The following is a 55,899-nucleotide window of genomic DNA, read 5'->3' on the forward strand; positions in this document are numbered from 1 at the left end:
CGACCAGGTCACCGTCGAGGTGTCCGCCTACCGGGGCGGACAGCGCCGGCCGGTGGGGGCACGCCGGCTGCCGCGGACCGCCGTCCGGTCGTACGTCCAGCAGCGCATCGACGACGCCTGCGCCCAGCTCGATCCGGGTGCCGAGGAGCTGCTGACGTTCGTCCTGCCGCGCGAGCTGCTCAACGAACCGGTCGCGCACTGGGAGTGCGGCCCCGAGGACCCTACGCCCCTGGGCTGCGCCTACCCGCTGGTGGTGGCCGACCGGTCCCGGCACCGCAGCGGCCGGCTGCGCCACCAGCTGCGCAAGAGGTGGAGCAAGCTGGACGCGAGCCCCGGCGCGGCACCGCACCGCGTCGACTGCGGCGGCCGGGAGAGTCCCGCCGTGCTGCGCAAGCGGCTGCGGGACGACGCGGAGCTGACCGGATACGCCGCCCCGCCCAAGGAGATGCCGGAGCACTTCGCGATCGGCCTCACCGTGCCCGTGCCGGTGCTGCTGTGGCCGCGCGGCGGCTGCCCCGGCACCGGCCACACCGGGCCGTGCCCGGGCACCGTGTTCCTCGACGAGCTGGACCTGTCCGTGGCGGGCGTCCCCCCGGCCGAGGTCCCCCGGCTGGTGATGGACCTGCGGCTGACGGCGGAGGCCGCCGACGTACCCGAGGAGCACTGGGCGCGGGACGTCCAGGTGCTCTGGGACGACCCCCGATGCTTCCCCGAGCCCGCCGCCGGCCTCCGCTCGCCCGTCGACTGAAGCCGCCCGCCCGCGCGGGCCGGCCTCCGCCCCGCCGGAGCCCGCATCCCCGCGCGAGAACACCCACCGGAGAGAAGAACCATGCCCTTGTGGCCCGTCTACACCGGCGCGATGGAACCGCACGACGGCATCGCGGAACTGCCGCCGCCCCCGCCCTGGCGGGCCTTCGACGGCCGGCCGGTGCTCGACCCCCCGGACGACGGCGACGACCGGGCCGCCGTCTCCCCCGACCGCGCCCACCGCGCCACGACCTACCGGGCCACCGAGGAGACCGTGCAGCTCGTCAACGCGGCCCTCTATCTGCGCCGCCCTCTGCTGGTCACCGGCCCGCCCGGCACCGGCAAGTCGTCCCTCGCCTACGCGGTCGCCCGCGAGCTGCGGCTCGGCCCGGTCCTGCGCTGGAACATCACCAGCCGCAGCACGCTCCACGACGGCCTCTACCAGTACGACCCGCTCTCCCGGCTCTACGCGGCCCGCCAGGCCGCCACCGGCACGACCGGCGGAACCCGCACGACCGCCGGAACCCGCACGACGGGCGGAACCGGCCTGCCCGGCACTCCCGGGGAGACCGGCGAGAGCCGCGTCGCCGGCGCGAGCGATGTCGAGAACCATCTGCGCCTCGGCCCGCTCGGAACCGCTCTCCTCCCCTACGCCCGCCCGCGCGCCCTGCTCATCGACGAGATCGACAAGAGCGACCTCGACCTGCCCAACGACCTGCTCAACGTGTTGGAGGAGGGCCAGTACGAGATCCCGGAGCTGGTCCGCTCCTCCCGGGACACGCCGGACGGCCGAGCCGAGGTGATGATCGACGGCACCGACCGGCGGGTGCCGGTGGAGCGCGGCCGGGTCCGCTGCCGCGCCTTCCCGTTCGTCGTCCTCACCAGCAACGGCGAGCGCGAGTTCCCGCCCGCCTTCCTGCGCCGCTGCATCTCCCTGCGGCTGCGCCAGCCCGACGACCGGCAGCTGGCCGGGATCGTCCGCGCGCATCTGGGGGAGCCCGACGCCTACGCCGAGCAGCTGATCGAGCGGTTCCTGTCCCGGGTCGACAGCGGCGAGCTGGCCACGGACCAGCTGCTGAACGCCATCTACCTCGCCCGTGCCTCCGGACTCGGCGCGGACTCCCTGGACGACCTGGCCCAGCAGCTGATGCCGTACCTGGGCCGGTCCCCGCAGCCCGATGCCTTCTGACCGCCCGGCGGCACCGGAGCCCCTGGCCCAGCTGGCCGACGTGCTGGCCCGGGCGGGCTCGGGCCGGCGCCCGTCCCCGCAGGAGCTGGCCGAACTCCTCTGGCTGGCCCGGCACATGGCACCGGGCGCCGAGTCCGGCCGGGACGACGCGCCGCCGCCGGACCCGACCACCGAGTCACCGCCCGAGTCCGCCGCCGACACCTCCACGCCGACTCCCCCGCACCGGCCGGACGACCGGCTCCCCCGGCCCGAACGGCCGCCCACCGCCCCCGAGCCGCCCCGCGCCCCGCTGCACCTGCCGCTCCCGCCCCCGGCTCCCCGTCCGGGCCCGGACCAGGACCCGGACAGGGACAGGGACAGGGACAGGGGCGAAGGCAGGAACCGGGAGGAGGATCCTGGCCCCGGACCGACGGACTCCGAGCCCCACGCCGCCCTGCTGGCCCCCGCCCCGCCGATGCTGCGCCACCCGCTGGCGCTGCAGCGCTCCCTGCGCCCGCTGCAGCGCCGTACCGACGCGCCCGCGGGCCAGGAGGTGGACGAGGCGGCGACCGCCGACCGCATCGCCCGGCTCGGCGCGGACCCCGCCTGGTGGCTGCCGGTCATGCGCCCGGTGCGCGAGCGCTGGCTGCGGCTGCACCTCGTGCACGACGTCGGCCCCACGATGCCGGTCTGGCGCCCCCTGGTCGGCGAACTGCACACGGCGCTCGCCCAGTCGGGCGTCTTCCGCACCGTCACCCTGCACCGGGCCGAGCCGGACGGCACGGTGGTCGGCGACGCCGCGTACGCCCCCGCCGACGGGCGTACGGTCACGCTCCTGGTCAGCGACTGCAGCGGCCCCCAGTGGCGGGCGGGGCCGGCCGGCGACCGCTGGTTCGCCGCCCTGCGCCGCTGGGCGCGCCGGATGCCGCTGGCCGTCGTCCAGCCGCTGCCGGAACACCTGTGGCGGGACACGGCACTGCCGCCGGTGCCCGGCCTGCTGTCGGCCCCGCACCGGGCCGCCCCGGGCACGGCGCTCGCCTTCACCCCGTACGACGCCGCCGACGGACCCTTCCCCGAGGGCGCGGTGCCCGTCCCCGTGCTGGAGCCCGGCCCCGAGTGGCTGGCGAACTGGGCCGCGCTGGTCGCGAGCCCGGGCGGCACCGGGTACCCGGGCTCGGCGGCGGCGCTGCACCGCCCGCTGCCCGCCGACGCCGACGACCGGACCGACGTCGCCCGGCTGACCGCCGAGGACCTGGTGCTGCGGTTCCGGGCGACCGCCTCACCGGAGGCGTTCCGGCTGGCCGGTCATCTGGCCCTGGGACGCCCGGACCTGCCGGTCATGCGGCTGGTGCAGGCCGCGGTCGAGCCGCAGCCGCGCCCGCAGCACCTGGCCGAGGTGATCCTCAGCGGCATGCTCACCACCGTCGCCGGTCCACCCGGCTCGTACGCATTCCGGCCCGGCGTCCGCGACCTGCTGCTGCGCGGACTGCCCCGCACCGCCCGCACCCGCACCCACGAGCTGCTGCTGCGCACCGGCGGTCTGATCGACGAGCGGGCGGGCCGCTCCCCGGGCGAGTTCCGCGCGGTGACCCCGGACCCGGACGGCGGCGAGAGCGGGGCGGGCGGCGAGGCGTTCGCCACGATCAGCGCGGAGAGCGCACGGCGGCTGACCGCCACCGGGCCGGCACCGGCCCCGGACACCGACCCGGCACCGGCCCCGGACACCGACCCGACACCGGTCACGGGCAAGGGCTCGGTGCCGACCGCAGACACCGACCCGACACCGACCACAGACACCGGCTCGGTGCCGACCGCAGACACCAACTCGACGCCAGCCACGGACACCGACCCGGCACCGACCACAGACACCAACTCGACACCAGGCACGGACACCGACCCGAGACCGGCCACGGACATCGGCCCGGCCGTCCGCCCGGGGCCGGACGCCGAAGCCGACCCGATGCACGCCCCGCACGCCCACCCGACACCGGACACCGACGCCGGGCCGGGGCCTGCCGGGTCGCCCGCGCCGAGCGCGGAAGTGGACCGGGTGCCGTTCCCGGCGGGGCTCGGGGACCGGTACCGGTTGGTGCGCCGGCTGACCCCGACCGGCAGGGTGTGGCTGGCCGAGGACACCGTCGGCGGGCGCACGGTGACGGTCCGGCTGCACGCCGCCGTCACCGACCGCGCGGCCCGCGACGCGTTCCTGCGGGACGCGCGGCGGCTGCGGCAGCTCGGCCACCCCAACGTGGTGGCCGTCCTGGACGCCGGTGTGGCGGACGGCACGCCGTACGTGGTGATGGAGCATCTGGACGGCATCGGCCTGAACATCCTCACCCGGCGCTCCGGCGACCGGCTTCCTGCGCCGCTGATCGTGTCGGTCGGGGCGCAGTTGGCGGAGGCGCTCGGCGCGGTGCACCGGGCAGGGGCCACGCACGGCGCGCTGGAGGCCTCCCGGGTGGTGCTGCTGCCGGACGGCACGGTCAAGCTCAGCCTCTTCGCCCCGGGGCGGTCGGCCCGCCCCGGCGGCCGTTCCGAGGACCTGCGCGCGCTGTGCGAGCTGCTGCTGCAGCTGGCGTCGGGCACCTCGCATCTGACCGTGCCGATCGACTCCCGGCAGCTCACCCGTCTGCCCCGGGCGCTGCGCAGCCCGTACGCGCACGCACTGGACCAGCTGATGTCCCGGTCGTACGGGTCGCAGGCCCAGGGTCTGGACCTGCTCACCGGACCCGAGCCGCTCCGCCGGGCCCGGGAGGCGTACGAGCGGCGCCGCTACCACGCCCTCGGCCCGATGCGCGTCGAACTCCCGGACGGCGCCCCCGGCCTGCCCGCGGACCTGCGGGCGCTGCTCGCCATGCTGCTGCTCAAGCACGGCCGCACGGTCACCCACGAGGAGCTGCGGTGGGGCCTGTGGGACCCGGGCGACGAACCGCGCGACCCGCGGGCCGAGTTGCGCGGTATGGCGGCGCGGCTGGCGACCGTGCTGGGCCCCGGTGCGCTCGCGGTGCCGTCCCACGGCTACGCGCTGCACACCAGCGCCGACTACGTGGACGTGGTGCGCTGCGAGGAGCTGGTGCGGAGCGCCGAGGCGGACGAGGCGGCGGGCGCGTACGCCGACGCCCGCGCGCACATCACCGAGGCGCTGGGGCTGTGGCCGGACGGCGACCCCCTGGCGGACGTGCCGGGCCCGGCCGCCCGTACCGCACGCACCCGCCTGCTGCGGCTGCACCTGGCCCTGTACGGTCGACGCGCCGAACTCGACCTGACGCTCGGCGACCACGACCGGGCCGCCACGGATCTGGCCGCCCTGCTGCAAGCCCACCCCTTCCGCGAGGACTTCCGCCGCCTCTACCTGACCGCGCTGCGCCACCAGGGGCGCGTGGAGGAGGCCTTGGAGGTGTACGAGGAGTACGAGCTGTCCGGTGGCCGGAACCCGGAGCTGCTGGCCCTGGGCCGGGAGCTGCGTGCGGACCACGGGGGTCCGCCGGACTCCCCCGGTGACGTGGCGGACTACGAGGAACCGCCCGGCGCCGGCTCCCTGGCGGCCCCGGACGAGCTGCCGGAGGGCCCGTTCCCGACGGAGGACGAGAGATGGCGGCCGATCCTCGCGGAGCTGGAGGAGGACGCGGAGCCGGAGCCGGTGCTCGTGGCCGGCTGGGGCGCGCGGCCGGACCCCGACGAGGGTGACGCTGCCGACGACGACCGGGGCGGGCGTCTCGACGACGACCGGGGCGGGGGTCCCGACGACCGTGGCGACGACCGAGGCGACGAGGAGGCGTTCTGGGAGGAGTTCGAGGAGGAGGACCGGGACGAGGACGATCCGTGGGACGCCGACGCCGGCTATCGCACCTGGGGCCACTACACGTTCGCCGACGCCGCGGAGGACGACACCGCACACTCCGCTCTCGTCGACCTGGTCACCCGGCTGCTGGCGGACAGCGGACTGGGCACCGACGCCTATCAGCTCCTGCACGACCCGGAGACGGGCGTGCTCGTGCAGCTGGCGCCCATGACGGAGCTCGGCGGGCTGCTCCGGGCGACCGTGGAGGCACTGCCCGTGCACCTCGCGCTGGTGGGCGGCCTACGACTGCGGGTGGAGTTCTGGCAGGCCTGGTTCGGGCCGGACGGCGAGGAAGAGGGCCGGCGCGCCGCCCGTACGGCGGTCCGGGCCGCGCTGGCCGGCTCCCCGGCACAGGCGATCATCGCCCTGTCGGACCTGCTGCACCACGAGGAGGTGTACGAGGAGGGGGAGGCCGGTCCCCTTTTCCCGCCGGACGTGTTCCGGCCGCTGGCCGACGGATCGGGCTGGTACCACCTGGTGCACCGGCCCGGCGCGGCCACCACGCCGGAGGTGCGGCCGGACGCCACCGCGGTGCGCGGCCCCTTCCCGATGCCGTCCGGCGGCTGGGTCCCCCTCGCCCCCGACCGCTTGCGGACGGTCGTCCTGCGGATGCCCGACGGCACGCTCGTGCCCCACGACGCCGCCCGGGTACGGTCGGCGCCGGGGGGCACCCGGTCGACGTGGACGTACTACGAGGTGGACCTCACGGAGCATCACTTCACCTCGGACATCGCCGGCCTGGGGGCGACCTGGCGGGTCCGCGATCCCGTGAGGGCGGCGGCGCGACCCGGGGTCGACATGGGCCGGATCCTGGACGACGCGCTGGCCGAGGCCCGCCGGACGGCCGGGGGCGACCCCGCCGCGGCGCTCCCCTCACCGACCGTGCCCGGTTACTCCGTCCGCTGGATCACCGGCTCGGGCCGGTTCGCTCCGGGCAGCCGGCGCCCGTACACGGCCGGGGAGGTGCTGCGGCGCGCCCGCTGTGTGCTCCTCGGCTTCGACGACGTGGTGGCCCGGCTCTTCCGGCCGGCCGCGGAGCGGGACGTGCTCCTGGACGTCATGCGGTTCCTCGTCGAGGAACGCGACCCCGAGGACGCGCTGTCGGGGAAGGGCCCGCTGCAGCCGGGGGGCGGGGCCGTCCCCGCGGACGGCCCGGCCGGGACGCTCGACCTGGCCCGGGCTCTGGCCGGGCACCGGCTCGCCCGCGAGGCGGGCGCGCGGCTCGACGGGCACGAGGAGCTGGCGGCGCGCACCGCACGGCCCGTCCCCCTGGCCAACCGGCTGATCCGGACCCTGCACGAGCGCGGGGTGCCGGTCGCGGTGGTGACCGACCGGGCGGCGGGCCCGGTGGAGAAGTACCTGTGGCGGCAGGGCCTGACGGTGACCGGCGGGGTGCACGGCCGTGACGCCGATCTCGCCCGCCTCCTGCCCGACCCGGACGTCCTCGACCGTGCCCTGGACCGGCTCAGCGCCGTCCCCGCCGACTGCGTGCTGATCGGTTCCAGTGCCGCCGAGCGGTCGGCCGCGGCGGACCTCGGCCTGCACTTCGTCGGCCACGCGCCCGGGGAGCCGGCCCGGCGGCGGCTGGGCGAGGCGGACCGCAGCACCCTTCTCGTACCCGGTCTACGGCCGCTGCTGACCGCGGCCGAGGAGCGCTGACGACCCGACAACCCCCATTCAGCGGCCCCCCTCCCGGCCCCCTCCAGCAGGCGCCCGACCCCGGGCCGCCCGCACGATGCGTAGGGAGGCCGGCCACCCGGCGGCCCTCACGGTCCGTGCTCGCGCCGCCCGGCTGAAGCCGGGGGTATCCACGAAGGAAGGCCCCGATGACCGCCAGTCTGGAGCAGCTGCGCCGCTGCCACTTCGCCGTCGACCTGGGCGCGGCGCGGACCAGGGTGTACGTGAAGGGCACCGGCCTGATCGTCGATCAGCCTTCCGCCGCCGCGGTCAACACCCGCACCGGCGCACTCATCGCGGTCGGCGAGCTCGCCGAGAAGATGACCGGCCGCACCCCCGCGTACATCCGCGTCGTCCGGCCCGTGTCCGGCGGCACGGTCGTCGACATCGAGATGGCACAGCGGATGCTGCGGCATCTGCTCGGCGACAAGGTGCGCCGCGCGCTGCGCCGAAAACCCCGGCTGCGCGCCGCGGCCTGCACCCCGCACGACGCCGATCCGCTGGCCCAGCGCGCGGCCATCGAGACCCTCGTCGGCCTCGGGGCGCGCCGCGTCGAGCTGGTCGACACGCTGATCGCCGCGGCCGTCGGCTGCGGGCTGCCCGTGGAGCAGCCCGAAGCGACGATGATCATGGTGTGCGGGGCGCACGCCACCCATGTCGCGGTGCTCTCGCTCGGCTCGATCGTGACGGCGGAGCGGATCCCGGTGGGCGGCGAGGCCGTCGACCACGCGATCGTGCAGCATCTGCGCCACCATCACGAGCTGGTGCTGCCCAGCCAGTCGGTACGGCCGCTGCAGCTCGCCCTGTCCGGCAACGGCCTCACCCCGCAGGGTCCGGCGTCCACCGAGATCCACGGCCGGGACGTCGCCACCGGACTGGCGCGCAGTGTGCAGGTCGACACCGCCGCCGTCCGGGACGCCATCCAGACACCGCTGACCGGCGTGCTGGACGGCATCGGCAAGGTGCTGCGGGAGTGCCCGCCGGATCTGGTCGCCGATCTCGCCGACCGCGGGATCATGATGGTCGGCGGCAGTGCGCTGCTGCCCGGCTTCGACCAGATGCTGCGGCAGGCGACCGGCATGCCGGTGCACATCGCCGAGCGGCCCGACATCTGCGCCGTGCAGGGTCTGGGCACCATGCTGGAGGGCAAGGTCGAGCCGCTGACGCTGAACCCGGCCGCCGACTGACGCGGCGACACGGGGTGCAGCCCGCGGCAGGTCCGGCGGCGACGGCGGGGGCTCGACCGGCGAGCCGGCCGTGGCGGCGGTCACTCCTGACCGCGCACCGGTGCGCCGTCCCGGGTCCCCTCCCCGGTTCCGGCCCCGTGGCCGGCTCCGTCCCCCTCCCCCGTTCCGGCCGCAGCACCTGCTCCGGCGGCCCCGTCGCCACGCCCGGCGAGCCGCTTCCTCAGCTCGGCCTCCAGCATCCGCTCGGCCACGGGGGCCAACGGCGAGCCCAGCAGCCGGTAGACGGGGAACGCCGCCACCGCCAGGGCTCCGATGCCGACGGCAGCCAGACACCCCCCGGCCGCTTCCGGGGCCCGCGGCTGGTCCGGGTCGGCGAGCCAGGCCAGGCAGTACACGGTCGCCCACACCTGCCCCACCGTGATCACCGACCAGAAGAGGCCTTGGTAGAACTGAGCGCCCAACCGCAGGATCCCGGCGCCGACCGTGGTTCCCCGGTCCTGGAGCAGCCGGCGCTGCGCCGCCGACCGCACCTCGGGCGGGGCCTGCTGCAGCGATCTCAGCTCCGGCTCCAGTTGCTCCGTCAGGCCGCTCACCCAGTCCCGGACGGCCTTCTGGTACGCGGCTACCTCGATTGCTGCCACGAGGAGAATCACCGGTGCGACAGCGGCAGTTGTCGCCGCGAACGGCTCCGTCATCTGCATGCGAGCATGCTGCCCGCTCGGCACCGGGTCCGAAGGGCGCGTTGCGGAAGCGTGACCCCGCGACCGAGCGCCGCCGCCGGACGCCCGGCGGCACACCTCCCCCGGAGCCGGTCAACCTCTTTTTCGGACAATTGCGTCGGCCGGTGATTTTGCGCCGTCGAGAATATTCCCCGGCCGGCCCGAGTTCACTGGCGCGTCAATTGCGGGATCAAGCCACTCGAGCCTATGATTCCCCGCGATCGGGCAGTGCCGGGGGGATGCGAGAGCAGCGGGTCTCGATATCTCCCGGGAGGACACTTTGACGGGAATCTGAGTCATCGCTCGGCGCCGGGGGGGCCATGCCGAACCTTGGAAACACCGGATCCGTCCCGGACCACCGTCTCGACCTGCGGGAATCACATCCGTTCCGCACCCGGGTCCGCACGTTCCGGGAGCGTACGGGCATGACACAGCGCGAGTTCGCCGAACTGTCCGGGATCAGTGTGCGGGCCCTGCGCGACATCGAGAGCGGCCGGGTGGAACAACCGCAGACGCGAACACTGCAGAGTCTGGCGAACATTCTCGGACTGGATGTCGACGACATCCGGCGCTCCATAAGAAGCAGCCGGAAACCCGCCGATCGGGGCGAACCGGGCCTGCGTATCGGCATTCTCGGCAGCCTCACCGTCGAGCGGGGCGGCAGAGTGACCGAAGTACGCGCTTTCAAGCTGCGGAGGCTGTTGTCCCTGCTCGCCCTCTGCCACCCCGGGTCGGCCGGCCTCGATGAAATAGGCCGCACCCTCTGGCCCAAGGAACCGCCGCGCTCGTACCAGAAGCTGATCCACACCTATGTGAGTCAGGGGCGCGGCCTGCTGCGCTCCTCCGGCACCGGTCCGAGTCCGGGTACGGGTCCGAGTCCGGGTACGGGTCCGAGTCCGAGTCCGGGTACGGGTACGGGTTCGGGTACGGCGGACCGGGACACCTCGTGTCTGGTCCGCACCCCGCTCGGCTACGCGCTGGCCGTCGGACGCGACGCGGTCGATCTGACCCGGTTCCACGATCTGGCGGAAGCGGCGCGGCAGGCCCGGACCGGCGGAGACCTGGCGGCGGCCTACGAGTTCGCGGCGCTCGCGCACCGCTGCTGGCGCGGCCCGATCCTGGCGGACGAGCCCCAGCTGGCCCTGCACCCGGCGGCCACGGCCGCGGCCCATCAGCGGATCGAGAACCTGCTGCTGTACGCGGATCTCGCGCTGCGGTTCCGGCAGCCGGAGCAGGTGGTCCCGGCGTTGCGCGCGGCGGCCGAGGACGAGCCGTTGAACGAGAGGCTGCAGGCGCTGCTCATGCTGGCGCTGGCCAGCTGCGGCGAGCAGTCCGAGGCGCTGAGGGTGTTCACCGGGATCACCCAGCGGCTCGACGCCGAGCTGGGACTGCAACCGGGTCAGGAGATCCGCCGGGCCCATCTGCAGGTCCTGCAGCAGGAGCTGATCTGGTCCGGGAGCGAGCTGCCGACCCGACCGGCGGTGACCGCCCCCTGGGACGCCGGTGCTCCGGCCCCCGCCCCGCCGCCCGAGGTCAGGCCGTCGCAGCTGCCCGGCCGGCCCCGGCACTTCGTCGGGCGCGCCGCACAGGTCGCGGAGCTGGACCAGTTGCTCCTCGCCCCGGGCGAGCGGGACGGACAGGTCCCGGCCGCACTCGTCACCGGGCCGCCCGGCGTGGGCAAGACGGCGCTCGCGCTGACGTGGGCGCACCGGGTGCGCGACCGTTTCCCGGACGGGCAGCTCTACGTCGACCTGCACGGCCACGCCCGCGACCGTCCCCTGGACACCCGGGAGGCCCTGGCCTCGTTCCTGCGCGCCCTCGGCCTTCCGGGGGACCGGATCCCCGGCACCCTCGACGAGGCGACGTACCTCTACCGCACACAGCTGTCCGGCAGACGCGTCCTGGTGGTCGTCGACAACGCGCGCAACGAGGACCAGATACGGCCCCTGATCCCCGGCGACGCCGGATGCGCCGTGCTCGTCACCAGCCGCAACACCGTGCCCGGTCTGGCGGCCAGGGAGGGGATCCAGCGGGTCGCCGTCGACGCACTGGACGAGGACGAGACCCTGGCGCTGCTGGTCCGGCTGCTGGGGCCGGAACGGGTCGGCCGGGAACTCCTCGCCGCAGCGGCCCTGGGCAGGTACTGCGGCGGTCTGCCCCTGGTGCTCCGGATCCTCGCGACGCGTCTGGTGCAGCACCCCTGCCTCAGCATCGCCCAGTACTACGCCGAATTGCAGGACACGGGCATCTTCCGGCGGACCTCCGACGCGGGAGACCATTTGCTGTCCTCGGTCCAGGCGGCGTTCGAGCTGTCGTACACGGCGCTGCCGGAGCCGACGCGCCGGGTGTTCCGGCTGCTCGGCCGGACCAGGGGCAACGACATCACCCCGTACACCATGGCCGAACTGGCGGGCATGACACCGACCGAGGCGGGCTGGATCCTGCGCAGCCTGGCCGACGCCAGCCTGCTGCGGGAGCATGTGCACGGCCGGTTCGCCGTGCCTGCGCCGCTGCTCCGGTACGCGAGGTCACTGCTCGGGCACGAGGATGCGGAACGCTTCCAGACGGTCTGAGCAGCCCGGCCCGTAACCCCTCATGTGCCCAGCGCCAGACGCACCGCGAACACGGCGAAGACCGCGGCGGTGAGCCCGTTGGCCAGACGCTGGGCGGACGCGGAGTGCAGGTGCCGGGCCAGCCGGTGCACCAGCCTCATCCACACGAGCAGCCAGGCCAGCCCCAGAGCCAGATAGCAGCAGGCCAGGACCGCGATCCCGGGGACCGGGGGCACACCGGCCGGCACGAACTGCGGCAGGAACGCCATCAGGAAGATGCCGACCTTGGGATTGGATCCGGTGCACAGCAGTCCCAGCGCGAACGCGCGTCGCCGGCCGTGCGCGGCGGCATCCGCCCCCGCCTCCGGGCCGGACGAGGCGGGGGCGGGGGCGAGGGCCGCCGGGCGCAGCACCGAACGCAGCGCCTGGTAGGCCCAGACGAGCAGGACGGCGGCACCCGCCCAGCGGAACGCGGTGAACAGGTCCGGGCGTGCGGCGAGCAGCGCGGCCAGGCCCAGGGCGCCCAGGGTCGCCTGAACGCCCCCCGCCGTGATCATTCCGACCGCGGCGGGGGCAGCCGTCCGCGGGGAGCCGGTCAGCACCAGGCGGGTGATCAGGGCCAGGTCGGGCCCCGGCGCCATGATCACAACCAGCGAACTGGTCAGGAACGCGACCGCGTTGATCACGGCTCTTCGACGACCAGCCGCTGTTCCAGGGCGCGGACGGACCGGTAGTCCCGCATCAGCTGGTCCTCGTCCGGGTGGGCGAGGATCGCGAACCCGAGGTTGAGACTGTCGACGAGATCCCTGGTGACGGGGACGCGGTCGCCGTCGGACAGGTTCTGCACCGAGAAGTGGTGGCTCGGCAGGGTCCGGATCTCCTCCAGGACACCGGTGTTGCGCACGGTCCCGGAGCGGCGGGCGATGTGGAAGACGCACATCTGATGGGTCAGCAGCTCATAGCTCTGCGGCAGTTCGCCGCCGGTCAGCCAGCGCACCGTCCGGTCGATCTGGCTGTCGCCGGTGGCGTTGCGGTTGAACCGCGGCTGGCCGCCGCCGTGCGGACGGGCGCCCAGCTCGATGAGCACCGGTCCGTCAACGGTCCCCATCACCTCGACGTGGGCGGAGCCGTAGCGCACGCCCACCGCGTCCAGGACGCCGAAGACGTACTCCGCCAGGTCCGGGACCGCCGGGTCGTCCGGGGGCAGCCAGCGCATGGTGTCGTAGACGGCCATGTGCGGGCCGTTGTCGACCTTTCCGTAGGCGCACACGTCGACCAGGGAGTGCTTGCCGTCATGGCTGAAGGTGTCCACCACGTACTCGGTGCCGGTGACGAACTTCTGCACGACGAGCCGGTCGTCGATCTGGCCGAACTGGTTGACCCGGCCGAGCTGCCGGTCGAACACCGCCCGCCAGTCCGCCCCGCCCGGCACCTTGATCACGCCGTCCGTGCTGGCGCTCTTGGGCGGCTTGATGACGAGGTCGGCGCCGGCCAGTCCGGCCCGCTCCAGCCAGGCTGCCGCCTCCCCGGCGTCGGAGGTGCAGATCTGCGGGATGACCGGCAGCCCGGCCGCGTGCACGGCCGCGGCCATCCGGCCCTTGTCCCGGCGGGCCTCGGCCAGTTCGGGTACGTTGCCCAGCGCGGGCAGCACCCGGGAGGCGAGCTGTTCGGCCAGTTCCACCCCGGACTCGCAGCCGGCGACGACACAGCGCGGCTGAAGCGCCCGCACCCGCCGTACGACGTCGTCCGGGTCGCCGTCGTGGACGATGACCTCGGGGAAGTCCTGCGGCCGGTACGAGGAGGCGTACGCCTCGGGCGGGCTCGGGCTGCTCACCACCGCCGCGACCGGGACCCCCTGGCGGCGCAGGGCCTCGGGGAAGAGGGCGCCCGAGGAGTAGGGGTCCACCACGACGCAGGGACCGCGCCGCCGCTCCGTGTCCGCGTCAGCGCCCGCCATCGGTGGCTTCCCCCCGGGCCAGTGCGGAGACGGCGGCGCAGTAGCGGGCGAAGAAGTCCGCGGCCGGCGCACTGACCCGGCGGGCGCGCACCGGGGCGTGCACCATCCCCTCCTCCCGCTGGTAGGTCACCGGCGTGCCGTGCTCCTTGAGCAGGGCGGTGTACTTCTCCGCGTCCACGCACAGGGAGTCCATCGCGCAGCCGACGACGTAGGCCGGCGGAAGACCGTGGAAGGCCGCCCCGCCCCGCAGCGGCGAGACATAGGGGTCCGCGGCCTGTTCCGGCTTCGGGCAGTAGCAGGCGGTGTAGAACTCCATCTCGCCGCCGGAGAGCAGGGGCGCGTCCTCGCCGCCGTGCCGCCAGCGGGTGAAGTCCAGTACGGGGCTGATCACGGCCTGGCCGCGGGGCCGGGGGCCGCCCCGGTCGCGCGCCATCATCGACAGGACCACCGCCATGTTGGCGCCGGAGCTCTCCCCGCAGATCACCGCCCCTGCCGGGTCGATGCCGCCCAGCCCGAGCCCGGGCAGTCCGGCGAGGGTGCCGCACAGACCCGCGTAGCAGTCCTCCAGCGGACCGGGGAACGGGTTCTCCGGTGCCATGCCGAAGTCGAGCGCCACCGTGACCAGGCCGGTGCGGTGGGCCAGTTCGGCGACGAGGCTGTGATGGCTGTGCAGCGAGCCGATGACGAAGCCGCCGCCGCGGATGTAGAACAGCAGGGCGTGGCCGGCGTGGCCGGCCGGCTCGTAGATGCGGATGCGGGCCGTGCGGCCCTCGTGCGCCACGGTCGCGTCCCGGTGGGTGACACCCTCCGGGACGGGGATGGGGAGCACCTCGGTCAGCGAGTCGTACAGGACCCGCTGCCGTTCGACGGGGTAGGTGTAGAAGTCGGGCGGCAGCGCGCCGTTGACCGTCTCCACGAACTTCTCTATGCCATCTGCGTACGCCATGCGCAGCTCGCTCACTTCTCGGATCCAGAGTGCCGGAATGGACGGCACGGACGGGGAGGGACGGGCCGGGTCAGGGGGTGTCGGCGGCGACGGGTGCGGTCCGGTCGTCCTTGCCGTCGGTGGGCTTCCCGGTCGTCTTCCCGGTCGCCTCCCCGGCCGACTTCCGGGGCGTCTCGTCGGCCGGCCCGCCGTCCGGGTCCGCGCCGGTGTCCGCCCGTGCGCGGGGCTCTCGCATCCCGGCGAGGGTGGCGGCCACGGCGCCCACGGTCAGCAGCCCGCACAGCCACCACACGGATGCCGGTGACGCCTGCCAGGCGGCGACGCCGATCACGGGGCCGACGGCGTAGCCGATCTGCATGGGGAAGGCGGCGGCAGCGATGTAGCGGCCCCGCAGATGACCGGGGGCGACCCGGCCGGGCCAGGCCGAGGCGGTCGGGGTGCCGATCATCTCACCGACCGTCCACACCACGGTGGCCACGACGTACAGCGCCATGGCGGGCCCCGCCACGTACAGGTTCATCCCGACGCCGACCAGGCCGACGCCGAGCGCCACGGCGACCCTGGCGGGCAGGTGCTGCACGTACTTCGTGCACAGCAGTTCCAGGGCGATCACCATGACGGCGTTGAGCGACAGCAGGCCGGAGTAGAAGGCCACGCTGTGCCCGTCGGCCTTGAGCTGCAGCGGCAGGGCGGAGGTGTGCTGGATGTAGACGACGGCGTTGAGGAACAGCGCCAGCAGGAACAGCACGTACCGGCCGTCGCGCAGCACGGCGGCGTACGAGCGGCTCGGCCCGTCGGTGTCGTGTCCGGCCGGCTTCGCCGTGCCCCCGGAGCGCGCCAGGATCAGGGCGAAGGCGGCGAAGGTCAGCTGCACCACCGCCTCGACGTAGAAGATCAGGTCGTACGAGTAGATGATCAGCAGGGCGCCGAGCAGCGGGCCGACCGTGGTGCCGAGGTTGAACGCCATGCGGTAGACGGCGAACACCATCACATGGTGGTCCTCGTCGGTGCGCTCCACCAGCAGCGCCGAGGAGGCCGGCCGGTACATCTGCGCCAGCAGCCCGATGAGCGCGGCCACCGCGATCACCAGGGACAGGCTGCCCAGGTGGGGCAGGCTCAGCGTGCCCAGCCCGGCGAGCGCCATGGAGGCGACGATCGTCCACGCGTAGCCGATGCGGTCGGACACCGAGCCGCCCACCAGCACACCGGCCACGGAGCCCGCGCCGTAGGCGCCGAGCGCCAGGCCCGCCTCCGTAGCGGAGAAGCCCTTGGCGGTGAGGTAGAGGACCAAGTAGATCTGGAGGAAGTTGCCGAGCCGGTTGACCAGCATCCCGACGAGCACCAGCCAGATCGGCCCGGGGATCCCGCGCAGCGCCTGGGTGATCGACGGCCGGCCCGTCCGCTCGGAGTCGGAGGAGTTCCTGCGGGTCGGGGTCACCGGGGGGACTCCCCCACCGGGCGGCCCGTGAGCTCGACGATCTCCGGCGCCTTGAGCAGTGCGGCCCGGGCCTGCTCCATGGAGTCCGCGAGGGAGATGACCCTGGCGTACCGGGAGATGTACCCGCGCGGCGGCAGCCGCAGCACGGCCCCGGGGCCGGTCATCGGATCCGCGCTGTGGATCTCCGGCGGGAACCGGTCCTCGTGCACCGTCACCGCCTCGACCTCGAGGTCCTGTTCGGGGTACAGGAAGGTGATCGCCGCGGCCCGGTGCCGGCTCGGCGTCGTCGAGGGGCGCCGGCCCGCCGCGGCGTCGGCCGCCGCCATCGCCACGTCGACCCCGGTGGCCAGCTCGCCGAGGTAGGGGATCATGTCGCCGCCGAGACGGGCGTTGACCTCCATCAGCCGCGGGCCGTCCGCGGTGAGGCGGAACTCGGTGTGGCTGACGCCGGTGTGGAAGCCCAGCGCGGCGTGGCTGGCCCGCAGCGCCTCGATCAGCTGCGGATCGGACAGCAGCGGGTCGGCCCCGTCCACCTCGTGGCCGGTCTCCTCGAAGAAGGGCGCGAGGCCCACCTGCTTGCGGGCCACCGCCAGAGGAACGCCCTCGCCCTCGAAGAAGACGGCGTCGACACTGATCTCGGGCCCGCCGACGTACTCCTCGACCAGCACCGGCACCTCGAAGACGGGCACGCCCGGATACGAGGCTGCGGACGCCGCCCGGTAGGCGCCGGCCACCTCGTCGGGTCCGTCCGCCCGGCACACGCCCATGCCGCCGGCCAGGCCGCGGGGCTTGAGGACGACCGGGAAGCCCAGTTTCCCGGCCGCCTCCCGTGCCTCGGCGGGCGACCGTACGCCGATGGACGCGGGTTGGGCGACCCCGGCCCGCTCCAGGGCGCTGCGCGTGGCGTGCTTGTCGCGGCAGGCGATCACGGCCTCCGGGGCGTTCCCCGGCAGCCCGAGCGCCTGCGCCACCTGGGCGGCCGGGGTGACCAGGCCCTCGTCGTAGCAGAACACGCCGGCCACCTCGTGCTCGGCGGCGACCTGCCGGGCGGCCTCGACGAGGAGTTCGGGACGGGTGTTGTCGACCTGGGTGCTGCCGACGACGTAGGGCTCCTCCCAGGTCACCGCGGCCGGCTGGAGCAGCCACAGCGCATACCGTCGACTCACCGTCCGAAGGATGAACTCCCGGCTGCGCCGTGCACTGCTGCCGATCAGCAGCAGCAGCGGTTGCCCACCGTCCATGCCCATGTTCCGCTCTCCTCGCATGTGGTCACTGGTGGTCCGGTGTGCGCGCCGGCGGGCCACGCCGGTCACAGCGCACACACCGGCCCTCTGTAGAACACCGGCCCGCCCGGGACCGTTGCAGTCGCCGGGCCGTTGCAGTCGCCCGGGGTCAGTCGGCCGCCGCGCGCCGGCGGGTCAGCGCCGGCGCCAGCGGCCGGTGCTCCAGGGCAACGCCGCCGCATGCCCCCGCGGGCGGCGGCGCCGGCCTGCCGCGGACCGGCGGGTGGTCCGGAAGGACCGCGGTGACCCGGTCCCCCACCCGCACGGCCGGGACCTCCGCGCGCATCCGGGCCACGGAGGTCCTGCGCTCGTGCCACGGACACACGAGCCGGACGCCGTCCCCGGTGACGCCGGCCAGGTGCAGGGGACCGCCACGGTGCGGGCACCGGGCCCGCATCACGAACCCCCGGCCGCCGACCGTCGCGTAGACGTACGGGGTTCCGGCGACGACCACGCAGTTGTCCCGTCCCGCGACGGCGAAGGTCACGACAGGCACGCGCGGTAGTCCCCCACGGAGTGGATCTCGTAGACACACTCGTCCGACTCGATGTTCGCGCCGTGCAGCCGGTTCCGCTTGATCACCACGCCCTCACCCGCCTGCAGGGTCAGCGACGAGCCGAGACCGCTCTCGAAACGCATGGTGCCCGAGACGATGTGGCACAGCTCGTCGCCGTCGTGGCAGTGGGTGTTGGACAGTTCGCCACGGGGTTCCACGAGGTGTGCCACCGGCGCGTCGACCCGGCCCTGCCGCAGCCCGTCGAAGACCGGGTCGTGCAGCTTCTTCAGCTCCGGCTGCGCGTCCATCCAGGCGATCTGCTCGGAGAAGTCGAAGTCGGCGACGTCCAGGAGCACCCGGTACTCCTCGATGCCCCGCACGATCTCCGGGATGACGCCCTCGCCGTGCGCGTCCACCAGCGGCTTGATGATCTTCTCGCGGGCCATCCGGCCGTGGTGCTGGTCGATGTGCACGTGCTCGGTGAAGTACGTGGTGTCCACCCCGTCGCCGAAGACCTCGCGCAGCAGCCCGTCGGCCCGGCGGCAGAAGTCGACCAGGGAGCTCTCCGTGTAGTAGAGCGCCCCGACGTAGCGGAAGAACAGCTCGTGGTTCTTGCCCAGGTAGTGGAAGTAGTTGTTCAGCAGCAGGCTGCTGTTCAGGTAGTACTGCCAGTACCGGTGGAGGTCGGACTCCAGCCCGACCGACTCCAGGGTCCGCTCGAACAGGGTGCTGTGCTTGGTGTCGTGGACGCCGTAGCCGTACTCGTCGATGACCACCTTGAACCACTCGGACTGGGCCGGGCCGTAGTAGCCGAGCACGTTGCGCATCATCGGCGAGGCCTCGGAGAGGAAGTCCGGCGCGAACTGCACCAGCCACATCCGGGCGGCGCGCCCGGGGTCGGAGGAGCCCAGGATCGTCCGCTCCGTCGGCGACTGCTCCTCGCCGCCGCCCATGTCGAGGGAGTCCAGGTAGGCGTCCAGGCTCTGTGCGGTCCAGTTGCCGGAGGTCTCCACCTCCTCGTCGAGGAAGCCGAACGCGTAGCGTTCCAGCGCGGGGCGGATCCGCTCGCCCAGCGCCCGGTTGCCGGGGCTGTAGAAGGCCCGGAAGTCGTCCTCCCTCCCCTTCAGGCCGGACTTCGGGAAGAACACGAGATCGGCCTCGTAGACGGAGGTCAGCAGGCGCTGCACGGCCAGGCTCGGGTAGTCGAGGATGTTCTCGCGGCCCGGGACGCGGTCGTAGTCGAGGTGGGGCAGCACCTGCGGTCTGAGCTGCCGGCGGTACGGGTTGTCGTGGTTCTGCCAGTCCATGTTGTCGTGGTAGATCGGAGCGGTGGCGTACTGCACGATCGCGTCGCGCAGTTCCGCGCCGCCGAGTTCGAACGGGACGTGCGGTGGTACGTGACTCATCGCTTGCTCCCTGGTCCTGATCGAAAAGGGGTCCCGGGCCTGGAAGATCCGGAAGGTCCGGAGCGGTCCGGAGCCCGGTGCATCCGAGTACCGGTCAGAGGCTCACGCGGAAGGTGAAGTCGCTCCAGCACAGCCGGAGGGCCACCTGGTCACCCGCCTTCACGGGCACCGGCTTCTCCAGCGGGATCCAGCCCTGCATCCAGTGCGAGCCGGGGTTGTCCGGCGGGTTGGACAGGGTGATGCCGTCGCCCATGTCCAGCTCGAACCAGACCACCAGGGCCTGTGCCTCCCCGTCGGAGGCGGCGGACAGGGAGAGGGCGCGTTCGCCGGGCTCCAGCGGGTCGTGCGCCAGGTCGAACTCCAGCAGGGGTGCCGCCTCGGAGAGGAACCGGTGCGGCCAGGTGCTGAGCCGCACGGGGAAGTGGCCGCGGGTGGCGAGGGTGTTCATGAGGGAGACGTCGAAGCCGCCGGCCGTGGTGACCTGGTTCAGCTGGGCCACCGCCTCGCTGCTGGCCAGCCTGCCGTACAGCCGGGCCGCCGACGGAAGCATGATCCCGTCCGGGGCCAGCAGGTGCTCGCGAGCATGGCGCACGGAGGGCAGCAGGCCCTCGCCGATCAGTGCGCAGTCGACGATCTCCGAGACCAGGACGTCCACCGGTCCGCCGAGATCCCGCACCGGGTCCAGCTCGGTGGACGGCCTGCCGATCACGGTGATGACGTCGGACAGCCCGTGCGTGTCCACCACGCTCCGGGCCACCTCGGCCAGCAGCGGGTTCATCTCGCAGGTGAACACCCGGCTCGCACCGGCCCGGGCGGCGGCCATCGCGAGCAGTCCGCTGCCGGAGCCGATGTCCAGCACCGTCGCGCCCTCGGGGACGCCCCGCTCCAGAGCGGTGACGAGGGCGGCATTGCGCCCGTTGTCGTTGAGCATGGCGAAGTGCCAGCGTGGAACGTTCCGGCGGGCGATCCGGGCGACGGCGTCCGCGTCCGGGGACAGACTCTCCGGCGGGGTGCTCAGCAGCACGGACGCCTCTTCGGCGAGAGTGCTCAACTCCTGTGCGAGCGACTGCAGCAGAGCCGCGCCCAGACGGTACGGCGAGCCGTTCGCCGGCTGGGACGCCGGATCCGGCCGGGCCGCCTGCTCCGCAGGCGTGGCCCGTGCCTCGGGTACGTGCCGCATGCCACTGCTCCTTACGCTGTCTCGCCGGGCTGACAGTGGGGCGAGGCAGACCCGGGTCGGCCCGCCGTCGCAGCGACCGTACGTAACCGTGTCGTTGCGGTTCTCCAGCCGAGCTCCAGCCGGGGCGGCAGATCCGGGCCGCGTGGAAGGTCGCTGACCGGCAGCGTTGCCGAGGCTTCCGGCGCGCTGGAGCGAGGCGGCAGATCCCGGCCGGTGCAACGGCCGTACACGGTTTCGCCGCTGCTCCTCCGCAGAATGTCCACAGACCTCTCAGCGGGCGTCGTGGAAGATCACGCCGAGTGCATGGCGCCGCCCGCTGTGCACGGCGCTCACCCCGTGGCGCAGCAGCACCCGGCTCCAGCCCCGGGCGGAGCGCACCGGGCGGTGGTGGACCGCGAAGACCAGCCCCTGTCCCTGGACCGGCCGCCGGACGATCGGCCGGGACTGGGCGCGCGGCCGCTGTTCCACGAACACGCTCTCGCCGCCGGTGAAGTCCTGGTCCGGCCGGTCCAGCAGGACCGCCACCTGGAGCGGGAAGGTGAGATCGCCGTACACGTCCTGGTGCAGGCAGTTGTAGCCGCCCTGCTCGTAGCGGAGCAGCAGGGGTGTCGGCCGGTGCTGCCCGGCGGCGGAGCAGGCGGCGACGAGCTCCTCGTGCCGTTCCGGGAACCGGGGCTCGCCCAGCCGTTCGGCCCAGGTGTTGGCGATGCGCGCCAGGGGCGGGTACAGCTGCCGGCGCAGGGCCAGGACCGGCGCGGGCAGCGGGTGGGCGAAGTAGCGGTACGAGCCCTCGCCGAACCGGTGCCGCGCCATCGTCACCGTGCTGCGGAAGAGTTCCGGCTCGTCGAACATCTCCCGCAGCTCCGCGCACTGCTCGGCCGACAGCAGCGGCGGGGTGAGCGCGACGCCCTCCGCGTCCAGCTCGGCGGCCAGGGCGGGCCAGTCGAGGGGCCGCAGTGCGGGAAGCCCGGCACCGTCGGCGGTCTGCGGCTCCGTCGGCGCCGGCTCTCCCAGCCCGGGCAACTGAGGGGTGTCGTAGGTGTTCATGCGCTTCGGTTCTCCGTGGTGCGGAAGGAGGGGCGGCGGGAGGGGTGGAGGAAGGGGTGGGCGCCGGTGACGGGGGATTCCCGGCGCCCACCGGTCAGGGGGCCGTCGGGCCGTGCTGCGCCTCGAGGCCGAGCAGGAACCGTTTGGCGGCCAGGCCGCCCGCATATCCGTTGAGACTGCCCTGGGAGCCGACGATCCGGTGGCACGGCAGCACCACGCAGACCGGGTTGGCGCCGAGGGCCGTGCCGACCGCACGGGCGGCCCGCGGCCGGTCCAGCGCCTCGGCCAGCTGCGCATAGGTCGCGGTGCGCCCGTACGGCACGAACGCGTCCAGCGCCATGACGGTGCGGCGGCTGAACGGGGTGGCCAGCCGCAGGTCCACCGGCAGGGCGAAGTCACGGCGTGCGCCGGTCAGATAGGCGTCGAGCTGGGTTCGCGTCTCCGCCAGCACCTTCCGCGCGGCCGCGTCCGCACGCCCCTCCTCGACGGAGTGCAGCCCGGCCCGGGCCAGGCGGGCGGCGGCGTCCTCGGTGGTGCCGTAGCAGCACAGGACGAGTGCGTCGGCCGTGGCCGCGAGCACGACCGGCCCCAGCGGGGTGGGATAGACCGTGACCGCCGCCGCGGTCTCGCCCGGGGTGTTACTGGTACGCAAGACGCAACTCCGTGTTCGTCGTGACAGCCGGGGTGACTGTCGGGTCTCCGCCGGCCGTCATGCGCTGACGGGCCGGCAGCTCTTGCAGGCGCGGTAGCCGGCCTGCCCGGCTTCGCGCGCGGTGCGGAACGGCACCTGGTGCGGCGCGGTGATACGGCGGGCGTGGGCACAGGTGGGATGGCAGTAGATCCGGGTCGTGTCGCTGCCGAGGAACAGCACGCCGCGCCGGCGCAGCTCCGCCGCCCGCTGCAGGTCGATGCCCTCGGCGGCGCGCAGCGCGTCCCCCGCCTCGGGGAGGTGCCCGGCGTCGCAGGGGGTGCCGTTGTCGTAGGTCACGCGGTGGCAGGGGATCAGCACCGCGGCCGGGTTCCGGGCCAGCCCGCCGACCACGGCCTCCGGGGCCGCCGCGGCCTCCCTGGCGATCCAGCCGACCGGGCGCAGCTGTCCGGCGGGGATGGCGCGTACCGCCTCCAGCACGGCCCGGTCCGCCGGCCCGAGCGGGGACAGGTCGACGGGCAGCCGCCGGGCGCGGCCGGTCCGCAGCGCCGTGGTGACCCCGGGGAACGGCCTGGCCGACCGTACGGCCGAGCGGTGGGTCCGGGAACGGTGCAGTTCTTCGAACCCCGCCGCGGTCAGCCCGCCCGTGTCCAGCGCGGCGCCGGTCACCGCGTCCGGGCTCGCCGCCACGTAGAGGCCGCCGGCGGCGGTGTCGAGGCGGACGTAGGTGTCGTAGGTCTCGCGCGGGATGCCGACGCGCCGCAGCACGCGCACGGCGAAGTCGGCCGGCGGTTCCGCGGCGAGCCCGGCCAGTCCCGGCCTGCCCGGCTCGCGGGGCGGTGCCTCGCGGTCGCTCCTCATGTCGTCACCTCCTCCAGCACGGCCGTCTCCGGTTCCAGCAGCCGGCGCAGACCCTTCAGGCCCCGGGACACCTGCGCCTTGGCGGTGCCGACCGCGCACCGCTGCACCTCGGCCACTTCCGGGTAGCTCAGCCCCAGCACGTGCCGGAGCACCACGGGCGTGCGGTGGTGCTCCGGCAGCTCCAGCAGGGCACTGACCAGCCGCCGCCGGTCCTCGGCCAGCGCGGCCAGTTCCTCCGGGCCCGGGCTGCGGTCGGTCCAGGCGTCGGCATGGTCGTCCACGGGGACCCCCGCCAGGGCGGGCCGGCGCGAACAGGTGCGCAGGTGGTTGCGCCATACGTTGGCGGCGATGGTGAGAAGCCAGGCGCGCGGTCTGAGCTGCCGCCTGCGCTCGGAACCGTACTCCTGCAGGGCCGTGTACGCGCGCAGGAAGACGTCCTGTCCCAGGTCGTCCGCCTCGGTGGGCGAGCCGGACACCCGGAGCAGGAACGTGTACACGGCCCTGCCGTGAACCCTGACCAGCTCGGTGAAGCCGTCGTCGAGGTCCGCCGCCAGGAGCCCGGTCAACTGCCGCTCGGCCTTCTCGTCCATCACCGAATGAAACACCGCCGCGGCAGAATCCGTTGCACCACGGCGGCGCCTCCTCCGGGCGATCCGGGTCCTCGCCCGTTCTCACCGCCCCACACCGGTGGCCGGCCGGGGCGGGAGACCGCCCCTGCGGCATCCCCGTGCCGCGTCGGACGCCGATGCGTCAGAGCCGCACCGGCCGCGCCCGGACGCGTCCGCTCGCCGGGGGCAGCGACGTCCGGCTCACTCGACGTGCTTGGTGAAGGGCGCGCTGAGGTCCTGGACGTCCACCGAAGCGTGGACCACCGTGTCCGGTACGGAGGCCGTGTGGGCGCGTACCAGGTCGAGTACCGCGCGACTCAGGGCGGTCTTGGTCTCCGTGGCGCGTCCCGGGAGGACGGCGAAGCCGATGTGGATCAGGGCGTGTCCGGGACCGCCGTCCGCGATGACGGACTCCTCGGCCCGGCGGAAGCGCGTCCTGCAGCTCTCGACGGTGCTGCCCTCGACCGTCCTGGCCGCCAGTGTGTGCAGGTCGAGGGCGAAGCGGCGGCGGTCGCGGAAGCCGTCCAGGGGCTCGTCGCAGTCGACGGTGATGTGCGGCATGTGATTCTCCTCGTGCGACGGAGTGCGTCAGGGGTGTGGCCCACCGGGTGGCGTCCCGGGGAGCGGTGTCTCCGTGGCCGACCGGACCGCCCATCCCCGTTCGCGAAGAGCGGCGGTCAGCGGGCGCGCCGCGTCCCGGGCGACCAGGAGCTCGACCGACCCGTGCGGCAGCGCCGCCGCGTCCGGGAACGCCAGGTCCTCCAGGTCGACCCGTGCCGAGCTCACGTCGTCGAGCAGCCGCTCCAGGTGGCGGTCGTGGTGCCCGCCGACGGAGACCGAGAGCGAGGTGGCGGAACCCGGCCCTCCGCTGCCGTGCGAGGCGGCTATGCGGGCGCGGCCCTCGCTGCCGCGGCGCAGGACGTCGGTCAGGTCCGCCAGGGCGGCGTCCTGCTGTTCCGGTGTCCCCTCGGCGATCCGGGCCAGCGCGTCGGCCGTCCGGTGCAGGTCCGCCGTGAGCCGCGCGAGCAGGGCGCCGAGGGCCGGGGCGTTGGCGGCGAGGATGTCCGTCCACAGCGTGGCGTCGCCCGCGGCGATCCGGGTGACGTCCCGCAGACCGCCGCCGGCCAGCCGGACCAGGTGGTCCTCGCCCTCCAGCAGCCGGGCGGCGGTGAGGCTCGCCATCAGGTGGGGCAGATGGGAGACCAGCGCCACGGCCCGGTCGTGGTCCGGGGGGTCCAGCAGCACGGGGACGGCGCCGCAGAGCGAGACCAGTTCCAGGGCGCGGTTCAGGGTGTCCTCGCTGGTCTCCGGGGACGGAGTGAGCACCCAGTGGCGGTCGCGGAAGAGATCGGCGCGGGCGGGCAGCGGCCCGGAGCGTTCCCGTCCGGCCAGCGGGTGCCCGCCCACCAGGGTGGTGGTGTCGCATCCGAGGGCCAGGCACTGGGCGTAGGGCAGCGCCTTCACGCTCGCCACGTCCGTGTACGCCTTGGCCAGTGCGGCCTTCTGGTGTGCCGCGACGGTCCTCGCGACGTCGGAGGGCGGGACGCAGACGACCGCGATGTCCACCGGCGCGGACGGTGGCTCGGGCGTGCCCGCTCCGCGTGCGGCGGCGATACGGACACTGCTGGGGTTGGGGTCGATCAGGTGGGTGGTCACTCCGCGGCCGGTCAGGGCCAGGGCGATCGATGTGCCGATGAGACCGGTGCCGACGACTGCAGCGGTATGCAAGGGTCGCTCCTCGACCGTGGTGGGTGGGGCGGCGCGGCGGCCCGGCCCGTCCGGGCCCGTCCGGCACGCGGACGGACCTCGGACGGGCCTCGGACCGGCCCGGACAGACCTCGGAAGGGCCTACCGGTCGGCCGCGCTCTGTGCCGTCGGCTGTGCCGTGGCCGCCGCCGGCTCCGCGGGGAACCGGTTGCCGGTCAGGCGCCGCAGCAGCGCGGGACTGGTCAGCATGACGGCGTTGCCGGCCAGGATCAGGACGACGCCCGTCAGATCCCGTACGGTCCAGTGGAAGTCCTCGAACACCGTGGACAGCAGCAGCGCCACGATCGGGAAGAGCACCATCGCGTACGCCGCGCGCTCGCCGCCGATCCGGCCGAGCAGCGTGAGGTAGGCGCCGAAGCCCACCACCGATCCGAAGACCGCCAGGTACACCAGCGAGCCGGTGTACCGCACCGTGGGGTCGAACAGGGCGCCCTCGCCGAGGAACGCCGCGAACGGGGCCATCAGCAGCGCCCCGTAGGCCATGGCGTACCCGGTGCCCTGGATCACCGGGATGCCCGCGGCCTGGGTCCTGCCGGAGACCACGTTCCCCAGGCAGAAGACCAGGGTGCCGAGGGCCGAGAGCACGATGCCCTGGCCCGAGCCGGCGGAGAGGCCGAAGTTCTGGAACTCCGGCCAGAATACGGTGCCGATCCCCAGCAGCCCCACGGCCGCGCCGACGAGCATCCTGGCGGTGATCGCGCGCTTGAAGAACAGGCGGGCGAACGCCATGTTCACCGCCAGCGACATCGCGAAGACGATCGAGACGAGGCCGGTGGTCAGATGCTGTTCGGCGAAGTAGAAGCAGACGAAGTTGGTGGAGAACATCAGCGCGCCCATGAGGACGAACTGCCCGTGGACGCGCGGCGGGTAGCGCAGCGGCAGCCCGCGCAGTCGCGCGAAGACCAGCAGGATCACGGCGGCGAGGGCGAACCGGTACGCGATCGATGCGGTGGGGTGCACCTCCCCCAGCTGGCCCTTGATGGCCAGCCAGCTGGAGCCCCAGATCAGCACCGTCACGACGTAGAGGACCGCGTTCACAGGCAGCTCCGTCCCAGCAGGCCCGCCAGCCGGCGCGCCCCCTCGGCCACCTGCTGGGGCGTCAGACAGCTGAGGGAGAGCCGCAGCTGGTACCGGCCGCCGCCGTCAGGGTCCGGATAGAAGTGGTTCATGGGTGTCCAGATCACTCCGTGATCACGGGCGGACCGTTCGAGCAGTGCGTTGTCCGCCGGGACGGGGAGGGTCAGGGTGAGGAAGAACCCGCCCTCCGGGGCGTTCCAGTGGATTCCGGCCCTCTCCCGCCGCTCGGGAGGCAGCAGTCGGTCCAGGGAGTCGAGCAGGACCGCCAGGTTCTCCCGGTAGAAGTCGGCGGCCGGCTTGTTGGCCTCGCGCAGGCGGAAGTCATGGGCGATCAGCATGCCCCCGATGACCGCCTGGCCGATGGCGGGCGTGTTGACCGTCACCATGCCCTTGATCTTGGACAGTTCGTCCGCCAGCAGCCGGCGGCTGCCGTCCGCCGTCCGGACGCCCTGGTCGGCGACCACATAGCCGACCCGGGCTCCGGGGAAGCAGGTCTTGGCGAAGGAGCCGAGGTAGATCACCCGCCGTCGGCCGTCCAGCGCCTTGAGCGTGGGCAGGCCGGTGCCGGAACGGGTGAAGAACCCGTACGGATTGTCCTCCAGCAGGAGCAGGTCCTCCTGCTCGGCCAGTTCGAGCAGCCGGTGACGCGCGGGGAGGGGCAGACAGCTGCCGGTGGGGTTGGAGAAGTCCGGGACCACGTAGAACGCGCGAGGCCGTTTCCCGGCGGCACGCAGCTCGGCGACCGTCCTGCGCAGCGTCTCCAGGTCGGCACCGCTCGCGCCTTCGGGCACGTGCACGGTCTCGATGTCCAGCAGCCGGGCCGCTCCGGTGATCCCGACATAGCAGGGCGAGGAGACCAGCAGGACGTCCGTGGGATCGCGGAACAGGGCGCGGAGGACGATGAACATCCCCTCCTGACAGCCCACGGTGACCACGAGGGAGTCGGGGTCCGCGTCGATGCCCTCGTCGTTGCGCAGGGCGCGGGCCACCAGCTCGTGGATCTGGCCGTTGGTGCGCCCGTACTGGAAGAGCATCGTCCGGACCTCGTCGGGGGTCCGGCCCAGCTCCTGCGAGAGATACCGCTGGTAGACGTCGAGGTAGTGGCCGATCCGCGCGGTCTCGAAGAATCCTTCGTACGGGCGGCCCGGGCCGAAGGAGATCGCGTCGGGGTGGCGGGAGGTGACCTCGTTGAGGAAGTTCATCACCTCCATGAGGGGGTCGCCGAGCGATCCGTGCAGCCCGTCGGCCGACAGCACCGTGGTGGGGGGACCCTGGCTCACCGGGGGTCCTCCCACAGGACCGGGCAGAAGTCCGGGTCGGTGTAGTCGGGGTTGCCGTCGGCGTCGGCGCGGACGAGCACGTCGTTGTTGTAGACGACGCGCTCCCCGGACGACAGCTCGTAGGGCCGCCACTGGTTGGTCCGGTCCTGCAGGTGGAAGGAGATGGCGCGGCGGGGACGGTCGCTGACGTTGTAGCCGCTGCCGTGGTAGGTGCGGCAGTGGTGGAAGCTGACGTGTCCCTTGGGGATGGTGACGGGCACCTTGCGGACCTCCGCGTTGTTGAACGCGGCGTTCTCCGCGAGCATCTCCTCCAGTTCCGACCGGTCGCGTTCGGCGAAGTGGCGGCTGGTGGAGTCGTCGCCGCCGATCTCCTTCCAGCGGTGGCTGCCGTCGATCATCGTGATCGTCCCCATCTCCTCGTCGCAGTCGTGGAAGGGGATGAAGGCGGTGAGCATCTCGTCGGAGGTGCAGGTCTGCCAGTAGTGGCGGTCGAAGTGCCAGGGCACGATGTTGCGGGCGTCGTCCGCACGCGGCGGCTTGTGGATCAGCGTGCTGTTCCACAGGCGTATCTGGCCGGTCTCCGCTATCCGTGCCGCCACGGCCGCGATGACCGGCTTGGACAGGATGCCGCGGATGGTCTCGTCCTCGTAGAAGACGTAGTCGTTGTGCCGGTGCACATCGCCCTGCCCGGGCTCCCAGTACGCCAGGCGCGGCGGACGCGCGGGCAGGGTGCGGTCCCGGTGGCCGGCGTAGAAGCGGTCGGCCGTGGAGTTCAGCAGGTCGACCTCCTCGTCGGTCAGCAGCTTCTTCGACAGGTACCAGCCGTGTTCCTGGTAGAACCGCACCTCTTCGTCCGAGGGCAGGAGTTCCCGCTCGGCGGCGGTCAGCGTGAAGCGGGCGTCGTTCGTCGTCATGCCATGTCCCTGTCGTCGTCGGTGGGGTACGCGAGGTCTGCGGCGGTGGGGTGGCCTGCGAGGTCCGCGGCGGGACGGCCGTCGAGGCCTGCGACGGCGTGGTGACCGTGGTCCGCGGCGGCGTGGGGCCCGTGGTCCGCGGCGGGATGGTGCGCGAGGTCCGCGGGCGGATGGAGGAGTTCCCGGGTGACGGTGTCGAGACGGGGGCGGCCGGTCAGCGCCATCGCCTCTTCCAGCTCCGCCCGGAGCGTGGCGAGGACCCGTTCGACGCCGGCCTGGCCGTCGACGGCGAGGCCCCACAGGACGGGACGGCCGACGAGCACCGCGCGGGCCCCGAGCGCCAGTGCCTTGAGCACGTCCGTACCGCGGCGGACGCCACCGTCGACGAGGACCTCGCACCGGCCCCGCACGGCCGCGACCACCTCGGGCAGCGCCTCCAGCGCCGGGACGACGCCGTCCAGCTGGCGGCCCCCGTGCGTGGACACGATCAGCCCCTCCACCCCGAGTCCGGCGGCCCGCCCGGCGTCCTCCTCGGTCAGCACGCCCTTCAGTACCAGCGGCAGTCCGGTCAGCGAGCGCACCCAGGCCAGGTCCTCCCAGGTGAACGCGGCGTCGTGGTGCTGCGCGGCGTGCTCGGCGAGGGCGGAGCTGCCGGAGCGGCCCGGGTGCAGGCCGGCCCGGTGTCCGCCGTCGAGGTTGACCGGCCGGATGTGCGCGGGCAGGCCGAAGCCGTTGCGGAGGTCGCGTTCCCGGCGCGCCATCCGGGGGGTGTCGACGGTGATCACCAGGGCGCGGTACCCGGCGGCCTCGGCGCGGCGTACGAGTGACCGGGTGATCTCCCGGTCGCGCATCACATACAGCTGCAGCCACAGGGGTCCGGTCGCGGCCCGTGCGGTCTCCTCCAGCGTCGTGCCGGCGAAGGTGCTGGTGACGGTCAGCGCACCGGCCGCACCGGCGGCGCGGACGGTGGCGGTCTCGCCGTCCGCGTGGACCAGACCGTGGTAGGCCATGGGCGCGATGCCGACGGGGAGTTCCACCCGCGCCCCGAGCAGTGTGGTGCCCGGCCGGCAGTGGGACACGTCGACCAGGGTGCGGGGGCGCAGCCGGTAGCGGCGGTAGGCCGCACGGTCCTCCCGAAGGGTCACCTCGTCGCCGCTGCCGCCGGCGATGTAGTCCCACACGGACCGGTCGAGCCGGGCGCGTGCCGCCGCCTCGTAGTCCGTCGGGGACAGCAGCAATTCCTGCCGGCCGTCGTGGGTGCCGGCCCGTGCGGGCGCCCGTACGGCGCTCACCCGCCGTTCCTCGGCGCGGCGCCGGCCGGTACGGCGGCCTCGGCGCGCTCGCGCTCCACGGCCTCGTAGAGGGCTTTGATGTTGCCGCTGCCGAAGGTCCGTGCGTCGAGCCGCTGGATCAGCTCGAAGAACACCGTCCGGCGGGCGTACGGGGAGCGGGTGAAGACCTGCACCAGCTGGCCCCACTCGTCCCGGTCGGCCAGCAGGCCCAGCTCCTGGAGCACCTCGGTGTCGATGCCCACGTCGATGCCGCGGCCGGCCAGCGCGTCGTAGTAGCCGGCCGGGGTCGACAGCAGGTCGACTCCCGAGGCGCGGAGCCGGCGGGCGGCCCGCACGATGTCGTCGGTTCCGTACGCCACGTGCTGGACGCCGGGCCCGTCGAAGCCGTCGAGGAAGTCGTTCAGCTGACCGCGCTCCGCCGTGGCGTCCGGTTCCACCATGGTGAAGGTGACGCCCCTGGTCTCGTCCTGCACGACCTTCGAGGCCATCGCCTGACCGCCGACGACGATGTACTCGTCGTAGGTGTGACGCAGCCCCAGGGCCCGCCGATAGAAGTCGACCATGGCCTCCAGCGAACCGGCGCGCAGGCACAGGGCCAGGTGGTCGACGGATCGCAGCAGCTCGGGGCCCGGTGCGGCCTCGTCGGTCACGGGCAGGTACCGCTGCGGCAGAAAGGCGCCCGACGGGTCGTCACGCTGGACGAAGGAGTGCACGAGGCCGTTGGTCGCGGCGATGGTGGCCCGTACGACCCGGCCGCCCGCGTCCTCGAAGGTCTGCGGCTCCGCGACGGACTCGGCCCCGGCGGCCAGCGCCCGCTCGTAGTCGCCGGCCGCGTCGGTGGACCGGAGCGCGACGTCGCGCACGCCGTCACCGTGCCTGCGGACGAACCGCGAGGCCGCGTGGTCGGCGTGCAGGGCCGACGTCAGCACCAGGCGGACGCCGCCGTGCGCCAGCACCCGCGAACGGGCGCCGGCGAGCCCGGTGAGCGGGCCCGCCTCGGCCACCACCCGGAATCCGTAGGTACCGCAGTAGTAGTGGGACGCCTGGTTGACATCCCCGACGAAGAACTCGACATGGTCGACGGAATGGACGGTCACGTTGATCCAATCGCTTGTTCACGTACGGAGGTGCGGGGACGGGCATACGGGAGCGCGCCCGGGCACCCGGCGAGCGGGCACGACCCCTCGGGCCGGGCGAGGAACAGCGCACCCGCGGAGTCCCGTCCGGGGGTGAGGAGTTGAGAGGGTTCGGGGGTTCGGGGGTTCGGAGGTTCGGGGGTTTGAGGGTTTGAGGGAGATCGCGAGAGCTTGAGGGAACGAGGTCGCGAGCGGATCGAGGGAATGGGGTGGTGCGTGTTTGAGGGAGAGGGATTGAGAAGGGGGGAGGAGGGGTCGGACGAGAGTGACGAGGAGGAAACCGTCAGCGCGTGCGCGGCGTGCGCGTCCGGCACGCTCCCCCGACGGCCGGCCGGCCACCGCCCAGTCCCGGATACGGCACCCGGCGACCTCGTCTGCCCCGCATCGGTACGGTCGCCCCCACACCGGCCTGCGCCGCCGCGGGGGCGGCCTCGGGGAAACCGGCGCCGGCATGCGCGGCGACACGGAGAACCCGGAACGCGCAGCCGGACACAGGACCGGAGGTACCTCCGACCACGGAGTCCGAGGCGCTTCCCGCGTCCTCGCCACGCATGGAGTGGAGCAGTTTGACGGGCTTCTTCGCGGTCCTCTGCATGGCAGGCGCTCCTTCGTTCCCCCGTGATCACAGCCTTGAGCGGCGGGCCGGATCACTAGCCGACTTACGAACGATGTTCGGCAATGTCGAATAGCCACAGGAAGCAAAGCCCACCGACCCCGCTCCCGTCAAGCACGTTCCAGAGAGTGATCCGACAGCCGCCGAACCGCCGGACTGCCGTGCCCGGGTGGCGAGTTGATGAACCGCCGAGGAAGCCGAGAGGGCTGACCGGGGAGCGCCTCAACCGCAGGCGCGCCGCCCCGTGCCGCGAGGCCCGGGACAGACTGCAGGCAACCCGACGGACACCGACGAGCGCACTCCTGACGTGCAACGTCCACCAGTTATTCGACGCCGTCCGAAATCGTGAAGATCTCATGTTCGGCATTGACGAACGATGTTCCGACCCGACCAGATCCGGGCACAGCTCGTCGAACCCCACAAGATTCCGCCGGCCCCATCCCCGCAGGCGCGGGGAGCACGGGTTCGTGACGGACTTCTCCCCGCCGGGCCCGGGACCATCCCCGCAGACGCGGGGAGCGCTTCACAGTGTCTACGACCTGGAGCATCACGGCGGGACCATCCCCGCAGACGCGGGTGTCGGCGGCCATCGAAAGTTCCCCATACACGGCCACCGGCATCGTCACTCTCCGTCGATGTGTCGCGCGCTCGGATCCCGGGGTGTGGGTCAGGCTGCGGGTGCGTCGTCGGCGAGGCCGACGGCGGCGCCGACGTCGTCGCTGTCGGCCGCGCTGAGGAGAGCGCCCAGCAGGCGGGGGAACCGGGCGTCGAGGTCGTCGCGACGCAGTTCGACGAAGCAGCGGGTGCCCTCCTGTCGGGTGCGGGTGATGCCCGCGTCGCGCAGCACCCGCAGGTGGTGACTGAGGGTGGACTTGGCCACCGGGGCGCGCAGTTCACTCCATCCACGTTCGCGGCCATCGGCCAGGACGCGCACCAGCCCGAGACGGATCGGATCGCTGAGCGCCCCCACCACTGCGATGAGAGTGATCTCGTCCCGTTCCGGGTGCCGCGCCTGCTTCATGGCGACCATGCTACGTTAATGTTCGTCGTTCTACGAACATCGAACAAGGAGGGTCATGGCCGCCCCGCCAACCGCAGACCGCACCGGACAGGTCGTCATCGTCACCGGCGCCGGCTCCGGCATCGGCCGTGCCACCGCGCGCGCCTTCGCCGACGCCGGAGCCCATGTACTGGGCGTCGGACGCCGCAAGACCGCCCTGGAGGAGACCGCCGCCGGACATCCCGGCATCGCCGCTCATCCGGCAGACCTGCGCGCCCCGGAAACGCCTGAACAGGTAGTCGGCGCCGCGGCCGAACGGTGGGGCCGGCTGGACGTGCTCGTCAACAACGCCGGCGCCACGAAGGTGATGCCGCTGGCCGACACCACCGCCACGGGCATCGCCGCACTGTTCGACCTCAACGTCACCGCGCCGAGTCTGCTGTCCCAGGCCGCCCTGCCGCACCTGCGCCGCAGCCGCGGTGCAATCGTGAACGTCTCCAGCACCTACGGCCACCGGCCGCTACCCGGTGGCGCCCACTACGCAGCTTCCAAGGCAGCCCTGGAACAACTCACCCGCAGCTGGGCGCTGGAACTCGCACGCGACGGCATCCGCGTCAACGCCCTGGCCCCGGGACCAACGGAGAGCCAGGCCCTGGCCGCCGCCGGACTGCCCGAGACGGTCATCGAACAGATCAAGCAGGAGGAGACCGGCCGTATCCCCCTCGGCCGCCGCGGCCAGCCGCACGAGGTCGCCACCTGGATCCTGCGCCTGGCCGACCCAGCCACCACCTGGCTCACCGGCCAGGTCCTCACCATCGACGGCGGCCTGGAGCTTACCTAGCCACCCGCCCCGGAGCATCAACGCAGGGTGACCGCTGGCAGCCACGTGACTCCCCATCAAGTGGCCGCCAGCGGGGAATCTCAACTGGCCACTGACACGCGGCGAGCGCAAACGCGTTCATGATCTTGTTGCGGTCCTTGCAGAACCATCCCCGCACGCGCGGGGAGCACGGCGGCCGGGCAGTCGTGACCGAGCTGGCAGCGGGACCATCCCCGCAGGTGCGGGGAGCACAGGTAGTCGTCCTTCGTCCGTTCGTCGACGCCGGGACCATCCCCGCAGGTGCGGGGAGCACCTCCACTCCAGCCCGAATGCGTTGCCCTGGGCGGGACCATCCCCGCAGGTGCGGGGAGCACCTGCGCGACGGCCGGATGTCCTGGACGTCGTTCGGACCATCCCCGCAGGTGCGGGGAGCACTTTTCACAGTCGTCCCAGGCACAGAGAATAGCGGGACCATCCCCGCAGGTGCGGGGAGCACGGTTCGTGAACTGCGGTGTTGTCACGCTGGCTGACGGTTCTGCATGACTTTCACTGAAACCGGCATAGGCCATGAAGCTCGCATCAAGGACGCTATTTTCTTCCGTGCCGGCGACGTCTGGCAGCGTTGCTCCAGCCCTTTCTCGGCGTGGTTGTGCTTGCGGCGTCTTGGGGGTTCGGGCGGCGGATGAGGGTGAGGCCCTCGTGGTCGGCCGGGTGCCAGGCGTGGTCGTGGGTGAGGAAGGTGAATCCCTGTTCGTTGTTGGTGGTGTGGGCGAGGAGGGCACGGCCCTGTCCGGCGTACTGCTGGACCTCGTTCCAGAGCAGGTCTCGGATGCGTGCGGAGGGGCTGCCGATGAAGACACCTGCGGAGATTTCGAGGAGCCAGCGGGTGAGGAAGCCGCGGAGGCCGACAGGGCAGTTGGTCAGGACGATGACGGTCACCAGGTGGACTCCGGGTCCGGGTAAGGCTCGTGTTCGGTCTCGTCGCCGGTGTTCGAATCGTAGTTGTGCCCCGCGGGGACGGTACGGCCGGCGTCGCTCTGCAGGCTGACGAGGTCCCGGTCCTCGTCGGACGTGGCCGGCAGGGTCTGCGGCAGCAAGAGGCGCTTGATGTCGTCCACGCAGCGGTTGAGCGAGGAGGTCTCGTTGACGCGGTCACGCAGTGCCCGGCGGGTTCGGGGGCCGGGGTCTTCGTCGCCGGCGGCGGCGACATCGAAGGCTACGGGGATGCCGAGTTCGGTTTTGTAGAGGTCGGCGACGTCCAGGACGAAGGACAGTTCGTGGCCGGAGTGGACGAAACCGAGGGCGGGACTGCAGCCGAGGGAGGCCACGACGGCGTGTGCGATGCCGTACATGCACTGGGCGGCGGCGGTGACCGCCTGGTTGACGGTGTCGCCGCTGGTGAAGTCGCCCGGGGTGTAGCGGCGGCCGTTCCACTTGACTCCGGTGCGGGCGGCCTGGGCGCGGTAGCAGTCCTTGACCCGTTGGCCTTCGCGGCCGAGGAGTTCCTGACGGGTGAGGCCGGCAGGGTCTTCGCCGGGGAAGCGCAGGCGGTACATGCCGCGGGCGACGGCGAGCCGACTGCGGGTGTTGGCCCACTGCGTGGCCTGGGCTTCGGCGAGGGTGGCGGAGCGGGTCAGGGCACGGCCGCCGGCGTAGTAGCGCACGGCGTGTTCCCCGACCCAGCAGACGGCGGCCCCGGTTTCGCCGAGGACGCTCATGGCCTGATGGGTGATGCGGGTGCCGGGGCCGAGGAGGAGGGTGTTGATGGTGGCAGAGGGGATGTGGGTGGTGCCATCGGCGTCGGTCGCGGTGATGGCGTTGGCGTCGCGGTGGACGGTGCAGCGTTCGAGGTAGATGAAGGACAGCCGTTCACCGGTGCGGGTGAGGTGGCGGGGACTGAGCGCAGTGCGCCGGGAGACGCTGGTCACCGGGGTTCGGCGGGGAGAGGGGCAAGGGTGAGCAGGCCGCATCCGTAGGCCTTGGCTTTGCCGATGCCCCGGGTGAGAGTGCGGCGCATGAGGTCGGGGTCGGTGACTTCCAGACGGCCGTCGAAGGTGACGGTGACGAGGGTGACCGGTGCCGGTCGGCGCGCTGCGGGGGCGTCGGGGTTCCGGGTCTTGTCGAAGGTGCGGTTGCGGTGGTCGTGGACCGTGAGGTGGTAGCGGTCGCCGTGGTGGGGATGCCCGGTGTGGGTGGTGCCGGCGGGCAGCAGCCGCCGGGGGCCCGGCTTCTCGGTGATGCGGAAGCCGCAGGGCTCCTGGCGATCGAGGAGCCAGCCCATTTGGTGAACGGGGGTGAGGTGGGCGGTGCGTTTGATGGGTTCGCCCTCCTTGCGGCGGATGTGGTGAACGGGGTTGGCGGTCAGCCGGAACGCCCACCGGCTGCCCTCGGCGAGGCGGTCGAGGAAGGGGCCGTACGGGCGGCTTTCCCAGCCGGGTGCGCTCGGATCGGCGACGGCCGCGGCGGGCCATCCGGCCTGTTCGACCAGGTGGGTCAGATCGGGGCGGTGAGGGCTGACGAGGTAGAGGAAGACCTCGGCGCTTGCCGTGTGGTCCAGGCGCCAAAGCACCCGCGGCCCTTCTGGCGCAGGAGTGTCGCCTGGCAGCAGCGTCGGGAAGGACGCCAGGACCGCGGCGTGCATCACCTGAGGTGAGGCCAGCAGGCGGCGGGCCCCCGGACGCGCGGTGTTCACACGGAAACGGGTGAGGAACATCAGGCGCTCTCCTCGTCCAGGGCGGCGAAGGGGTCGTGCCGGTCCGGCGTAGCGCCGGCTGCAGGGTGCGGGATGCGCACGTGGTCGGTGATCACGGTGCGCAGGGCGTGACGGCGGTGTGCGGCGCTGAAGCTGACCGGCTGGTCACGCAGGGTGTCGGCGGTCGGATCCGCGGGGTCGGCCTCCCGCAGTACGGTGAGGTCGATCTCGACGTGGCTGCGGTGCTGCCGACGGTGCCAGGGGGCGGCCTGCCACGGAAGGGTGCGCAGCGCGTCCAGGGCCGTGGGGTCGTCGGTGAGCGCCAGATCGACGGGCCGGGCGGGCGGACAGGAGCGGCGGCCGAGGAACGGCGCATGGACGGGGTTCTGTACTGCGGTGTGCAGGTGGGTGAGAAGCTCGGTGTCGCCCTGGAGGGCGGCGACGAACACGGCGTCGGCGAGGTAGAAGCGCTCGGAGACCGGCATGGCTTTGCCGGTGACGGGGTGGTGGGTGGTGTGGAAGTCGCGCACACGGGTGCCGGGCTGGTCGATACGCACGGCGAAGCTCAGACCGGCCAGAGGGGCGAGACGCGCGTCGTCGCCGCGTTCGATGCCGACGGCGGCGGCGAGCAGGCCGACGACGCCGCTCTTGGTCGGCGCGGACTCGGTGGTGCGGCGGGCGAAGCGGGAGGTGGCCCCCCAGGACTGCAGGGGGCCGGCCAGGCGGAGAGCGAGCACGCTCATGCGGGCTTCTCCAGGCGTTCGGTGACGGCCGCGCCGACCGCGGTGACGAGCTCGGTCAGGGTGGCGGTCTCGGTGCCCAGCGCGGCCAGCGCCGTGGTGTTGGGCCCTACGCGCAGGACCCAGGTGCGGGCGGTATCCATCTGCCCGTAGGCGCGTTCGAGGTCGGGGGCGTACAGGGCCAGGCGCTCGCAGGCCTCGCGGACGAAGCCGCCCGTCTCGCCGCGGACGGGCTCTTCGAAGGCGGAGGCGTAGCTGACGGGCCGGGTGGTGCGCAGGGTGACGACGACGGCGTCGGGCAGGGTGTGATGCCCGAACGTGTTGATCTTTCCGGTGGGCAGGGACGCGGCGAAGGCGTGGACGAAGGCTTCCACGGCCCGGCGGACAGGTTCGGTGACGGGCTCGTCCTCGCGCAGGCCCTGGCCGAGCGTGTGAGCGAGCTGGTGCACGCCCAGCGCGGAGTAGCGGTAGAGGGTGGCGGAGTTGAAGTCGACGGTGCCGATCATGCCGGCGCCGGTCTCCTCGTCGCCGGTCTCGTCGTCGACCGCCGTGTAGTAGTCGGACTCGTTCTCCACGCGGTGCACGCTCAGGGCGTGGGCGACCTGCACGGCGGCGTCGACGCCGAAGTCGGCGACGTCGGCGACCATCCGGCCGAACAGGGCGATGTCGACGCTGTGCCGGGTGTCGGCGACCGCCTTGGCCGCGTCCTTGTTCTTCTTCTCCTTCAGGAACGCGGTGATGTCGTCGGCGCCGTCGACGGCGAGCCCGGCCAAACCGTCCAGCTGCCGGGAGCTGAGGAAGACCAGGTACTTGGCCTCCGGGGCAGGCTCCGGTTTCCCTTCCCTGGTCTGGCCGGCTTTCCGCTTGGGCACCTCCGTCTTCAGTCCGGTGGCCTTGACGGTCTCGTCGGCGATCCGCAGCGCCTGCTCACCGTCCAGTGCCGGATCCAGCGTGGTGATCCGCTCCGCGACCACTTCCACGATCTTCTTGGTGCGCACCCCGAGTTCGCTCGGGTCGAGGAGGTGTTCCTCGTTGAAGTAGGTGCGCATGGCCCGCTTCCATGCCTGGCTGGAGACCCGCGCCCGCGGCACTCCCCCGTACACGGCGCTCTTCGGGGCGCCGGTGTCGTCGCGGTTCAGGTTGCTGGGCGGCACGGTCTGCAGGGCGTGCACGTCGAGGAAGATGCGGTTCACGAGGCGTCCTTGTCGAAGTCCGTGCGGTCGTGGGAATGGGAATCGGCGCCGGCAGCGGGCTTCGGACCCGTGCCGGCCGGTGTGGTGGCGGCTTCGTCGTGCCAGGCGTGGAAGGAGCGGCCCCACTCGCTGCGGATGCGCTCCGGGCCGCCGGGCTGCTGCCAGGTGTACAGCTGGCCCGCGAGCAGCCCGTAGTCGAGGGCAAGGTTCTCGCGGCGCAGGAGGGTGACGATGTCACGCAGCCGCCCGGCCAGCCCCGTCAGCTCGGCTGCCGTACCCGCCCGGACCAGGCGCTTGCGCAGCGGCTCGTCGATCTCGCCGGGCTTCATCATGCGCCGTACCGCCGCTCCCAGGCCTCGGTCGGCGCCTGTCCTGCCTGTCCGGTGCATGCCGGTGGGGCGGGACTGCTGGTGCAGCGCCCAGAGGGTGAACGCCACATGCAGGGCATCCTCGGCCCGGACCAGCTCCGGCTCGGTCAACCGCCTGGCTCCGGCTGCGGGTTCGTGCAGCGGGCGGGTGTCGATCAGGTTCCACAGGTCGGGCAGTTGTCCTGCTGCGCGGCCGGCGCCCCGGCGCAGCCGGGCCAGAACAGCGACCGCCCTCGCCTGGTCGGCGAGGTAGCCGCGCTGCCAGTCGGTGATCCGGCCGGCCGCGAGAGCGGCTACCTGCCTGCGTGCGTTCAACGGCTCGGTAGCGGTGGTGGTCATGCGGGTGCCTCCGCGGGGGTCTCGGGCGCCGCATCCGGCGCGGTATCCACGGCGTCGGTGCCGGGCCGGCCGAGCGCCCGGTGCAGCGCGGCGCGGAACCACTTGCCGGCCAGCGCGGTGTTCAGCCACTCCGTGCCCTTCTTCACCGCCACCGTCCGGCCCTGCCAGGCGGCGTCGCCCGCCTCGGCCATCAGCCGGTCGCCGAGCCCACCGGCGATCCGGTGGACCTCGCTCTGCCAGGCCGTACGCCGGACGTACGGGTCGTCGGCCTCGGCGAGCCGGGCCAGCCAGGTGCGGTAGGGGCCCTCCAGCAGCCCGTAGGCAGAATGCCGCGCGGTGGCCCGAGGCCCCTCACCGTCGCTGCCGGCCGCACGCGCCAGGTTGGTGGCGAGGTCAGCGACCGCGTTGACGGCGGCGTCGGCGTCCGCGACGGCCGCGACCGCCTGCTCCGCGAACCTCCGGTCCTGACGGTGCAGCAGAACCACGGCCATCGCCACCTGGTCGTCGACGATGTCGTCGATGACGGACTGCTGCGTCCCGTAGACCGGACCGATCAGACGGGCCCGGACCATGAAGCCCCCCTCCAGCTCCCTCTCCGTCACCAGCCGCGCCACCCACTCCAGGATCCCCGGCCGCAGATACGCGGCCGGCTCCGCACCGTCCACCGGCAGGGCCTGCCCGGCTACCAGGGACGCGATGCCGCGCCATGCGGCACGCTCGGGATCGTGCTCACGCGGCAGATAGACGGGCACGGTGCCCAGCTTCCTCTCCTGGGCGAGGCTGCGCCGCCACGCCGACATCGGCTCCAGGGGGTGCCGGTTACGGGGGCTGAGCGGATCGCCGTAACCGAGGACCACCCCGTGCACACCGTCGGCGTCGCAGCACAGCCGCAGCCGCCGCGTCTGCCAGGTGTACAGATCCCGCACCCCGGTCGGCGCCCGCTCCGTCCCGCCCGGCCCGCACGCCGGGAGACGCCACGCAGGAACGTCGTCGCCGCCGCCGTCGGCGGGATCAGGATCGGAATCGGCAGCGACCAGGTTCAGCAGCAGCGTCTCGCGCAGCGTTGCCCCCTCCACGAAGACCCCGCCCAGACAGCCGGCCCAGCCCACTCCGAGCGGATACACCTTTCCCTGCTTCGCCCGCGCGTCCCCGACCACGCCGGTCTTGATGCCGGAGGTGTCGTAGGCGTGGGCGTGCACCACCCATCGGGCCGCCTCAGCGAACGACAGCCGCTCCACGTCCGGCAGCCGGGCGCTGAAGAACGGCTCACCGTTGGGTACGTCGGCCACGATCCGGTTCAGGGAGAACACCTCGTCCTTCGCCGTACGCAGCCCGGCCGTCTGGAAGAACGGCACCTGATCGTGCAGCAGGTCGAACCGGCCCCGGTGCGCCTCCAGATAACCGCCCACCGGTACGAAGCACGCCGGGTTGCCCCACAGCTCGGACCACGCGTCGGTGTCTTCCGGCCCGTCCAGGGCGTCATGGGCGATGGCGAGCAGCAGACGGACCAGAGCGAACTCCTGGGTCGGCACGTCCCCGACGATCCGTCGCAGATCACCGGCCTGCGCGAACACGTCACCCAGCGACAGCTCATCCACCCGGCCGTCACACCGCAGGACCGGTATCCACGGACGGACGGTCAGATCGAACGCCAACGCGTCCCCGTGCACATCATGTTCAGCCACGAGTCACCTCAAGACCGTCGTGAGGGCTGTAACGGAGGCCGAAGCCCGCCAGTAGGGTCTGGCAGTCGGCGTCGAGCGCCAGAATCAGCTGACCGGCGAGCCAGGGGCTGTCCTTTGCCTGCCACGTCGGCACGTACAGCTCCTCGAGTTCGGCGATCGCACGGTCCATGACTTCCGGGCTGCTGAACTGGATGGGCAGGCGCAGCCCGCAGGAGGCGGCCGTGCGGGCCGCCGCCGCGGCCGGGACCTGGTCGGTGGGCAGAGGCAGGTCGGCCCGCGGGCGGCCCCGGCGGTCCGGGGCCAGCCACGGCACCGTCGCCAGCGTCCCGTCCTGCCGCCGCCGGACCACGACGACCTCCAGGCTCTCGCGGCTGTCACGGACCTGCGCCCGGCCCTGCCGGGTGTCGTCCGCGTCACCGACGCCGGCCGCGACCCAGCCGAACAGCGGCCGTCCCGGCCGACCCGCCGCACCCAGCCGGAACACCGCGGCACGCTCCGCCTGGTCCGCCCGGTGAGCCTCGTGCCGGAGCCTGGCCTCCTCCCATACCGTCTCCCACCCGGCCGGCACCTTGGCCGTGTCCGCGTAGGCGACCTGCACCAGCCGGCTGATGTCGGCCGGCATCCGCACCGGGCGCTCCGGGCCGTCATCGAGGTGAGGCATCAGGACGGCCGCGGACCGCAGCAGCGCGTACGCCCCGTACACCGCGACCGAGCCGCGCGCCGGCCGGGGAACCGAAGCGGTCCAGTCCGCCCCGGTGACCAGGCAGCGGGCCGTGCGGAGCCGGGCCGGCCGCTCGGCCTGTCCCGTCCCGCCGCGCAGGTGCCGGTGCAGACGGCCCATCCGCTGCAGCATCAGGTCCACAGGGGCCAGGTCGGTGACGAGCAGGTCGAAGTCGACATCGAGGGACTGCTCGGCGACCTGGCTGGCCACGACGATGTGCGTCCCTTCCGGCCGGGCGGTGGCCTCGCCGGGCGGCCCGAACCGGGTGAGGAGGGCCGCGTCGTTCACGGCCCGGTCGACGTCGAGGAAGCAGGAGTGTGCCACGGTGACCCGCTCCGGCCCGAACCGCTCCCGCAGCACCACCGCGGTCTCCAGCACCCGACGCACCGTGTTGCGGACCACCAGCACACAACCACCGCCGGCCAACTCCTCCTCCAGGCGCCCCACCACCGCCTCCGGGGCGTCCTCCAGGCGCTCCACGATCACCGGTGTCCCGCGTCCGGAGGCGCCCGGGCGGCGCAGCAGAGGCGTCCCGCCCGGTGCGACGGCCGTCAGCAGCGGATAGTCCCCCCTGTCGGCGATGGCATCGAACCCGCCCTCCCCGTCCGGACCCGCAGTCCGGCCGGAATACGCCGCGACCAGTTCCCGGCGGCGCCCGGCGGGCAGCGTCGCCGACAGCACCACCACCGGAACCCGGTACGCACCCAGCCACGACAGCACCCGGTCCAGGTACATGCCCATATAGGTGTCATAGGCGTGCGCCTCGTCGATCACGACGACCTTGCCCGCCAACGCCAGGTGCCGCAGCGCCAGATGGCGGCTCTTCAGCCCCGCGAACAGCAGCTGGTCGACAGTGCCCGCCACGAACGACGACAGCATCGACTTCTTCCGCCCTCGCAGCCAGGCATGTGCCACCAGCTCCGCAGACGCCCGCCCCGCACCACCGGCAGCGGACGGCGCCCGCCCGGCATCCCCGTCGAGGTCGAGCGCCTGGATCCGCCTGCCACGCATCAGATCGGTGAAGTCCTCGTTCAACGCGGCCTTGGAATGCGCCAGCAGCACCGAGTACCGCCCCTCACCGGACACCGGAAGCCGGTCCAGCCACTTCAGCAGGCGAGGAAACATCGCGTTTCCGGTCGCCATCGTCGGCAGCGCGAAGAACACCCCGCCCGCTCCGGCCCGCGACGCGAAGATCTCCGCCACGGCCAGCGCGGCCTCCGTCTTCCCCTCCCCCATCGGCGCCTCGATCACCATCAGCCCCGGCTCATCGACCTGCCGGGCCAGTTCCACGGCCGCTTCCTGCACCGGCCGCACGGACGCCCCGGGCGGAAGCTCGAAACGGGACGCGAACAACTCCTCCACCGGCCCGGCCGGAACCGTCGGCTGCCACGGCCCCGGCAGATCCAGTCCCTTCCAGGCCGCCGCCAGACGCTCTTCGCCGCTACGAGGAACGTCCTCAGGAAAGTACGGAAACAGCTCCGGGCTACTGGCCATCCAGTCCGACACGATCACCACGGCCGTCAGCAGCACCTGCACCGGCTGCGGCAGCTTCACCGCCCGCCACGCTCCCAGCCGTCCCCGCACCCCTAAAACATCCGCACACGCGTCCAGAAGCTCGGCCTGCACCCGCCGCCACAGCGGCTCGCTCCGCCCCGGCGTCCACAGCAGATGAGACCGTCCCTCCACAGCAGCGATCTGCCCGTGCTCCGGCGGAACACCGTGATGCCCGCCCACCACCACCGAGAACTGCCCCGCCTGCTTCACCCCGAAGCCGAACCGCTCCTCCAGCCACGCCCCCAGCAGCACCTGCCCCGCCAGCCCATGCGGAACCAGACGCCGCTCCGCCCCCATGGCCTCTCGCGACCGCATCTCCAGACCCCGGTCCCGCATGGCCTGCGCCAGTCCCTCGACCTGGCAGGCGAACGCCGGCGTCGCCTTCCCTACGTCATGAATCCCCGCCAGCCACACGACGAGCCGCCGCCCGTCCGCTTCGCCCTCGGGCAGCACGTCACCGACCAACCGCCGTACCGAACGAGGCAGCCACTCATCCCACAGGCGCCCCGCTACCGCAGCACTGTCCTCCATGTGCCGCCACAACGGCAGCCAGCCGTCCGTGCCCCGCTCGTGCTTCGCCCACACCGACAACACCGGCCCGCCAAGCCGCGCCCTCAGCCCCGCACGGGCTGTCCCCTCCAACGCCATAGCAGATCACTACAGGCGAAACGGGCGCCCGCGCAGGCAAGTTGAAAAAGGAGCGCAAAAACCAATGAAAAGGCGGACGGCACACCGCCAGCGCTCAGCAGATCGCCTACGATGACACCTTTGCCTCCATGTCAGACACTCACCTCACCCACGAGACACACCCGAGGAGGCTCTGCAGACCAGCTCGATCATGAGCTCCAGCCCGGTGCCGCACGCCCATCCCGACGTCGAGCAACTCACCGCTACACACTCACGGTTTGGTAGAAATCTTCCGAAGTGTCGGTTTCTGTGAAAGTCAGAGAAAACACCACCTCGCGGCGGTAAATTCCCAGGTCACACAGCCTGCTCCCCGCACGCGCGGGGATGGTCCCCGCCGATCGTCCCCTTTGCCATGAGGGACGTTCTGCTCCCCGCACGCGCGGGGATGGTCCCCGACCGGCCCCGAGGGGGTCAGGTATTCGTCGCTGCTCCCCGCACGCGCGGGGATGGTCCCGACTACGACCCCAATCAGCCGATTCCGGTAAACTGCTCCCCGCACGCGCGGGGATGGTCCCCTCACCGCTGTTGGTTGCCGCGTAGGTTCCATCTGCTCCCCGCACGCGCGGGGATGGTCCCAGCGACGAAGCACGCGAAAAACTGCTCGTCAACTGCTCCCCGCACGCGCGGGGATGGTCCCGAGGCGCTCGACGACGCCGTGCGGGCGCTGCGCTGCTCCCCGCACGCGCGGGGATGGTCCCCTGACCGCCCGGCCGCCCCCATGCCTCCAGGAACTGCTCCCCGCACGCGCGGGGATGGTCCCCACAGAACGATCTTTCGGTTCATCACGTCGTCCTGCTCCCCGCACGCGCGGGGATGGTCCCCGGGCGGCGCGCTGGGCCCTCAGGTACGCGTGCTGCTCCCCGCACGCGCGGGGATGGTCCCGAGCGCGGCATGAGCCGGCGGATCTGCCGGACCTACTCCCCGCACGCGCGGGGATGGTCCCGTGGGGCACCTGCCCACCGGCCTTATGCGGAACTACTCCCCGCACGCGCGGGGATGGTCCCAACGACAAGCTGGCGACGGTCCTGTACCTGCTCTACTCCCCGCACGCGCGGGGATGGTCCCTGCTCGAGGTCCAGGAAGGTCAGCGCGTCCTTCTGCTCCCCGCACGCGCGGGGATGGTCCCCACTCCTCAAGGGCGCGTTGCTCGCCCATGCGCTGCTCCCCGCGCGTGCAGGGATGGTTCCTCGTCCATGTGGCCTCGCGTGTCTTCCGGATGGCATAGTCCGGCAGGGATTCCCCGAACTGCATGGCCCCGCCCGGCAGCGCCCACATGCCGTTGTCACTCCGCCGCTGGAGCAGGACGCGCCCGGCGTCGTCGTCGACGACCGTCGATGCGGTAGGTGGTCTCCCCGGTCTGGACGCGCTTCTCCAGGGCGCTCTCGTACCCGCTCGTCTCCCCCCGTTCCCGTAGGCGCGTCAGCGCTGCGTCAGTCCCTTCCCCTGACTGCCCCCGCTGGGTCCCGGCGGGGTTCTGTGGCGGGCGGCGTCCGACGCCCGCCACAGAACCGGATCAGTGCCTCATGGGTCTACGACCGTCCACGACCCCTCGATGGGCCGTCAACGCCCCACTGTCTTCGCGTTCTTGAGGAACGGGATGCTGGGCACGAAGAAGTACTCGCCGCCACGCATGGTCACCGACTCCTCGATGCCCTCCGTGAACGTGGCGCCCGCCACCCCGTACTTCTTCGGCCAGTGGTGCTTGGTACCGGTGTGGCCCTGGCCGACGACCGGATCCTGCCCCGTCTTGAGTTCGCCCTGCTTCCCACCGACGAGAAAGGTGTCGTTGTTGCACCAGCTCTGCTGCATGAACTCGAACTGATCGGCGATGTTGCTCTGGGCGCACAGGAACAGCAGCCCCACCTTCTTCTCACCCGAGGAGGTCTTCTGCTCATAGCTGATGGCGCGGCGCGTGATCCGGCGGAGCCGCTCCTCCTTCAGATCCGTGCCGAACCGCCACTTGGTGTCGCCGCGGGGGTTGGTCTTGCGGGTGTGCGCCTGGAACGGGCACATCGCGCCCTTCTTGTCGTGCAGGTAGTCGAAGTCATTGGGGATCGGGGCGTCGACCCCGTTCGCGGTCGCGGGTTCGCCGACCGGCATGCCGTTCCGGAAGCGGCCGACCATGTACGCGCCCGCGAGCTCGAGATCGCCCTCGTGCGGCTGCTTGCGGCCGTCCGCCTTGGCGAGTTCTCGTGCCAGCTTGAGGCGCTGCTGGTTGAAGCGGGTGAGGTTCTGCTCCAGTTTGCGGTAGACGACGTAGGAGCCGTAGCCGGTCGTCCCGTTGCTCGAGAGGGGTTCCCCCTTCGGAGTCACCGGGTCCTCGGCCAGGACGAGTTTGAGCGGAGCTGCGGGATCCCACCTGCTCGTCCCGTCCCGTTTCTGGGCCTTCTTGATGTCCTTGGTGAGGAAGAGCGGTTCGCTGACACCGTCGGCGAAGCCGAAATGCTCTCGCACCGGGCCGTTGGGCCGCAGTCGGAGCACCTTTCCGGTTTCCTCGTGGACGACCTTGCCCACCGGGTCGAGGCCTTTCTCCACGGAGTCGCGGATCGTACCCGCCATACCCGTCACCACATCGGGACTGTCGTCCGCAACGATGACCAGGGCGTGCAGGTCCTCCCGGAACTCCTTCTCCCAGTCCGACTCGGGGCGATCCCCGAGCTTCTGGCAGATCTCCTTGTTCCGAGCACCGGCCTTGAAGGACTTGTCGGCCGACGGGGTGGCGTATCCGAGGGTCTCGTAGCCCTTGAAGGACAGCATCAGGCCGACGAAGGGGGCGCTCTGGTTGGCGGCCAGTTCGATGCTCAGATACGCCTCCGGATCCGCCTGTTCCCGCGCGGCTGCGAAGATCTGGGAGCGCTTGGCCGCCTGGTCCCACTGGGCCATGGCCGAGGTCACCCGTCTGCTCATGGCCTCCAACCAGGCCCTGCCCTCCTCGGCCCTGTCTCTGTGGAACCGGATGAAGAGATGGCGGCTGTGGTCCCGTCCATGACTCTTCAGAATGTTTCCCTGTAGGTCCTCCATGAACTTCTTCTCCTCGGGACGGAACGTCCCGGACCGCTCCTCGGGTCCGATCCCGGTCTCCTTGTCGAAGTCGATCCGCATGAGTTGAGTGGTCACGCAGCCTCCTGGGTCAGTCGAGTCGTGTTCGCCGTGCGGCATTCCGCCCGCCACGGCTTCGTCCACCATCCCTTGACCTCCGATAGGCCGAACGATGCATCGCATGTTCGATTCATTCGAATGCGCACTCGACTCACCCGTAGAGCCCCGCAGATCGGCAGCGGACCACCGAAAAACCCTCGATACCATTTTTCCGACCCGTCGAATTTCCCTGCGAAGTCGCGCGGAAACGTTTCCTTTCGGCGCTCGTCACATCTATGCGCACCGCTCTGACATGCAAGTTCTCGCATCCGAAAGTCGATCACATTCCTGCTAGCGTGCAGTCGAAATCACCGAACGAATCGACTCGGATTGCGAGGTTTGTGATGGCACAATCATCCCGGCCGGCCGAAGAAAGTACTTCCCGCGAAATTCCGTACGCCGGCCCGGTGGGACGGCGAGCGCTACTGGCCGGAGCGCTGTCGGCGACGACCTCCGGACTGCTCCTCGGAACCGCACCCCGGGCAAGCGCCGCCGGGCCCCTCGAACCCCTCGACATCGCCGGGCCGGACATCCTGAACGGACGGCGCTGGATCCATCTGAAGCTCGACGAGAACGGCCGCGGCGCGCCCGTACGCGTGCCTCTGCGCATCCCCGCGCCCGCCGGGCCTGCCGACCAGGCCGACCGGGCCGACCGGGCCGGCGCGACCGAGATCCGCGTCACCAGCACCACCGGGCACACCCGGATCGGCACGGCACCCGACGAGGCCGCGAACAGCACCGTCACCCTGCGCGCTGCCGGCACCGGCACCAGCGACCTCTGGGTGACCCCGCGCCGGCTGGGCTCCCCCGGAGTCCCGGCCGACCGGCTGGAGATCCGGACGCTCCGGGCCACCACGATGGTGGACGTCTGGATCGAACCTGCCGGCGGGCGCTGGTTCGGAGCGGACCGCGACCTCCAGCCGCTGGACCTGGAGATCGTGGCGGTCCACGCCGCACTGGTCCGCAAGGGCGACGGGGCCGAGGTCGTCATGTGGTCCCCGTCGCGTGACATGGACGGGGACGGCAATCCGATCCCCAACCCCGACCGGCCGGGCAAGTGGCTGTGGCAGTCGTTCCACATGGGTGCTCTCGAAGCCCGCGCCCTCGACCTCGACACACTGAAGACCCGCAAACGGCTCATGACCGGCGGCGTCGAACCGAAGAACATCTTCTGCGGAGGCCAGGCCCACCTGCCGGACGGCAGACTGCTCGTCGCGGGGGGACACCTCGACCCGAGCCGCCCGGGTCTCGACGACTCCAAGGGCCTCCACCTGTACGACGCCGACGCGGCGAACGGCTGGAGCAAGGTGCCGGTCTCCATGGACCTCCACCGCTGGTACCCGACCGTCGCCACCATGCCCGACGGCCGGATGCTGATCGCCGGCGGCAGCACCACCGTCCCCGAGCGCAAGCCCTCCAAGGACAGCGGTCCCGACGGCTACTGGAACCGGATCAACAACAACTACCAGGTCTACAACCCCGCGGACGGCACACTGACTCCGCTGAGCGAGGCGGAACCGCTGATCAACCACGCACTGCTCTCGTCGCAGGACAGGCTGGCCACCTACCCCAACCTCTTCGTCCTCCCCGGCAAGACGGCCACGTCGCTGCCGCTGGTCGCCATGGTCGAGAGCAACCGCGCCTGGCTCTACCAGTACGACGAGACCATGGACGCCCCGCTGGTGATGGCGCCCGCCGTCTACACCATGCGCGGGAAGGGATCCCGCAGCTACCCCACGTACGGCTCGAACGTGCTGCTCCCGCTCCGGCCGGGCGCGCCCCGGCACCGCATCCTGGCCGTCGGAGGCCAGCACGAGGACCAGGTGAACCACCGCGACCTCACCTTCGAGCAGAAGGCCACGGCCACCGCGGAGATCCTGGACGTCGACGTGCACCAGCCCCTGAACCGCCAGAAGGGCTGGCGGCGGGTCGGCGGCATGACCCACCCACGGGTGCTGTGCGACTCGACCCTCATGGCCGACGGCACGGTCCTGGTGAGCGGCGGGTCGGAACAGGGCTGGGGTGACATGAACAAGGTGCCGGTCCTCGCCTCCGAGATCTTCGACCCGGCCACCGAGACCTTCAGGCCCGCCGCCTCCGCGCTCACCGACCGGCGCTACCACTCGACGGCGCTGCTCCAGCCCGACGGGACCGTGCTCAAGGCGGGCAGCACGGGCGGGTTCTCCCTGGACCCCGACACCGAGGAGTCCCTGTTCGACGAGCACACCACCGCCGAGCGCTACTACCCCCCGTACCTGTGGCGCGGTCCCCGCCCCGCCATCACCGCAGTGGCCGGCGCCGACACGCCCTGGACCACTCTCGACTACGACACGGAGGTCGGGCTCCAGGCCCGTGGCGCCGGCCTCGACGCCCAGTCCCGGGTGGCACTCATCCGGTTCGGTGCGACCACCCACGGCAACAACATGGACCAGCGCTACGTCTGGCTGCGTACCACCGCCCAGGAATCCACCGCCTACGAGCGCTGGACCATCCAGATCCGGACGCCCGAGTCCTCGGCGGTGGCACCCCCCGGCAGCTACATGCTCGTCGTGGTCGACACCAGCGGCATCCCGTCCCCGGCCCGCTTCGTCACCTTGTCGCGCGGCGGCACGGAGTAACGTCCTCCCGGCACATCGACCCATCCCCTCCGAGCTGCGTCTCCCGCAGTTCGGAGGGGATTCGAGGCGTGGCGCAAAGAGGGTTGAGCCCGAGACTGAGACGCGGTCGCCGACGAACCAGGACCCGCTGCCGGCGCTCCACGACTCCCCGGTCGGACACCGGATACCCCTGCGGACCGCAACGCTGCTCGGCGGCTGCTCCGCCACAGCCGGACAGACGCCGGACGCGGAGTCCCCGGGCAAGCCGTCGAGCCGGTAGCCGGCACCGGCAGGGGGCGGCACCGGGCGGCACCGGCCGCGAAGGCACACTCAGCCGCTCTCACACAGCTGGCCGGACTCGCGGCTGCACTGAGCCGATGCGGTGGGGTCGGGTCCGGTCGGGTCCGTCGGGGTCCGCGCGGGTCCCGCGGCCTCGTCCCCGGAACCGGTTGCGGTTCCGGGGGGGGTTCCGGCAGAGGCTGCCGGGGGCCGGTCGGGGCTGTGCCGGCCGCCGCGGTCGGTGCGGTCCTGGTGCAGGACCGTTGGTGCGGGTGGTGAGCGGTCAGTCCGGGATCAGCACGGTGCCGGCGACGCGGGGTTTACCCTCGCCGGAGGCCTTCCAGGTGCACATGAACACCCGGTAGCGATGGCCCGGCGTCAGCCCGGTGACATGGGTGGTGCGTGCCGACGCCGGGTAGCCGATGACACGGGAGTGCACCAACGGGGTGTCCTCGTCCCAGATCCACAGCGCGTACCGGGTGATGGAGCCGGTGTGCGGTCCTGCGGGCGGCGCCGTCCAGCGCACGTCGACCGAGCCCTCACCGGCGGCGACGAGGATGTCCGCGGGGGGCGGGGCGGTGGTGGGCCGGGCCACTCCGCTGACCGGATCCGACCACGACGACTCCACGTCGCCGGCGACCGAGCGCACTCCGACCTCGTAGGTGTGGCCGCTCCACGGCTGGTTGGTGAACTGCCGGCTGAGGTCCCACCGGTTGGACTCGGCGCCGGGGAGGGAGTCCTGCCAGTCGGCCGCGCTGTCGTCGGTGACATCGCGCCACTGCACGTCGTAGCCGTGGGCGCCGAAGACCTTGGGCCGGGTCACGGTCACGCCCTGCCGGGTGCCGTCGAACTCCAGGCCGGTCGGGGTGGTCACCGATCGATCGGAATCGCTGCCGGGCAACGGGGGCACGAGCGCCTCCGAGCCCATCCCGAACTCCTCGTGCAGGACGGCGCTGAATCTCTGGGCGATGCGGACCTCGCCCACCTTGTTGGGGTGCAGTCCGTCGTAGGCGGTCGCGCATATGGTCGCGGTCGGGTCGCAGCTCATCGCGGCGTCGAGGTCCACCAGTTCGACCGGAGAGGTGTCGGTGTCCCAGGTGGGGATCGCCTGGCGGTCCGGGATCCCGTCCCCATGGCTGCGGCTGCCGACCAGATCGCGGTCGGCGAGCGACGGCCACATCGGCTCCGATGCCGACGTGTCCCCGGGGAGACGGCCGTACAGCGAGTCAAAGGTCACCTTCCCCAGATCCTCCTGGATCTCGTCGCGGGCGCCTGATTCGTTGCTGCTGCCGACGCCTTGGACCAGGTCGTCGCCGAGAGGCAGCAGCGTGATCTCCGAGGGCGGCTCGCCCGCCGCGCGCATCCGGCCCAGCCCGACCACCCGGTGGTCCGAGGGAGGCTGGTAGAGGCCGACCAGGTAGGCGCTCTCCCGGCTGGCGGGAATGTCGCTGGTGACGAAGTAGTCGTACCGGTTGCCGCTGTCGCTGTCGGAAGCCGCCCGGACCCCGGGGGGCTGTTTCGGGTGACGGTGTGGCGCATGTCCCGTCGAAGCTGTTGCCACCGTCTGCGCCGGCACGGCGGTGACGGCACCCGTGAGGAGGGGGAGCCGACCGAAGTGCCCCTCGGCCGCGCCGGGGCGAGGGGCACGGCGCGCGGGGGCCTCGGGCCACCCTCGACGGCGCATCCGGCAGGCCGGCACCCCCGCGCCGATCGCCTCTGGGGGACGGCCCGGCCCGGTCCGGATGGCGCTGGACGGGTGAACCGTCCTCGGCGGCGAAAGCGGCACGGGCTGGGAAGTGCACGAGTGGCGGCATCCCGGGGTCACGCGCCCCACCTCGGCGTGCGGGGCGAGGCTGCGGCCGGCCTGATCACGACTGGTTCGGGTTCACCAGGGGATGACGCCGTCGTCCTCGAAGAACGAACCGGTCGGGCCGCCGTCGGGCAGCGTGGCGAGGCGGATCGGTGTGGCTGCGCCCTGCTCGGGAGTGCGCGCTCCCTGGAAGCCGGTGAAGTCGGTCGCGACCAGGCCCGGGCAGGCAGCGTTGATCAGGATCTTCGTTCCGGCGAACTGCCGGGCGTACTGCACGGTGACCGCGTTGAGGAACGACTTCGACGGCGAGTAGGCCGCCATGACCGGGCCGATCTCGATGTCCGGGTCCGCCTGCCGGGTCAGGGAGGCGACGGCACTGGAGACGTTGACGATGCGTGGCGACGCCGAGTGCCGCAGCAGCGGCAGCATCGCGTTGGTCACCCGGATGACTCCGATGACGTTGGTCTCCACGACCGTGCGCACCAGGTCGAGGTCGAGCGTGGTCGGGTCCTGCACCCACCCCGGACCCGTTTCTCCTGAGATGCCGGCGTTGTTGACCAGGACGTCGAGGCGCCCGGCCTGCCGGTCGATCAGTTCCGCGGCGTCAGTGGCGCTCCGGTCGCCGGTCACGTCCAGGGGCACCCCGAAGGCGTCCGCCCCGGCGGCGCGCAGCTTCTCAACAGCGGACTCGCGCCGGGTCTCGTCGCGGGCTCCCACGCCCACGCGGTACCCGAGGGCGCCCAGCCCCGTCGCGATCTCGTACCCGATTCCCTTGTTCGCGCCGGTCACCAGCGCGATCTTCGTTTCGCTCATGCCGTCGATGTTCACTCTCGGACGAGCGGCGCATCCAACACCGGTACGGTGTCCTGTCATACCCGGTAGGTATCACGGAGGTGTGGTGGGGCCATGGAAGCTTTGGAGACCCGCGAGTTGAGGTACTTCATGGCCGTCGCAGAGGAGCTGCACTTCGGCCGCGCCGCCGAGCGCCTCGGCATGGCCCAGCCACCGCTGTCCCGGGCGATCCAGCAGCTCGAGCGGCGCCTCGGCGTCCGTCTGCTGGAACGCAACCGCCGTGGCGTCTCGCTGACCGGCGCCGGGGAGGTCCTGCTGCACGAGGGCCGCGCAGCCCTCGACGCGGCCACCGCTGCCGCTCGCCGCACCCGCCGCGCCGGCGGCGCCGACAGCCCGGGCGGCTCCCGCAACCGCCTGGTGCTGGCGGTGAAGGCCGCCGCGTCGCACGAGCTGCTGCAGAAGCTTCTTGAGGCCTACGCGGCCGAGCCCGACGCCGCCGAGATCGAGGTGCTGCCGAGCGGTATGTGTGAGCAGGGAGAGATGCTGCGCGACGGCCGCGCCGACGTGGCCCTCATGCACGCGCCGTTCAACACCCTTGCCGGATTCGACAGCGAGGAACTGCTGACCGAGGGGCAGATCGCCATCCTGCCCGCCAGGCACCCGCTCGCCGCGCGGAAGACCCTGACCCTCGCCGAGGTCGGCGACGTCCCCGACCTGCCGCTCGCCCGCTGGTCCCGTCACGGCGCCTACCCGCCCGGCCCGGGCCCCGAGATCCACGACCAGACGCAGCTGGCGCAGCTGATCGCCCTCGGACGCACCGTGGCCGTCTTCCCCGACTCCGCCCGCGCCTGGCTATGGGCCGAGCACACCGCGGTCCCCCTGACCGACGCACCCCCGGTCGTCACCTACATCGCCTGGCCCGCGCACAGCCGCTCCCTCGCCCTCGCCGGGCTGATCCGCACGGCGACACGGCTATGACCCTCTCCTGCCTTCCGTCCCGGCCGTCGCGCGGCCAGGGCGGCCTCGATCGCGTCACGGAGGTCGGGCTCACGGGTGTGTGCGACCTCGGCAAGACCGTCGGGTCCGGTGATCTCCAGCAGCTGGAGCATGCCCTCGGCGACCATGGCCAGGGACTCGGCGTCCGTCAGATCGTCGGGGTAGAGCAGGTCGCGCCGGACCAGGACGCCGATGGCGTACGGGGCCAGCCGGGAATCGTCCCGCAGGGACCGGACGAGACGCTCGCCCTCCGGCTCGGGCAGCGCGACCAGCAGGGTGTCGAGCATGACCTGCGCACGACTTCGGAAGGGCATGTTCCGTACGGCGTCGAGGAGTTGCGCAAGAGCGGAGCCCGCATCGCCGTGGGCCTCCGTCCAGCCGGTCAGCTCGCTGCGGGCGGAGTCGGTGTCGTAGTGGTCGGCCAGAACGCCGAGCAGGCCGGCTGCGGGGGCGTGGCGGAGTTCGCCGACGAGGGGCGCGTCGCGGCCCTCGTCGAGCAGCCTGGCGCGCACGGCCCACATCCGTTCTCTCGGGGTGGCCCGGAGCGCCAGCCTATTGATCCGAAACGCTTTGGGTTCAGGCTCGTTGTCGGTGTGTGAGTGATCTGGTGGGGGATGCGCGGACGTGGTCGCCGGACGCGCAGGAGGCTATGCGGCTACTGGCGGTGTCCGCGCTGGTGGAGGGCCGGGACAGGTCGGAGGTCGCGGGCTTGTTCAGGGTGTCTGTCAGGGCCGTGGACAACTGGTGGGCGAGGTGGCAGGCGGGTGGCCGGGACGCGCTGCTGTCCCGGCCGCGAGGCCGCCGCACAGGCGAGCACCAGGTGCTGTCCGAGGCCGAGCAGGCTGCCGTGCGGCAGGCGGTCCTCGACCACATCCCCTCCGACCTGGGGCTTTCGGGTCAGCTGTGGACGCGGGGCCAGATAGGCGAGCTGATCTTCAAGCTGTACGGGGTCCGCTTCACCGAGCCCGGGGTAGGCAAGTACCTCAAGCGGTGGGGGCTGACGTTCCAGCGTCCGGACAAGCGGGCCGTCGAGCAGGACCCGGAGGCGGTCCGGTATCTGGCGGGAGGAGACCTGGCCGGCGATCCGGGCCAGGGCGAAGGCAGAGAACGGCGAGATTCTCTTCGCTGACCAGGTCGGGATCCGCTCGGACCAGGTCACCGGCCGCGCCTGGGGCGCCAAAGGCGTAACGCCGGTGGTCCGTCGCACCGGCAACCGCTTCTCCGTGAACGTGATGTCCGCGATCAGCACCCGCGGCCGGATGCACTTCATGGTTTTCACCGAGACTTTCGACGCGAAGGTCATGTGCCGCTTCCTTGCCCGGCTCGCCGGGCACTTCGACCGGAAGGTCCACCTGGTCGTCGACCGGCACTCGGCCCACCGCTCGAAGGCCGTCCGGGACTGGCTCGCCGACCACAAGGACCGGGTCGAGCTGCACTTCCTGCCCTCGTCCTCACCCGAGCTGAACCCGGACGAGCTCGTCAACGCCGACCTCAAACGCAGCCTGCCCCACGCCCACCAGGCCAGGAACCAGGCCGAACTGGCCGCCGAGACACGCCGGTTCTTCCACCGCCGACAACGCCAGCCCCACATCGTGCGCGGATACTTCGGCGCCCGGCATGTCCACTACATCCTCGACGAGTGAACCCCATGAGTTTCTGATCAATAGGAACTTGCAACCGAAGTCACTTATGTTCGCCTGCGTGCGTTGCGAGCGAGTTGAATGTCCTCATCGAGCAAGCTGCCTCTAAACGGGTTGCGGACATCGTCAAGAACCACAACGAGCAGAGATGTGCCGCTCACTGGCAGTTCCTCCCGAGCCAGCCATGACGGAATTTTAAGGTTGTCGATAAACCCCTCCACTCCATCCCGAGTGGTCACCTTGACCCCCCATGCCGTAGTCGCAGACACGACCACTTCCAGCTCTTCGTCAACCCGTACCATGCCGTCACCCATTCCCAGGCTCCCACACCCTACGTAGCGTAAGCTCGTTGAATCGATCAAGTCGCCCTACTGGGATCACGAACTCGATTCTCGCGGAACCTCCAGGCCCCTTACGGTCATACCGGAATGCGGTGTCCGAGAATTCCTTGAGGAAGTCCTCATGCATATCGTAGCGAATTGACCCATTCGCATAGGAGCCGCGATTCTGGTACTCCTTCGCCACGCTCTTCTCTCCGAGATAGACCGAAGCATCGCCATCTTGATGCGATGCCGGGTTGGGGCCACGCTCCAACTCATGCGCCATGTCATCAACCTTCGGCGTCCTATAAATAGAGACGCCATTGCAATTGTGAACCAGGACCGGAGTCGTCCCCGCCAGCACATAGTACGTGTGCTCGCAGCCTCTCCTCTAGCTGCTTTTACGCAGGTGGGGAGGGGTTTTCCGGTCCGCTGGAGTCCGTGGTTGTGCGCCCGAATCCGTGGTTGTTGCCGCTGAGGTTGAAAGGGTGGGGTGACAGTCGGCGTTGGCGGTGCTACATCCTCGTCATGAGGTACGCGGATGGCGGCGGGCTGACCGCCGCGGGGCGGGCGAAGCGTGAAGTGGTGCGCTTTGAGGCCGCGGAGATGTTCGGGCAGGAGCTGCGGCCGCCGGAGGTGGCCCGCAGGTTTCGGGTGTCGCGGAAGTCGGCGTACGCCTGGCACGCG

43 protein-coding genes, 2 pseudogenes and 2 CRISPR repeat arrays (1 of these 47 cut by a window edge) are annotated in these 55,899 nt (G+C 72.1%); of the genes and pseudogenes, 11 read left to right on the plus strand and 34 right to left on the minus strand.

The genetic code is table 11. The features are described from left to right. The 4 genes from V5O46_RS02510 to V5O46_RS02525 all read left to right on the plus strand — a co-directional run. A protein-coding gene (locus tag V5O46_RS02510; protein ID WP_332882688.1) for a VMAP-C domain-containing protein crosses the window boundary here: on the plus strand, positions 1-748 show its end. It extends 896 nt beyond the left edge of the window; only the last 748 of its 1,644 coding nucleotides appear in the window; its start codon lies off the left edge, out of view; it ends in the stop codon at positions 746-748. A gap of 81 nt (positions 749-829) precedes the next feature. Further along, a complete protein-coding gene (locus V5O46_RS02515) occupies positions 830-1,936 on the plus strand; it encodes an AAA family ATPase (RefSeq protein ID WP_332882689.1) in 1,107 nt (368 codons plus the stop codon). Beyond that, positions 1,926-7,415, plus strand: coding sequence for an SAV_2336 N-terminal domain-related protein (locus tag V5O46_RS02520; protein ID WP_332882690.1), 5,490 nt, complete (start codon positions 1,926-1,928; stop codon positions 7,413-7,415). The genes V5O46_RS02515 and V5O46_RS02520 overlap by 11 nt, the downstream gene beginning before the upstream one ends. A gap of 167 nt (positions 7,416-7,582) precedes the next feature. Further along, positions 7,583-8,620 (plus strand): rod shape-determining protein, encoded by a 1,038-nt coding sequence (locus V5O46_RS02525; RefSeq protein ID WP_332882691.1) that lies wholly within the window; start codon positions 7,583-7,585, stop codon positions 8,618-8,620. Positions 8,621-8,700: 80 nt separating this feature from the next. Here V5O46_RS02525 and V5O46_RS02530 read toward each other — a convergent pair whose 3' ends face one another. Then, positions 8,701-9,321: a hypothetical protein gene (locus V5O46_RS02530; protein ID WP_332882692.1), complete on the minus strand. Its 621-nt coding sequence runs from the start codon at positions 9,319-9,321 to the stop codon at positions 8,701-8,703. Positions 9,322-9,659: 338 nt separating this feature from the next. Between V5O46_RS02530 and V5O46_RS02535 the strand changes: the two genes are divergently transcribed. Continuing rightward, positions 9,660-11,912 (plus strand): BTAD domain-containing putative transcriptional regulator, encoded by a 2,253-nt coding sequence (locus tag V5O46_RS02535; protein WP_332882693.1) that lies wholly within the window; start codon positions 9,660-9,662, stop codon positions 11,910-11,912. 20 nt (positions 11,913-11,932) lie between these two features. Here V5O46_RS02535 and V5O46_RS02540 read toward each other — a convergent pair whose 3' ends face one another. The 20 genes from V5O46_RS02540 to V5O46_RS02635 all read right to left on the minus strand — a co-directional run bounded on the left by V5O46_RS02540 (position 11,933) and on the right by V5O46_RS02635 (position 32,862). After that, entirely contained in the window at positions 11,933-12,577 is a 645-nt protein-coding gene (locus V5O46_RS02540) for a LysE family translocator (protein ID WP_332882694.1), read from the minus strand. Beyond that, positions 12,574-13,848: an ATP-grasp domain-containing protein gene (locus V5O46_RS02545; protein WP_332882695.1), complete on the minus strand. Its 1,275-nt coding sequence runs from the start codon at positions 13,846-13,848 to the stop codon at positions 12,574-12,576. The genes V5O46_RS02540 and V5O46_RS02545 overlap by 4 nt, the downstream gene beginning before the upstream one ends. Beyond that, entirely contained in the window at positions 13,835-14,794 is a 960-nt protein-coding gene (locus V5O46_RS02550; protein ID WP_332882696.1) for an alpha/beta hydrolase, read from the minus strand. The genes V5O46_RS02545 and V5O46_RS02550 overlap by 14 nt, the downstream gene beginning before the upstream one ends. A gap of 70 nt (positions 14,795-14,864) precedes the next feature. Next, positions 14,865-16,232, minus strand: coding sequence for an MDR family MFS transporter (locus V5O46_RS02555; protein WP_332882697.1), 1,368 nt, complete (start codon positions 16,230-16,232; stop codon positions 14,865-14,867). Beyond that, the gene (locus V5O46_RS02560; RefSeq protein WP_332882698.1) at positions 16,229-17,479 is read right to left on the minus strand and encodes an ATP-grasp domain-containing protein; all 1,251 of its coding nucleotides are present in this window, start codon (positions 17,477-17,479) and stop codon (positions 16,229-16,231) included. The genes V5O46_RS02555 and V5O46_RS02560 overlap by 4 nt, the downstream gene beginning before the upstream one ends. A gap of 145 nt (positions 17,480-17,624) precedes the next feature. Continuing rightward, positions 17,625-18,011, minus strand: a complete 387-nt coding sequence (locus V5O46_RS02565) for a Rieske 2Fe-2S domain-containing protein (protein ID WP_332882699.1) — start codon at positions 18,009-18,011, stop codon at positions 17,625-17,627. Next, the gene (locus V5O46_RS02570; protein ID WP_332882700.1) at positions 17,999-19,417 is read right to left on the minus strand and encodes an iron-containing redox enzyme family protein; all 1,419 of its coding nucleotides are present in this window, start codon (positions 19,415-19,417) and stop codon (positions 17,999-18,001) included. Before V5O46_RS02570 ends, V5O46_RS02565 begins: the two co-directional genes overlap by 13 nt. A gap of 94 nt (positions 19,418-19,511) precedes the next feature. Continuing rightward, positions 19,512-20,597: a 50S ribosomal protein L11 methyltransferase gene (locus V5O46_RS02575; RefSeq protein WP_332882701.1), complete on the minus strand. Its 1,086-nt coding sequence runs from the start codon at positions 20,595-20,597 to the stop codon at positions 19,512-19,514. A 270-nt stretch (positions 20,598-20,867) separates the two neighbouring features. Continuing rightward, a complete protein-coding gene (locus V5O46_RS02580) occupies positions 20,868-21,644 on the minus strand; it encodes a 2OG-Fe(II) oxygenase (RefSeq protein ID WP_332882702.1) in 777 nt (258 codons plus the stop codon). A 94-nt stretch (positions 21,645-21,738) separates the two neighbouring features. Then, positions 21,739-22,296, minus strand: a complete 558-nt coding sequence (locus tag V5O46_RS02585; RefSeq protein WP_332882703.1) for a methylated-DNA--[protein]-cysteine S-methyltransferase — start codon at positions 22,294-22,296, stop codon at positions 21,739-21,741. A gap of 57 nt (positions 22,297-22,353) precedes the next feature. After that, the gene (locus V5O46_RS02590; protein WP_332882704.1) at positions 22,354-23,154 is read right to left on the minus strand and encodes an MGMT family protein; all 801 of its coding nucleotides are present in this window, start codon (positions 23,152-23,154) and stop codon (positions 22,354-22,356) included. Next, positions 23,151-23,744 (minus strand): RNA polymerase sigma factor, encoded by a 594-nt coding sequence (locus V5O46_RS02595; protein ID WP_332882705.1) that lies wholly within the window; start codon positions 23,742-23,744, stop codon positions 23,151-23,153. The genes V5O46_RS02590 and V5O46_RS02595 overlap by 4 nt, the downstream gene beginning before the upstream one ends. Before the next feature lie 219 nt (positions 23,745-23,963). Next, positions 23,964-24,323, minus strand: a complete 360-nt coding sequence (locus V5O46_RS02600) for a 5-carboxymethyl-2-hydroxymuconate Delta-isomerase (protein ID WP_332882706.1) — start codon at positions 24,321-24,323, stop codon at positions 23,964-23,966. A gap of 27 nt (positions 24,324-24,350) precedes the next feature. Beyond that, positions 24,351-25,490: a prephenate dehydrogenase gene (locus V5O46_RS02605; protein WP_332882707.1), complete on the minus strand. Its 1,140-nt coding sequence runs from the start codon at positions 25,488-25,490 to the stop codon at positions 24,351-24,353. 120 nt (positions 25,491-25,610) lie between these two features. Beyond that, positions 25,611-26,567 carry a DMT family transporter gene (locus tag V5O46_RS02610; RefSeq protein WP_332882708.1) on the minus strand — a complete coding sequence of 319 codons (957 nt, stop codon included), beginning with the start codon at positions 26,565-26,567 and terminating at the stop codon, positions 25,611-25,613. Next, on the minus strand, positions 26,564-27,886 hold the full coding sequence (locus V5O46_RS02615; RefSeq protein ID WP_332882709.1) for an aminotransferase-like domain-containing protein: 1,323 nt from the start codon (positions 27,884-27,886) through the stop codon (positions 26,564-26,566). The genes V5O46_RS02610 and V5O46_RS02615 overlap by 4 nt, the downstream gene beginning before the upstream one ends. Then, positions 27,883-28,800 (minus strand): phytanoyl-CoA dioxygenase family protein, encoded by a 918-nt coding sequence (locus V5O46_RS02620; protein ID WP_332882710.1) that lies wholly within the window; start codon positions 28,798-28,800, stop codon positions 27,883-27,885. Before V5O46_RS02620 ends, V5O46_RS02615 begins: the two co-directional genes overlap by 4 nt. Further along, entirely contained in the window at positions 28,797-30,092 is a 1,296-nt protein-coding gene (locus tag V5O46_RS02625; RefSeq protein ID WP_332882711.1) for an alpha-hydroxy acid oxidase, read from the minus strand. Before V5O46_RS02625 ends, V5O46_RS02620 begins: the two co-directional genes overlap by 4 nt. Further along, positions 30,089-31,189 (minus strand): 4-hydroxyphenylpyruvate dioxygenase, encoded by a 1,101-nt coding sequence (gene hppD / locus V5O46_RS02630; RefSeq protein ID WP_332882712.1) that lies wholly within the window; start codon positions 31,187-31,189, stop codon positions 30,089-30,091. Before hppD ends, V5O46_RS02625 begins: the two co-directional genes overlap by 4 nt. A 1,319-nt stretch (positions 31,190-32,508) precedes the next feature. Next, a complete protein-coding gene (locus V5O46_RS02635) occupies positions 32,509-32,862 on the minus strand; it encodes an ArsR/SmtB family transcription factor (RefSeq protein WP_408648859.1) in 354 nt (117 codons plus the stop codon). Between the two features lie 55 nt (positions 32,863-32,917). Between V5O46_RS02635 and V5O46_RS02640 the strand changes: the two genes are divergently transcribed. Next, positions 32,918-33,682: an SDR family NAD(P)-dependent oxidoreductase gene (locus V5O46_RS02640; protein ID WP_332882714.1), complete on the plus strand. Its 765-nt coding sequence runs from the start codon at positions 32,918-32,920 to the stop codon at positions 33,680-33,682. 142 nt (positions 33,683-33,824) lie between these two features. Beyond that, positions 33,825-34,157: a CRISPR direct-repeat array (repeat unit 28 nt; unit sequence GGACCATCCCCGCAGGTGCGGGGAGCAC). A gap of 92 nt (positions 34,158-34,249) precedes the next feature. Here V5O46_RS02640 and cas2e read toward each other — a convergent pair. The 10 genes and pseudogenes from cas2e to V5O46_RS02685 form a co-directional block, all read right to left on the minus strand. Then, positions 34,250-34,600: a type I-E CRISPR-associated endoribonuclease Cas2e gene (gene cas2e / locus V5O46_RS02645; RefSeq protein WP_332882715.1), complete on the minus strand. Its 351-nt coding sequence runs from the start codon at positions 34,598-34,600 to the stop codon at positions 34,250-34,252. Next, on the minus strand, positions 34,597-35,589 hold the full coding sequence (gene cas1e, locus V5O46_RS02650; protein WP_332882716.1) for a type I-E CRISPR-associated endonuclease Cas1e: 993 nt from the start codon (positions 35,587-35,589) through the stop codon (positions 34,597-34,599). The genes cas2e and cas1e overlap by 4 nt, the downstream gene beginning before the upstream one ends. Continuing rightward, positions 35,586-36,374, minus strand: coding sequence for a type I-E CRISPR-associated protein Cas6/Cse3/CasE (cas6e, locus tag V5O46_RS02655; protein WP_332882717.1), 789 nt, complete (start codon positions 36,372-36,374; stop codon positions 35,586-35,588). The genes cas1e and cas6e overlap by 4 nt, the downstream gene beginning before the upstream one ends. Beyond that, positions 36,374-37,096 (minus strand): type I-E CRISPR-associated protein Cas5/CasD, encoded by a 723-nt coding sequence (cas5e, locus tag V5O46_RS02660; protein ID WP_332882718.1) that lies wholly within the window; start codon positions 37,094-37,096, stop codon positions 36,374-36,376. Before cas5e ends, cas6e begins: the two co-directional genes overlap by 1 nt. Then, complete coding sequence (cas7e, locus tag V5O46_RS02665) at positions 37,093-38,286, minus strand: type I-E CRISPR-associated protein Cas7/Cse4/CasC (RefSeq protein ID WP_332882719.1); 1,194 nt, start codon at positions 38,284-38,286, stop codon at positions 37,093-37,095. Before cas7e ends, cas5e begins: the two co-directional genes overlap by 4 nt. Continuing rightward, entirely contained in the window at positions 38,283-38,993 is a 711-nt protein-coding gene (gene casB / locus V5O46_RS02670; protein WP_332882720.1) for a type I-E CRISPR-associated protein Cse2/CasB, read from the minus strand. Before casB ends, cas7e begins: the two co-directional genes overlap by 4 nt. Beyond that, positions 38,990-40,678, minus strand: a complete 1,689-nt coding sequence (gene casA, locus V5O46_RS02675) for a type I-E CRISPR-associated protein Cse1/CasA (RefSeq protein ID WP_332882721.1) — start codon at positions 40,676-40,678, stop codon at positions 38,990-38,992. The genes casB and casA overlap by 4 nt, the downstream gene beginning before the upstream one ends. Further along, complete coding sequence (gene cas3, locus V5O46_RS02680) at positions 40,671-43,601, minus strand: CRISPR-associated helicase Cas3' (RefSeq protein WP_408648861.1); 2,931 nt, start codon at positions 43,599-43,601, stop codon at positions 40,671-40,673. Before cas3 ends, casA begins: the two co-directional genes overlap by 8 nt. 342 nt (positions 43,602-43,943) lie before the next feature. Continuing rightward, positions 43,944-44,827: a CRISPR direct-repeat array (repeat unit 29 nt; unit sequence CTGCTCCCCGCACGCGCGGGGATGGTCCC). A gap of 58 nt (positions 44,828-44,885) precedes the next feature. Further along, positions 44,886-44,942: pseudogene (locus V5O46_RS31800) on the minus strand (NUDIX hydrolase); the annotation flags it as partial. A 258-nt stretch (positions 44,943-45,200) separates the two neighbouring features. Then, positions 45,201-46,757 carry a Dyp-type peroxidase gene (locus tag V5O46_RS02685; protein WP_332882722.1) on the minus strand — a complete coding sequence of 519 codons (1,557 nt, stop codon included), beginning with the start codon at positions 46,755-46,757 and terminating at the stop codon, positions 45,201-45,203. Positions 46,758-47,185: 428 nt separating this feature from the next. Here V5O46_RS02685 and V5O46_RS02690 point away from each other — a divergent pair, with 428 nt between their 5' ends. Beyond that, complete coding sequence (locus V5O46_RS02690) at positions 47,186-49,396, plus strand: galactose oxidase-like domain-containing protein (RefSeq protein ID WP_332882723.1); 2,211 nt, start codon at positions 47,186-47,188, stop codon at positions 49,394-49,396. Positions 49,397-49,937: 541 nt separating this feature from the next. On the opposite strand, the gene V5O46_RS02695 is transcribed toward V5O46_RS02690, so the two are convergent. Both V5O46_RS02695 and V5O46_RS02700 read right to left on the minus strand, forming a co-directional pair. Then, positions 49,938-51,230 carry a fibronectin type III domain-containing protein gene (locus tag V5O46_RS02695; protein ID WP_332882724.1) on the minus strand — a complete coding sequence of 431 codons (1,293 nt, stop codon included), beginning with the start codon at positions 51,228-51,230 and terminating at the stop codon, positions 49,938-49,940. A gap of 309 nt (positions 51,231-51,539) precedes the next feature. Continuing rightward, a complete protein-coding gene (locus V5O46_RS02700; RefSeq protein WP_332882725.1) occupies positions 51,540-52,277 on the minus strand; it encodes an SDR family oxidoreductase in 738 nt (245 codons plus the stop codon). Between the two features lie 93 nt (positions 52,278-52,370). Here V5O46_RS02700 and V5O46_RS02705 point away from each other — a divergent pair, with 93 nt between their 5' ends. Next, complete coding sequence (locus V5O46_RS02705) at positions 52,371-53,234, plus strand: LysR family transcriptional regulator (RefSeq protein ID WP_332882726.1); 864 nt, start codon at positions 52,371-52,373, stop codon at positions 53,232-53,234. Here V5O46_RS02705 and V5O46_RS02710 read toward each other — a convergent pair. Further along, positions 53,162-53,764, minus strand: a complete 603-nt coding sequence (locus tag V5O46_RS02710) for a hypothetical protein (RefSeq protein WP_332882727.1) — start codon at positions 53,762-53,764, stop codon at positions 53,162-53,164. The genes V5O46_RS02705 and V5O46_RS02710 overlap by 73 nt on opposite strands. A 137-nt stretch (positions 53,765-53,901) precedes the next feature. On the opposite strand from V5O46_RS02710, the gene V5O46_RS02715 reads away from it, so the two are divergent. From V5O46_RS02715 to V5O46_RS32060, 3 genes and pseudogenes are all read left to right on the plus strand, one after another. Next, a complete protein-coding gene (locus tag V5O46_RS02715; protein ID WP_332882728.1) occupies positions 53,902-54,381 on the plus strand; it encodes a winged helix-turn-helix domain-containing protein in 480 nt (159 codons plus the stop codon). Further along, positions 54,368-54,895 (plus strand): IS630 family transposase, encoded by a 528-nt coding sequence (locus V5O46_RS02720; protein WP_332882757.1) that lies wholly within the window; start codon positions 54,368-54,370, stop codon positions 54,893-54,895. Before V5O46_RS02715 ends, V5O46_RS02720 begins: the two co-directional genes overlap by 14 nt. 845 nt (positions 54,896-55,740) lie before the next feature. Continuing rightward, a pseudogene (locus tag V5O46_RS32060) lies at positions 55,741-55,899 on the plus strand (IS630 family transposase); the annotation flags it as partial.

It is taken from the genome of Streptomyces poriticola (assembly GCF_036689765.1).
GTDB lineage: Bacteria > Actinomycetota > Actinomycetes > Streptomycetales > Streptomycetaceae > Streptomyces > Streptomyces poriticola.

What these genes read in the sequence shown, in the direction of transcription:
- V5O46_RS02515 (WP_332882689.1), top strand. Translation starts at nt 830, where the DNA reads ATGCCCTTGTGGCCCGTCTACACCGGCGCGATGGAACCGCACGACGGC.
- V5O46_RS02520 (WP_332882690.1), top strand. Translation starts at nt 1,926, where the DNA reads ATGCCTTCTGACCGCCCGGCGGCACCGGAGCCCCTGGCCCAGCTGGCC.
- V5O46_RS02525 (WP_332882691.1), top strand. Translation starts at nt 7,583, where the DNA reads ATGACCGCCAGTCTGGAGCAGCTGCGCCGCTGCCACTTCGCCGTCGAC.
- V5O46_RS02530 (WP_332882692.1), bottom strand. Translation starts at nt 9,321, where the DNA reads ATGCAGATGACGGAGCCGTTCGCGGCGACAACTGCCGCTGTCGCACCG.
- V5O46_RS02535 (WP_332882693.1), top strand. Translation starts at nt 9,660, where the DNA reads ATGCCGAACCTTGGAAACACCGGATCCGTCCCGGACCACCGTCTCGAC.
- V5O46_RS02545 (WP_332882695.1), bottom strand. Translation starts at nt 13,848, where the DNA reads ATGGCGGGCGCTGACGCGGACACGGAGCGGCGGCGCGGTCCCTGCGTC.
- V5O46_RS02550 (WP_332882696.1), bottom strand. Translation starts at nt 14,794, where the DNA reads ATGGCGTACGCAGATGGCATAGAGAAGTTCGTGGAGACGGTCAACGGC.
- V5O46_RS02560 (WP_332882698.1), bottom strand. Translation starts at nt 17,479, where the DNA reads ATGGGCATGGACGGTGGGCAACCGCTGCTGCTGCTGATCGGCAGCAGT.
- V5O46_RS02570 (WP_332882700.1), bottom strand. Translation starts at nt 19,417, where the DNA reads ATGAGTCACGTACCACCGCACGTCCCGTTCGAACTCGGCGGCGCGGAA.
- V5O46_RS02575 (WP_332882701.1), bottom strand. Translation starts at nt 20,597, where the DNA reads ATGCGGCACGTACCCGAGGCACGGGCCACGCCTGCGGAGCAGGCGGCC.
- V5O46_RS02580 (WP_332882702.1), bottom strand. Translation starts at nt 21,644, where the DNA reads ATGAACACCTACGACACCCCTCAGTTGCCCGGGCTGGGAGAGCCGGCG.
- V5O46_RS02590 (WP_332882704.1), bottom strand. Translation starts at nt 23,154, where the DNA reads ATGAGGAGCGACCGCGAGGCACCGCCCCGCGAGCCGGGCAGGCCGGGA.
- V5O46_RS02595 (WP_332882705.1), bottom strand. Translation starts at nt 23,744, where the DNA reads ATGGACGAGAAGGCCGAGCGGCAGTTGACCGGGCTCCTGGCGGCGGAC.
- V5O46_RS02600 (WP_332882706.1), bottom strand. Translation starts at nt 24,323, where the DNA reads ATGCCGCACATCACCGTCGACTGCGACGAGCCCCTGGACGGCTTCCGC.
- V5O46_RS02620 (WP_332882710.1), bottom strand. Translation starts at nt 28,800, where the DNA reads ATGACGACGAACGACGCCCGCTTCACGCTGACCGCCGCCGAGCGGGAA.
- V5O46_RS02635 (WP_408648859.1), bottom strand. Translation starts at nt 32,862, where the DNA reads ATGAAGCAGGCGCGGCACCCGGAACGGGACGAGATCACTCTCATCGCA.
- V5O46_RS02640 (WP_332882714.1), top strand. Translation starts at nt 32,918, where the DNA reads ATGGCCGCCCCGCCAACCGCAGACCGCACCGGACAGGTCGTCATCGTC.
- cas6e (WP_332882717.1), bottom strand. Translation starts at nt 36,374, where the DNA reads ATGTTCCTCACCCGTTTCCGTGTGAACACCGCGCGTCCGGGGGCCCGC.
- cas5e (WP_332882718.1), bottom strand. Translation starts at nt 37,096, where the DNA reads ATGAGCGTGCTCGCTCTCCGCCTGGCCGGCCCCCTGCAGTCCTGGGGG.
- casB (WP_332882720.1), bottom strand. Translation starts at nt 38,993, where the DNA reads ATGACCACCACCGCTACCGAGCCGTTGAACGCACGCAGGCAGGTAGCC.
- cas3 (WP_408648861.1), bottom strand. Translation starts at nt 43,601, where the DNA reads ATGGCGTTGGAGGGGACAGCCCGTGCGGGGCTGAGGGCGCGGCTTGGC.
- V5O46_RS02700 (WP_332882725.1), bottom strand. Translation starts at nt 52,277, where the DNA reads ATGAGCGAAACGAAGATCGCGCTGGTGACCGGCGCGAACAAGGGAATC.
- V5O46_RS02705 (WP_332882726.1), top strand. Translation starts at nt 52,371, where the DNA reads ATGGAAGCTTTGGAGACCCGCGAGTTGAGGTACTTCATGGCCGTCGCA.
- V5O46_RS02715 (WP_332882728.1), top strand. Translation starts at nt 53,902, where the DNA reads ATGCGGCTACTGGCGGTGTCCGCGCTGGTGGAGGGCCGGGACAGGTCG.